Below are 42,141 nucleotides of genomic sequence, written 5' to 3' on the forward strand. Positions count from 1 at the left end.
GCAATAATTTATTTTATTTTGCGAAAAATGGAATTTCATAATTGCAGATAATTTAATTACCTCTATTCCGATTTTACGATCATTTAACATAGAAAGTTCATAATCCGGATGAATGTTATGATAATCTTATGAATAAATTAATTTATTATTACGAGGTAAAGATATAAAATATTTTAATATAACTACTTTAGTTATTAAAATATTTTAATAATAGATATATGGTTGAGAAATTTAGTTATTAATTAAAGGAAATAACATTTTTTCCTTGATGACACAACAGGCACCAATAACGCCCGCACGACGGCCTAAAGCAGACTTTTTAAGTTTCATATCACGGTTTACTAAACCAAGTGAATATTTTTTTAATGCAGATTGAATAGGTAGTAAAGCATAATCGCCTAATTGTGCGAAATCTCCACCAATTACCAGTAAGTCAGGGTTGAAGATATTTAATAAAATAGATAAATATCGTCCCATTTTTTCGCTTTGCTGCGTCACTAAATCGACACAAAGAGTGTCTTCTAGATTTACAGCTCCGGCAATAATAGCATTGTGTTGTAATGCCGAAGAACTTTCATCAAGTATTACTTTTGATTGTTTTCCTTCTTTTATAGCATCTTTAAATTGATTAATTAACGACCAGCCGGAAATTTCGGTTTCAAGACAACCTAGTTTTCCACATTGGCACATGATTTCATTATTGAAAATAGTACTATGACCAAATTCTCCTGAATATCCTGATTTTCCGTAGTATAGCTTTCCGTCAGTAATCATCCCGATAGCAACTCCCCAACTGTAATTGACGAAAATGATGTTTTGTTCATCGTCTACAACACCTTCACAATATTCTCCAAAAGTCATTGCACGAGTATCATTTTCTAAGTGAACGGGAAGATCTAATTGCTCAGAAATGATTTCGTTTAAAGGTCGGTTTTCACTAAAGAAATAGTTATAACTAAAACCTTCCATTGAATTAATACGTCCGGAAAAGTTGATACAAACGCCAACAATTAATTTTTTATCTACAGAACTATCTTCTATAAACGAATTAATAAGTTCACAGAATTTTAATAAAGATTTTTGAGTATTTTCCAAAATAAATGAAGTGCCAAGATCAACGCTAACCAATTCATTTTTAATGTTTTGCAAGCCAATAGACATACTGCTGATGCCAACTTCAACTCCAAGAAAGTAAGCGCAGGTTGGGTTGATACTATATAATGAAGGTCTTCGTCCGCCACTATTGGTGATCTTTCCCATGTCGACTACGTACCCTTTGGTTAGTAATTCGTTGACAGCTTTGGTTACCGTTGGAACACTTGATTGTAATTCGGTACTTAATTCGGCAATTGTAGAATTGCCTCCCGAAAGCAAACGTTTGGTTATAGATTGTCTTAGCATGTGCCATTTCTGACCTGAAAGACTTTTATCTTTACTATTATCTAATAAATCTTTTAAACTCATCGCTGCTATAATTATGTGTCTCTTACAAACTTACTATAATTTTTAAATAATTATAAGAATTGGGCGCAATTATTAAAATATTTTTTTAATGTAGCTGAATTTTATAAAACCACTAAAAAAAACACTGCTTAAAAATGATAGAAATAGAAACGTTTATGTGATCAGGCAAATAAAAGTTAACAATCTATTATTGAATAAAGTATAAGTATTATGTTTGTATAACATTTAATTTTAATGAAAAACTTTTACTTTATAGCATTTATATTATTAGACATTTTTATGATGCCGAACAATACTTTTGCATGCGGAAGTAAATCTAAAAATGATCATTCTGTCACAGAAATGTCATTAGCTAAAAGTAAAAAAGGTTGTTGTGATGCAGCTGGACATAAAGATAAAAAGCACCATTGTTGTCATAATAATTGTAAAGATTCTAAATGTATTTGCGCACCATCTTCCAGTGTTTTTTTAGTAGGTAACGAAACTGTATTACAAGCTGTAAATTATGATTTTTATAATGAAAATCAAAAATTCAACCATCCCGAGACTTCTATTTCTTCGGGTTTCTCTTCTCTGTATTTGAAACCAAAAATAGGTTAAATTCAAAAGTGACAGCCATAAGTATGTCAAATTAGCAGCAAAACCTGCTATACAATCTATTCAATTAAAGAAGCCAAAAAACTTTGGATAACAACACATTATTATAGTGATAGCAGAATAGATTTGGTCTTAATCTGAATTACTAAAAGATGTTATTGTATTGAAAATGTCGGCCAGAACTAAATTTTAAAAAATGAAATTAACAACAATATTTTCCTTCATAATAGTAATGCTATGTGTCCCGAAATCTCAGGCAAAAGTAAATTTACAAGTAGATTATCAAAATAATAGAACAGAAACATTAGATACCATAAGAGATGAATTTAATTTAAAAAAGAAAAATACAGTAAACCTTATCAATGGCAAAAGTCCGGATGTTATGCTAAAATTTTACGAGTATTACTTGCAGGAACATGATATCAAAAGGGCTGATTCATTAATGTCAAATATTTTAAAATCATCGAATGATGTTGCTTACAAGTATAAAATCAGCTTATTTTCTTATAATTATACTTTAGATGCCAAGTCGCAAATTCTATTCGTTTCAAATCGTGGTCGTGTTAAAGAGTATCGGGACTATTTTTTAAAGTCAGGTACTAAATCATTAAAATCAAATAAGGATTTACGGGCTCATTATCTTGATTTGGTTGCTTTGGATTCTGCTTATTATAAAATTGCCCCAGACAGCGCGGTAAAGAAACAAATGGGTCGTCATTACAATAGTCTGGCCTGGTATAGCATTGTAAATCAACAACTAAATGATGTTGAATATTATTTAAATCAAAGTATAAAATATGATCCCGAATCGAAATATCCGCTTTCAAACAGGCCGCTCTTGCTTTTATTAAAAGGAAATTATAAGGAAGCAGAAGCCCTTTACATAAAATTAAAAGATCAGCCATTTGAGGAACCTAACTCAACTTTTAGAGATGAGTTTTTGGAAGATTTAGATTTAGTGAAAGCAGAAGGAATCCAGATTGATAACGAAAAAAAAATCAGAAGGATATTAACCAAAAAATAGATATTTTATATTCCTGAAAATTTTCACAGAATAAATTTTATATAAAAACCTCCATTTTTTTTTAATTTGGAGGTTTTTTTCCCAAAGTGGCTGTCCTAAAAAAAGTAAATTACAAATTGTTTTTTGTGTTTTAATTTTAACTTTTCAATTGTAGCATTTAGTTTGGTGCAAAAAGAGGATTTGACGCCAAAGTTGAAAATCAAAATGGTTTGATAGGAGGGGAGCAAAGTTTATTGATAAGCAATAGTTTTTATTTCAATTTTATGAAATTATTTATAAAATCTATGTATGAAACTAGTAACGAATTTGTTGGCAGGAATTTTTTTAGCTGCTAGTTTTATATATTGATTTCCTAAATTACTCTTTAGTAGTTATTATATTGTCGGGAGAATTTACTTAATCCTAATTATATTATCGGTTATTTTTGGGAATCTTGAAAACAATAAATTATCATGTCCGGGAATAATAAATTTAACATCAGAAACTAATTTCTTCATTCTTATCATGGCGTTAACATATCCTTCAATATCAAAAGTGGCGTGTGCAGGAGCCGATTTTAAATGTTCTAAATTATAATAAGTAAAAACATTATCTGAAGCAATTATTATTTTGTCGGCACCACTTTTTATTAAAATATACTGCGAATCAAAAGTATGTCGTGAACCTGTATAAGCTCTAATTCCGGGTATGATTTCCTGATCATCGCCATTTATAAGGGTAAGTTTTCCTTTCAGATTTCGTTCGATTATTTTGCGTACATCTTCTTTATTAAAACCTCCATTGTGTCCTTCTTCCTGCCATGCACTTCCAACAAAATAATTGTAATCTTCTTTTTGAATCCACACATGTGCATTCGGAAATAAATCAATACCACCCATATGATCCCAATGCGGATGAGTAAGGATAATATCGGTAATATCTTCTCTTTTTAAATTAAGTGCAGTAAGCATGGTATCTGGTTGAATATATTTTGTGATTCCAAAATCTTTTACTTGTGGTATGTCTGGTAAAAAACCCGCATCGATTAATATATTTTTACCGTGATTATCTTTTATCAGCCAAAAAATAAAAGCAGGATCTACGGTTTCGTTTTCGGGAGCATCTATAACATTTACAGCTAGTGGAAGTAATTTTCCAACGGAAGCAAATTTTAAAGCATATACTTCATAATTTGGTATTTGTGAAAATGTAGTTTCACAAATTGCCAAAGAAATTAAAACTAATATAAAAAAGGGGCGTACGTTTTTAAGTGTCATATTTTGCTGTTTCTATACAATTTAGAAGGTTGTAATAATTAAAGGTCGGTAAAAGTTTCATCTGATATTTGTTATTACGTTTTATTATATAATATCGGTAAACCGATCAACAATTATTAAACCCAGCAATGTAAATTGCTTTTGCCATAGTATAATATACATATTATTTACTAAATTGTTTTTATGATTTTTTAATTGATTTAGGGTATATATCGTGACAAATATATTTAATACATATATCCTATATTGTTAACGACTAAACAAGTACTGTTAATGAAATGTCAATACTGTTTAGCAAACTTTTTCAGAAATGATTTTGTAGATAATTATCACTTGAAAATGCAAAACTATATAACGCTCCAGCATGAAATATCTATATATGGTTAATTAATAGTCGTAAATGGTAAATGTAAAAATTGCTTTTATAATTGGTTATATTTGGTAAAAACCACCTATATCAATAGATTTTATTAATTTTAATGACAATGAAGAAGGTGCTGTAATCGATTTTCTAGCCAAGTCTATCAGAGTTCCACTTGAGAACACAAGACATCGTATAATATCTAACAGCAAAAAAAATAAAGAAACGAGTTAAAATATTTATAATCAACATTTTAACTCGTTTAATTGCAGTTTATTTTGTTTTGTTATTTCCCGATACAGAAATTTGCAAAGATATTCCCCAGTAATTCGTCATTTGATACCTGACCGGTAATAAGCCCGAATTGGTACAAAGCTTCACGAATATCAAATGCAATTAAGTCACTTGAAAGATTAGTTTCAAGGCCGAATTTTACTTTTTGTATTTCATCCAAAGCTTTTAGTAAAGAATCGTAATGTCTTGTATTAGTAACAATTGTTTCATTATTACGTAATGCTCCAGTATTTACAAAAGACAATAATTGATTTTTTAAATCTTCAACACCAATGTTCTGTTTAGCACTTAGAAAAATTTGTTTCAGGTTTAAAGTTTCAAGTTCCTGACGTGTAGTTTGAAGTTGTTCTTCACTAAGCTGATCTATTTTATTGCAAACAATTAAAATTTCTTTTAATGGATATTTATTCTTTATCTTTTCGATTTCAACAATAAAAGAATCACTGGAAACCTGAAATTTCAAACTATCCATTAAGTAGATTACGAGTTGTGCTTGTTCTATTTTTTCGAAAGTTTTTTTGATTCCAATGCTTTCCACAACGTCTTTAGTCTCACGAATTCCAGCCGTATCAATAAATCTAAATCCAATTCCGCCAATGACCAATTCATCTTCAATAGTATCACGCGTAGTTCCTGGAATGTCCGAAACAATGGCTCGTTCTTCGTTTAATAAAGCATTTAATAAAGTCGATTTCCCAACGTTTGGTTCTCCAACAATTGCAACAGGAATTCCGTTTTTAATTACATTTCCAACAGCAAATGAATCAATTAAACGTTTTAATACAAATTCAATTCGGTTTAATAATTCATGAAACTGAGTTCTGTCCGCAAATTCAACATCTTCTTCGGCAAAGTCCAATTCCAGTTCAATTAAAGAAGCAAAATTCAAAAGTTCCTCACGCAATTTTGCAATTTCATTACTAAAACCACCACGCATTTGTTGCATTGCAATTTGGTGCGAAGCCTCATTATCAGATGAAATTAAATCAGCAACCGCTTCAGCCTGAGATAAATCCAGTTTTCCGTTAAGGAAAGCTCGTAATGTAAATTCACCGGCGTCTGCCATTCTACATCCTTTTCTTAAAAGTAACTGAATAATTTGCTGCTGAATATAAGTAGATCCGTGGCAGGAAATTTCAATCGTATTCTCGCCTGTATACGAGTTTGGCCCTTTAAATACAGAAACCAAAACTTCGTCAAGTGTTTTCGAACCATCTACAATATGACCTAAATGTAAAGTATGTGTTTTTTGCTGGGTTAAATCTTTGTTTTTGATGGATTTAAAAACCGAATTTCCAATAGTTATGGCTTCAGCACCTGAAATTCGAATTATAGCAATGGCTCCAGCTCCGGACGGAGTAGCCAATGCAACTATAGAATCTTGATTTATCATGGTGCAAAGGTATAAAAAAAGCTAGAAACTTATGACTCCAAAGTCTTGTTGAGGATATATTCTAAAATTGTGAAAAATTAATTTATTTAGAAATTACCAAATGTTAAAATACTGATAATTGTCAGAGTGTTTTATTTTTAGAATGATTAAATTTGAGAGAATAACCTTTAAATCCGAATCAAAATGAAAAAAATATTATTTCCCACAGATTTTTCTGAATCAGCAACAAATGCATTTGTACACGCTTTAGAATTTGCTAAAATTGTCAATGCCGAACTTATTTTGTTGCATACTTTTGAGATTCCAGTTTATGACAGTCAATTTTTTCCTGAAAACTATGCCGCTATTTATAGTTCAATTGAATTAGCCAAATTTGAAATGTTTAAAGATGAAATTCCTAAATTAAGAACCATTGCAATGGAACGAAATTTAGAAGATATTGTAATAAAACACCGCTTAATGGATGGAGATTTGATTTATAATTTAAAAAATGCCGTCGAAGAAGATAATGTAGATTTTGTAATCATGGGAACTTCAGGAATTTCAGACTGGACAAAATTCTTTCTCGGATCAAATACAAGTTCCGTAATTTCAGAAGTTAAAGTTCCTGTGTTATGTATTCCCGCAGAGAGAAAATTCAAAAAAATAAAAACTATTGGCTTCACAACCCGTTATCGCGAAAAAGATAAAGTCGAATTAAGAAAAGTATTAGAAATTGCAAGAAAAACAAATGCAAAAGTAAAAAGCCTGTATGTTAAGACTTCATCTTCAGATGTTTCTGATGTAACAATTAAAGAATGGGAAAACGAATTTGCAAACGAAAATGTAGAATTTCTGGTTTTGCCAAGTGATGAAGTAAAAGAAACTATTTTAGATTTTATACTATATAAAGACATCGATATTTTAACCACAATTACACATAAAAGATCCTTCTTTGAAAGCATTTTTGAATCCAGTTTTACAAAAAAAATAACCAAAGAAGTTTCTGTACCGGTTTTAGTAATGCATGAAACCTAAAATTCTGTTTTGATAGTACATTTGTACGTCTAAAACCTATATTTGTATTTCATTAAATTTAAAAAATGGAAGCATATCAAAATAAAGTTGAATATTACACTACAATTTTTCATAAAATCAATAAAAGATACAACAGCATAAGTATTCTGCGTCTTTTAAGTATTTTTCTTTGTTTGTTTTTACTATTTTATTATATAAAAACAAATGAAATCCTTTACGCAATTTTTGCTTTTCTATCTTTTGTTGGTTTTATTTTTTTAATGCGGATTCATTCAAAATTGTCTTTTCAAAAGAACCTTACAACTGCAATTTTAAAACTAAATCAAAATGAGATTACATATCTAAAAAGAGAAAAAATCCCTTTTGAAACCGGAATTGAATTCAATGATTTTCATCATCCGTACGCTTATGATCTTGATATATTTGGGGAACATTCATTATTCCAGAATATAAACAGAACCGCCACTTTTATCGGAAAAAAAACATTAGCAAATCAATTATTGAACTTGTTATCTCAGGAAACAATTCTTGATAATCAGGAAGCGATTAATGAACTAAAAACTAAAATTGACTGGCGCCAGGATTTCCTGGCTTTAGCAATGATTAGTAATGATTCTAAAAATTCATATGACTCGCTACTCTATTGGAATTCATTTAAAAATAATGCATTACCTAAAGTTTTAGTTGCATTATCAATTATACTTCCAGCTTTATTTTTTGGACTTTTAACGGCTTATTTTATAACTTCCAAAACTATTTTACTTTCCTATCTAACATATGTTTTTATTGCGAACATGGTCGTTTTAGGAAAGTCATTTAAAAGAATTCAGTCCGAAATTGCAAAAGCCGATAACGTCGATAAAATTATCAAACAATATAGTTTATTGGTTCAGAAAATTGAAACAGAAACTTTTCAATCTAAAAAATTAATCAATTTACAACAACAACTTATTTTTAGAAATGCAACCGCAAGCAAACACTTAAAAGATTTATCAGAGTTGTTCTCGCGAATGGATACAATCAGTAATCTGGTCACGGCAATTGTGTTTAACGGAACATTTTTGTTTAATCTTCACGTTTTAAAAGCGCTTTTAAAATGGAAAGACAATTACTCAACCGAACTGGAAAATTGGATTACTGTTATTGGCGAATTTGAAGCCTTAAATAGTTTAGCAAATTTAGCATACAATAATCCCGATTTCGTTTTCCCTGAAATCAATTCCGACTATAAAATTGGCTTTTCAAATTTAAGTCATCCATTGCTAAATCCATCGACAAGAGTAGGGAATAATACACATTTTTATCCGGAATCATTTATGATTTTAACGGGTTCTAATATGTCGGGAAAAAGTACTTTTCTAAGAAGTTTAGGAATCAATATGGTTCTTGGCGGAATAGGTTCAGTTGTTTGTGCTTCAAATGCTAACATTCATCCACTTCCAGTTTTAGTTTCAATGCGATTATCAGATTCTTTAGCGGATAGCGAATCTTATTTCTTTGCCGAAATTAAGCGTTTGAAACAAATTATGGACGCACTCGAAGATCAGCCCGCTTTTGTTTTATTAGATGAAATTTTAAGAGGAACAAACTCTGATGACAAGCGAAACGGAACAATTGAAGTAGTTAAAAAAATCATAGCAAAAAATGCAATTGGAGCAATTGCCACACACGATATCGAAGTTTGTCTAACAACAAATGAATATCCTCAAACTTTAACCAATCAATGTTTTGAAGTTGAAATTCAAAACAATGAACTCCATTTTGATTACAAACTCCGGAATGGAATCTGTAAAAATAAAAGCGCGACATTTTTAATGCAAAAAATGGGAGTTATTTAGAAATTTAGATTTTAGATTAGAGAACAAAGATTAGAACGAAGAGTAAAGATTTTAGATTATAGAGTTTGATCTGTATTGTCATTCTTAGCGATGTCGAAAATAGTAACGACTTATACAATAGTTTGTCATATCTAGTTTTTTTTAAGAAGTTCCAGAGGAACGAAACATATTGTAGGATGGATTTTAATCCATCTCTCGCAACGCAAACACAATCTTGTCATCCCGAGGAACGAGGGATCTCCGCAAGAAACTCCGTAATCAAAATACACAATCTTTGTCGAGCTACTTACGGAGATCCCTCGTTCCTCGGGATGACAAGATCGCGGTTACTTCTGCATTTCTTTAATAGTATTCACAAAAGCCTCAACAGGCTGCGCTCCGGAAACTGCATATTTCCTGTCAAAAACGAAGAAAGGAACGCCTTGAACGCCAATTTCCTGAGCTTCGGTAATATCATTTTGAACCTCTTTTAAAAATAAGTTTTCATCTTTTAGAACTTCTAAAATCAAATTCTGATCTAAACCAGCTTTCATTGCTAATTCAATTAAAGTTGGTCCATCATTTAAATCTCTTCCTTCAGTAAAATAAGCTTTAAAGAAAATTTCTTCCATTGTGTCGCCTAATTTTTTGGTTTTAGCCAATTGTATAATACGATGTGACGTCAAAGAGTTCGAAATAATAGCTTTATCAAAATGATAATCTAACCCAACGCTTTTTGCGCGTTCTACAACACCTTTGTGCATTTCTATTGATTGTTCAACTGAAATCCCTTTTCGCTCGGCTAAAAACGTATAAACATCTTTACCTGATTGTGGCGTAATCGTTGGATCAAGTTGAAAGCTTTTCCATTCAATTTCAAATTCATCATTTGGAAATTCAGCTAAAGCTGTTTCCAGTTGTCTTTTTCCGATATAACAAAACGGACACATGATGTCCGACCAAATTTCTATTTTCATAGTACAAAAATAAGAAAAAAATGTTTCAGGTTTGAAGTTTCAAGTTTCAGGTTTTTCTCTGATCAACAAACCCGACAGGTTTTTAAAACCTGTCGGGTTTACATTGTCGTGAAGTTTGGAGGTTTTTCATACTAGTTTGTCATTTCGACGGAAGGAGAAATCACACTAGAATCTCCGCACAGTATATTATCAATCTTTGTCGAGTTACGTGAGTGATTTCTCCTTGCGTCGAAATGACAAGTTCGCGCAACCCGACAGGTTTTTAAAACCTGTCGGGTTTAATTCATAATTACATGAAAATAAAAAACCGCAACTCTTTTGAAAGAGTTGCGGTTTCTAGGTATAAAAAATGGTTGGTTAATAGCGATTTTTTTTTACAATGATATGTCTTTAATTTGAAACTAAAAAAGATCCCTGTAACAAAAAGAACTTTTGATGTTAACTATTTAACATCACGGGCATTACCAACATAGTAACAGTTTCACCTTCTTCTAAACCATCAACTGGCGTAAGAATTCCGGCTCTGTTTGGTAATGACATTTCTAACATAATCATATCTGATTGTAAGTTGGTTAACATCTCAGTTAAAAAACGAGAGTTAAAACCAATTTGAAGATCATCTCCTTGATAATCACAAGTCAGTCTTTCTTCTGCCTTGTTTGAATAATCGATATCTTCAGCAGAAACATTTAATTCAGCTCCAGCGATTTTCAAACGAATTTGGTGTGTTGTTTTGTTAGAGAAAATCGCAACACGCTTAACTGAACTTAAAAATAAAGAACGGTCAATCATTAATTTATTTGGATTTTCTTTTGGAATTACTGCTTCGTAATTAGGGTATTTCCCGTCAATTAAACGACACATTAATATGTAATTATCAAATGAGAAAGTTGCATTTGAATCGTTGTATTCAATTTTTACTTCGGCATCAGAACTTCCTAAAATACTTTTTAAGATATTTAAAGGTTTCTTTGGCATAATAAAATCTGCAACCTGAGATGCTTTTACATCTGTACGGGCGTATTTTACTAATTTATGAGCGTCTGTTGCAACAAAAGTTAATCCTTCTGGCGAGAACTGAAAGAAAACTCCGGACATTACCGGACGTAAATCATCATTTCCGGCAGCAAAGATAGTTTTGCTTACCGCTGTTGCTAAAACATCAGCAGGAACAAGCGTTACAGATGGCTCTTCAAGATGTACTGATTTAGGAAATTCTTCTCCGGCAGCATATGCTAAGGCATATTTTCCTGAGTTTGAACTAATTTCAACCGTATTATTTTCTTCAACTGTAAAAGTTAAAGGTTGTTCCGGAAACGTTTTTAAAATTTCAAGCAAAAGTTTTGCCGGTACAGCAACGCTTCCTTTACTTGTAGAATCGATTGATAATGTAGCAGACATTGTTGTTTCAAGATCCGAAGACGAAACTGTCAACGCTTCATTGTCTAGTTCAAATAAAAAGTTATCTAAAATAGGCAACGTATTGTTACTGTTAATTACACTACCTAAAACTTGTAATTGTTTTAATAAGTACGAACTCGATACTATAAATTTCATCTCTTTTGTTTTATTTTTTTGCTCTTTTTCTTAGTTTTTCTTTCACTAAGATAGATTTTACAAATATATCGTAAACAATCTTAGTTTCGCAATTTTTTTATTAACATCTATTTGCTGTATTTTCTTTTTCGGATGTAAGTAAATGCCAATCCAAAAACTAATAAAATTAGAATTGGAAGTCCGATAGTTATGAATTGTGTCATACTGTAATTTTCATAAACTTTCTCTTTGTCTAATAAAGGTAAATTGACATCTTTGCTTCTAATGTTAATAAGTCCGGTATCATCCAGCAAATAATTAACGCAATTCATTATGAAATCTTTGTTGTCATAAAGGTTTCCAGTACGCTGATCATAACCCAATTCAACTGGCATCATGTTTTTATCCAATTGATTTCTCGCCAAATCACCATCGGCGATTACGATCATTTTGTTCGGTTTTCCTTTTGCTAAAAATGAATTTTCTTTAAAAGGCAAAACACGATTCTCAAAAGCCGAATGAAAATTTCCTTCTAATAAAACAGAAAGTGGAATATTTCCTTTGTTCAGATAATCTTGTGGAGAAGTTTTTTCGGTTACAATATTTAAATTGATTTCAACCGGCGTTCCCACTACTTTTGAATATTGAGACGATTGTAATAAAACCGTTTTTTTGATTCCGTTTTTTAAAGTATCAATCGGGCTTGCGAAATCAAATTTAATTCCACCTAGATTTTTTACAATCGGGTGTTGACTAGTTGGATACACTTGTGGAGCATATTTCCAGACAAAATCCTGATATTGTGTTGCGCTTCCTTGCTCGCCAGTTACCAATTTTATTGGACTTCCTTGCTCATCTTTTATTAAATCAGGATTAATTCTGAATCCGTATTTAAAGAACATATCGTTCAAATTCAGATCTCTTGGATAAGCCAGAGTCGCACCGGATTGATTGTATAAACTGTCCATATCGGCGGCAACCTGATCGATTAACCACAAGGTTTTTCCGCCATGCATAATGAACTGATCTAAAACCTGTTTTTCTTCGTCAGAAAAAGTTTCAGTTGGTTTTGTGATAATCGCTAAGTCATATTTGTTTAGCGCATCTAAAGTTCCTGTTGGATTTTTAGCTACAGAATCTAATGTAAAAGGTCCAATATAATAGCTTTCGCGGATTTGCTGTAATAATTTAGCAATGTGAATTTCTGATAATTCCCCGTTTCCTTTAATGATGGCGACTTTCTTTTGTCGGTCTTTTGAAATTTTATTTATTGCATCGGCAATCGAATATTCTAAATGCTGAATCGATCCAATAACTTTTTGAGTTGTCGAAGCGCCCATTATATTTTTCAATAAAGGAATATTGACTTCTTTATTGTTGTAAACGGCAACTGCCCAAGGAAAAACCATTGCCTGAGATTGTTTTCCTTTATCATCAACAGTGATGTTTATTGGCGTAAGCCCTTTTTGAAATAAAGATTTTACAACATCCGAGCTTTCGTCTTTGTTTTCCATTGGGTTTACAAATTCGAAAACAATATTGCTGTTGTACGCCTGAAATTCTTCCAGTAATTGTCTGGTTTCTTGTTGTAAACGTTTGAAATCTGCCGGCAAATCACCTTGCATATAAATCTTGATCGACAACGGATTTTTAACCTGTTTTACGATTTGTAAAGAGGTTTGGGATAAAGTATATCGTTTGTCTTTTGTTAAATCGAATCGGTGAAAAAATAAAGTTCCCAATACATTTAAAACGATTAAAACAAAAACAGTAATACCTAATGTTTTGATATTTTGTTGAGTAGATGCTTTCATTACGCTTTAAAAGATTTTAATTGATAAACAGTAAAAGACAGAAATAATACGGTGATGCTCAAAAAATAAATAACATCGCGTGTATCAATAACGCCCCGACTCATGCTTTTAAAATGATCCTGCATACCAAATAATGAAATAATATTTGAATATCCGGGAAGTAATGTAGCCAAACCTTCAAAGCCAAAATAAAAGATAAAACACAAGAAAACCGCAATAATAAAAGCTACAATTTGATTTTCTGAAAGCGTAGAAGTGAAGATTCCGATTGCAGAATATGCCGCGATTAAAAACAATAATCCAAAATAAGAACCAATGGTGCTTCCCATATCTATATTTCCTTCGGGAGAACCTAAATTTGAAATTACTTTTACGTAAATAAATGTTGGAATAATTGCCAAAACAATTAATAGGAGCGAACCCAGAAATTTTCCGTTTACAATTTCCCAAATCGATAATGGTTTGGTTAAAAGCAATTCAAGCGTTCCTTGTTTTTTTTCATCAGAGAAACTTCTCATTGTAACTGCCGGAATCAGGAAAATTAAAATCCACGGCGCTAAAGTGAAAAACGGAGTCAAATCAGCATAACCAGTATTCAATATGTTATAATCTCCTTCGAAAACCCATAAAAATAGTCCGTTGCTAATTAAGAAAATAGCAATGACCAAATAGCCAATAGGAGAGCCAAAAAAGGATTTTATTTCTCGTAAAATGATTGATTTCATTTGTCTTTTTGTTTCAAGTTTTTTTTGTTTCAGGTTTCAAGTTCGCACAGCTTTACGAACTTTGTGTTTTCTAAAACCTTTTAAATATATTCTTTGCGTTCTTTGCGGTTAATTTCGTGTCAATTTTCAGATTCAGCATACAACTTGAAACCTGAAACTTGAAACAAATTAATTCAAACTAACTAACTTCTCCACACTCCAAGCTTCCGGTTTTGCATTAAAAAGCTTTTTTGTAAAACTCCAAACGGTATTAAAAAGTTCAGATTGTCTGTAATTCTCCAAATCCTCTTCGGTTTCCCAATAACTGTAAGTAAAAAAGATGCATTTGTCATTTTTATCCTGATACAATTCTAAAAAACGATTTCCTTCTGCATTTCGTATTTTGTCTTTCACGGTTTCAAAATTTTCCAGAAAATCCGGAATTTTTTCTTCGTGAAAACTCATTTTTACTATTCTAACAAACATATTTTAATTTTAGATTTTAGATTGCAGATTTTAGAATGTTGAATTCTAAAAGCATTTCAGGTGCGCAAAAATACCAAAATTGATTGTTCTTTTTAAGAAAAAATAAAATAATCTAAAAGTATAGTTTTTACCACAATATTGTCATCTCGACATAGGAGAGATCACACGAGAAACTCCGTAACGAATGTCACCAATCTTTGTCGAGCTACGAGTGTGATTTCTCCCTTCGGTCGAAATGACAAAACAACAAAAAAATCTGTGTATATCTGCTAAATCAGTTAAATCTGTGTGCCATTTCAATCTAAAATCTAAAATTTTACGAAAATTGAATCGTAATAACATCGCGATAATTCAATCCCAATAAACTATTTGCAGAACCAACTTTTGAAGGATTACTTCTGAAAATCGCGATTTCAAGAAATCCGGCTTCATTAAAAATAGCCAGTTTTTCTCCTTCATACGTTTTAATTGGATATTTATCAGAAGTTGCAATTGCGGAATAATTAGGCAAAATAGTTTTGATACTTTTGGGTTTCATCACAATTTCATACGGACGACCTTTTGCGACTTCTAAAAATTGCTGTTTAGAAATGTTTGTTACGATATTTCCGAAATGATCAATATAAATTACGTATCCTTTAAGTGAATTTCCATCATTTGAAATCACAGGTTGCAACTCGGTAATTTCTTTGATTGCTGTAATTTCTTTACCAATAACATTCAATAAACCGCCTTTTGCAATGTGACAGGCAACTTGGATAAAAATATCTAAATCAGAAGATTCACTCGCAAATCGATCATGTATGTTTATGGCAACAATTTTTTGCGGAACAATTTTCTGCGTAAGCATGCTCAAAATACCATTATCAGCACATATAAAGTAGTGATCGTTCCATTCCATTGCAATATGCTGATTCTCTTTATTGCGTTCTATATCAACGCCAATAAGGTGAACAGTTCCTTTTGGAAAGCTTAAATAGGAGGCGCCAAGAATGTAACTTGCTTCGGCAGTGTTAAATGGATCGACGTCGTGCGAAATGTCAACAATTGTAGCTTCTGAATACTCAGATAAAATTTTACCCTTAAGCGAACCAACAAAGTGGTCTTTTAAGCCGTAATCGGTAGTAAGGGTAATTATTGACATAATTTTGTTTATAACTATTGGTAGTATTTAAATCTAATTTTCATTAAATTTGAGAAATGCAAAGCTAATAATAGTAAATGCAAAATGAAAGAAAGCAAAGACAATTTACAATAAATATATAGTAGTCTCAGTTTCCAGTTTCAGTTTTCAGTGTTTTAACAAAAGCGATTTTATTCGATAAAAAAAGGTGAAATAGTCTCCGTTTTCAGTTTTAGAATTGTAAATTTAGACTGCGACTGAGAACTGCGATCGTAAACTGTAAACTAAATAATACCCGACAACCACTAATTATAAACTGATTTATTTTTAATTTAAAACTATCTCATTTGAACGAAAGAATTATCGAGCTCATAGACATCGCTCCAAAAGACTTTTGGGGCGCTCAAGACACTCATCTTGAAATAATTAAAAAGTATTACCCAAAGCTTAAAATCGTAGCGAGAGGTACCACTTTGAAAGCATTTGGCGAAAAAGAAGTTTTAGATGAATTCGAAAAAAGATTTCAGAGGCTTATGCTTCATTTTACCCGATATAACAACATTGACGATAATGTGATTGAACGTGTAATTATGAGTGATGGTCAGGATGAAAAAAAATCATACGATCATGACAAAATATTAGTTCATGGAGTTGGCGGTAAATTAATTAAAGCCATGACGCCTAACCAGCAACTACTAGTAGATACCATCAAGAAAAATGATATGGTATTTGCTGTAGGTCCCGCTGGAACAGGAAAAACGTACACGGGTGTTGCAATGGCCGTTAAAGCACTTAAAGACAAAGAAGTAAAAAGGATTATACTAACGCGACCAGCGGTAGAAGCAGGAGAAAATCTTGGTTTTTTACCCGGCGATATGAAAGAAAAACTGGATCCTTATATGCAGCCTCTTTATGATGCTTTGCGCGATATGCTGCCCAACGAAAAGCTCGAAGATTACATTTTAAAAGGAATCATACAAATTGCGCCATTGGCATTTATGCGTGGTCGTACGCTTGATAATGCCTTTGTAATTCTGGATGAAGCGCAAAATACAACGCATTCGCAAATGAAAATGTTTTTGACCCGTATGGGGAAAAATGCCAAATTCATGATTACGGGTGATCCTGGACAGGTCGATTTACCACGCAGAACTATTTCTGGTCTGAAAGAAGCTATTTTAGTCTTGAAAGACGTTGACGGAATTGGAATTATTTATCTTGATGATAAGGATATCGTTCGTCACAGATTGGTGAAAAAGGTGATTGACGCTTATAAACAAATAGAAAATCACGATTAAGTTATGAAATGATTTTGATAAAATGTGAAATGAATTTTGCCGATTAAAATGATTTACACAGATTTTTTACCACAAATTAATTAGTGAATTCGTGGCAGACAACAAGATTTTAAAATCATTTTAATCTTTTAATCAGTGGCAAAAAAGAAAGTGATATTCGTTTTATATATGTTCTTTATGGAAATGTATAAAACGAATATTTTTTTTAATCCCTTTTAAAATGCAGTTTGTCAGGCTGAGCGGAGTCGAAGCTCCCGCAAGTAAAGACAAGTAAGTATTTGAATTTAGAAATAATAAGAAAATGAAACAATTAGATGATTTCTACCTAAACCAACAAGAACCTATAAAAGGGACTTTGCTTGCGTTAAAAGAAATTATTCTTAAACAAGACAAAGGCATTACAAACGTCCTTAAATACGGAATGCCATTTTTTTGCTACAAAGGAAAAATGTTCTGTTATTTATGGATTCATAAAAAACTCCAACAGCCTTATATCGGAATTGTGGAAGGGAAATATTTTGAAGAAGCTTTTTTGATTCAGGAAAATCGTTCGAGAATGAAAATTATGATGTTGGATTCTGATAAAGATTTGCCTATGGAACAAATTGAAAAAGTCTTGCAGAAAGCTTTAAATTTATATAAATCGGGAATTATCAAAGTTTAAATTATTTAAAAAGCGGTATTTAATTAAATAGTTAAATAAATAATAAACTTGCTTTATTTTGGGCTTTTAACGCTTGCAATCTTTGTTCTTTTAGGCTTAAAACCGTAAATTTGCACATCATAAATACTTGATCTTTAATATGAATTCAAATCTTAAAAATATAAAAGTTGTCGTTAGCGATTTAGACGGAACTTTACTCAACCCACAACACAGAATATCAGATTATACCAAATCAATTTTTCAGGAACTTCACAATCAGGATTATCTTATTCTCGTTGCTACAGGACGTCATCATCTTGATGCTATGGCGATTATAGAAACGCTTGAAGTTCCGGTTTATCTTGTAAGTTCAAACGGTGCGAGAATTCATTCGCCTGAGAAAAAAGAACTTTTTGCCTTCAACTTAAATAGTGACGTTGTAAAAGCGGCATTAAATGTTGAAATAGATCCTGAAATTACAGTTGTCTTATTCAAGGAAAATGTTTGGCAAACGAATAAATTAAGCGAAAAACTGAATGCTTTTCAAGCCAAATTAGAATATCATCCAGAATTGGTTGATTATAAAACGCTGGAAGATTTTGGCGCAATAAAAATATTCTTTTCATGTGATAATCATGAGAAATTAGTAAAATTAAAAGATGATATTTTAGCCAATTCTTCAGAGCATTTACATCATGCTTTTAGTTTGCCAACTTGTTTAGAATTTATGGATAAGTCTATCGATAAAGCAGTTGCAATCGAGATGGTACTTGAAAAATTAGGTTACACTTTAGATCAGGCGGTTTCATTTGGCGACGGATTTAATGATGTCCAAATGTTATCTGCGTCAGGAAAAGGTTTGATTATGGGAAATGCTCCGGCTTTATTAAAGGAAACTTTACCTGACTTAGAAGTAATTAAAACAAATGCCGAAGATGGTGTTGCAAAATATATTGCATCAAGTATTCTAAATAAAGAATTCGCTGCAAGCTAAATTTTAAATAGTTGAAAGTCTGAAATTCAAATTTTAGAGTTTTGATAAAAATCAGGTCCCTGAAGATAATTCTTCAGGGATTTTTTCTGTTAAATGAATAATACGCAAAGAATTTCGTAAGCTAATGACAAAAACATTTTTTTAATAATTTTCAAAGTGTATTTTTGTTTTCTCAAAAAACTACTACCATGACAAAAAACATTTTTATTCTTGCCTTTCTAATTTTTTCAATATCAGGCAAAAGCCAGACTTTGAAATTAGAAGAAATAATGAAAGGCGAATCTTTTATTGGAAATCAACCAACAAACGGACGCTGGTCTTTAGATGGTAAAAAAGTTTATTTTGAATGGAATCCGACAGATGATTTAGGTCAAAATACATATTCCTGGCAAAAAGGAGCAGCAAAGCCAGTTTTGGTAGAACCAAAAGAAGCTGTTTTCTCAAAACTTGATTTTAAAAGAAAACCAAATTCTGATCTTGTTTATTACACAGATAAAGGAGGTTTATATTCCTATACAATTAGCACAAAAGCAGTTAAGAAAATCATTCAGCAAAGTGCTCCGGTTTCAAATCTGGAATTAGGTACAGCAACCGGAATATTATTTTTTGAACAAAATGATAATCTTTTTAAATACAATGCTAAAGAAGGAACTGTTTTACAAATAACTAATTTTTCTAAAGGAACTAAAAAGGAAAAAACTCCTGAAAAAGAGTCTTTCTTAAAAACACAACAAAAAGAATTGTTCCTATTTATTAGAGATAAAGAAGCTAAAAAACAATGGAATGTTGCTAAAAACAAAGCGGTTAAATCTGATTTTGCAAAAGAATATTTTTATGGAAAAGACAATTTCTTTAATCTAAAAGCAAACCCGAACGGAAATTTTGCAACATTTAGTCTCATCGAACAATCTGATGATAAAAAGGAAAAAATGGAAGTTATTATAACAGATGATGGTTATAATCAAACTCCGGATACTAAGGAAAAAGTATCTACGGCAAACTTGGTAAAAACAAAATTCGGAATTTATTCTGTTGCAAAAGATACTGTTTACTTTGTGAATTTTTCGACTTTAAGTCATATTCAGGATGCTCCAAAGTACTATGAAAATTATGATAATCTAAAAAGCAAACCCAAAGAAGATAAACTAATTATGGCGCAGCCTCCGGTTTATAATGAAGATGGAACTTTTGGTATTGTTGAAATCAGAAGTCAGGACAATAAAGACAGATGGTTGGTGAGTTTAAATCCTGAAAACGGAACTTTTAAGGAAATCGAACATCAACATGATGATGCTTGGATTGCCGGTCCCGGAATTCCGTCATATTCTTTTGATTCAGGAACTCTCGGTTTTTTAGCAGATAACGAAACGATTTATTTCCAGTCTGAAGCTACAGGATATTCGCATTTGTATACTTATAATTTAAAATCAGGTACTAAAACGCAATTGACAAAAGGAAATTGGGAAGTTCGCGATGTGCAGTTATCTAAAGATAAAAAAACATTTTACTTAACAACAAATACTACACATCCCGGAAATAGAAATTTCTATAAACTTGCTGCTGTTGGCGGAGCTTTAGAACCAATTTTAACTAAAGATGGTGCGCATGAAGTTGTAGTTTCTCCTGATGAAAAATCACTTTTGGTTCGTTATTCATATAAAAATATTCCTTGGGATTTTTATATTGCCGACAATAAAAAGAACACAACTTTACAGCAAATTTCTTCTTCAACAACTGCAAGTTTTAAAAACTACAAATGGAGAGAACCTGAAGTTATTACGTTTAAAGCGGAAGACGGAACGCCAATAAATGCGAGATTGTACACTCCAAATGCGGAAACTGCAAATAAAGCGGCTGTGATTTTTGTTCACGGTGCAGGATATTTACAAAATGCACACAATTATTGGAGTACTTATTATAGAGAATATATGTTTCATAATTTGTTGACTGATTTGGGTTATACTGTTTTGGACATTGATTATAGAGGAAGTGATGGTTACGGACGTGATTTTAGAACTGGAATTTACCGTTTTATGGGTGGAAAAGATTTATCTGATCACCTTGATGGAAAGAAAGTTCTGGTTGAAAAATACGGAATCGACGCGAATAGAGTAGGGATTTACGGTGGTTCTTACGGTGGATTTATTACTTTAATGGGAATGTTGACAACTCCTGGTGAATTCGCTTCGGGCGCTGCTTTGCGTTCTGTTACTGATTGGGCGCATTATAATCACGGATATACAGGAAATATCCTGAATTTCCCTGAAACTGATCCTGAAGCTTACAAAAAAAGTTCTCCTATTTATTATGCAGATAATTTAAAAGGAAACCTTGTAATGTTACACGGAATGGTGGATGATAATGTTGGATATAAGGACATTGTACGTTTATCACAGCGTTTTATAGAATTACAGAAAAAGAATTGGAGCCTGGCTTCGTTCCCTGTTGAATCACATGGATTTAAAGAAACATATTCATGGATTGATGAATACAGCAGAATTTTGAATTTATTTAATGCTACTCTTCTTAAGAAATAAGTTTGCAGTCGCAGTTTTCAGTTTACAGCTGTTAAAAACTTAAACCAATAATGTAAGGAATTTTATAGCAAAATTGTGACAAAGATTAAAAAGATATATCACACAGAATAGCCACAATCATTGTCATTCCGAGGAACGAGGAATTTCCGCAAGAAACTAACGCAAAGCATTTTTCCTAAATTGTCGAGCTACTTGCGAAGATTCCTCGTTCCTCGGAATTGACAAAAATGCGTAAACCAATTTTAAATATAAACTTTTGAGAAAACTGAGACTGAAAACCGAGACTGAAAACTAAAAAACTTTCTTGCTTGCTCTTTTAATTAGTTTTAAATTTGCATTCATAAAAAACAACACAACAAACAATAATGAGCAATACAATCACAACTACAAATTTTAATTTTCCAGATCAGAAATCAGTTTACCGCGGAAAAGTTAGGGAGGTTTATAACATCAACGACGATCTTTTGGTAATGGTGGCAACAGACAGACTTTCGGCTTTTGATGTGGTTTTACCAAAAGGTATTCCGTATAAAGGGCAAATTTTAAATCAGATTGCAACAAGATTCATGGAATTGACGGAAGATATTGTACCAAACTGGTTGATTGCAACTCCGGATCCAAACGTTGCTGTGGGTCATTTATGTGATCCTTTTAAGGTAGAAATGGTTATTCGTGGTTATCTTTCAGGACATGCTGCTCGTGAATATGCTGCCGGAAGAAGACAAATTTGTGGTGTAACAATGACTGAAGGTTTAAAGGAAAATGATAAGTTTCCTGAGCCAATTATTACTCCAACCACAAAAGCTGATAATGGTTCTCATGACGAGGATATTTCTCGTGAAGATATTTTAGCAAAAGCAATTGTTACCGAAGAAGATTATATCGTTTTAGAAAAATATACTCACGATTTATTTCAAAGAGGAACTGAAATTGCTGCTGATCGCGGTTTAATTTTAGTGGATACTAAATATGAATTTGGGAAAACTAAAGATGGTGTTATTGTTTTAATTGATGAAATTCATACACCGGATTCTTCTCGTTATTTCTACGCTGACGGATATCAGGAAAGACAGGATAAAGGGGAAGAACAAAAACAATTGTCTAAAGAATTTGTACGTCGCTGGTTGATTGAAAATGGTTTTCAAGGGCAGGACGGCCAACAAATTCCAGAAATGACTGATGCTTATATTGAATCTGTTTCTGAAAGATATATTGAATTATACGAGAATATCTTGGGAGAGAAATTTGTGAAAGCTGATATCGCTAATATCGATCAGCGCATTGATAAAAATGTAAAAGAATATCTTTTAGATAAATAATAGTTTCCAAGTATTAAACTATTCCTTATTACAATTAAAAAATGCCTTACTATCATAAATAGTAAGGCATTTTCATTTAACTTATGTTCAACGAAATTACTTTTAGGTAATGTTTTTAAACTGAAAACTGCCACATAAGACTGTGACTAAAACTCAAAGAAACTAATCTTCCATTGTAGTTTTTAAATTCTCCAGACCTTTTTGCAGATCGTTTCCAATCATTTTATCCATTTTCATCATAGGCAACATAATATTCATTGGATAAGGTATAACGCCATTGATTCCCCATTTTACTTTAGTTTTGTTTCCTGGTGCATTTTCAGTTGACATGAAACCTACGGCTGTATCTTCCATTGGTTTTTTAAAGCGCAATGCGAAATCTATTCGTTCCCCTTCTGTTATTTTTGTGATTTCCTGTTCGCCAACGCCAACTTCTTTCACATCACTTTCCCAGGCTGATTTTGATCCTACCGTTCCGTCAATTCCTGAATAAGTAGATTTCATTTTGGGATCAATATTAGCCCAAACGCTAAATTCGTTTTGATTTTTTAGATACTTCACATAATTAAAAACATGATCGATGGGTTTGTTAATCATAATTTCTCTTTCAACAGCGTAACTTTTTGGCATAAAAAAAGCGGCCGTGAGCAGAAGTGCAATAATTAAAATGAGGACGATGAGTATTTTTTTAAGGATTCCCATAATTTTTTTGTTTTAAGGTTATTAAATATTTTTGTTTTTGTGGTTGTTGTAATATGTTAATTATTAGGCTTATTATGTGTAGTAAAGTTAAAGAAGAAAAGTTTTGAATTATCGAATTTAAAATTTTTTGATGATTTTTTATATTAATTTTCATTTTAGTGTAACAATTTTGGTTTTATAGCGTCTATTGTACAGAAGCATTAAGTGAGATAACATAAATTTTAAGTTTCAGGGGCATTTATTAAGAAAATGTTAAGAATTAGTTAAAACATAGTACTTTGTTATACATAATACATCGAATAGAATTACATTTACAAAGAATTTAAAAATCATCATTAATCAAATCAACAATTAAAACAATCAATCATTATGAAAAATTCAATTATTTATTTAGGAGTAGCTTTAGTAGCATTTGCAAATGTTTCAATGGCTTCAAATCAAACATCATTTGTACAACCACAAATGGAAATCGTAAACAGTTTTTCTACACCACTAAATGTGGCTGTTAGTAAAGGAGATCTTGATTTTGTTAAAAAACTTATAGAATATGGCGCAGATGTTAACGAGATATCTGAAGATTTATCACCGTTAATGATCGCAGCACGTTATAATAAGGTAGAGATAATAAACCTTTTATTAGCAAATGGTGCAAATGCATCTGCTAAAAATGAAAAAGGTTTCACGGCATTGAAATTTGCACAATTATCAAACGCAAAAGAAGCTATTGCTATTTTGTCAAAAAAATAATAGTTTAAATACAGTTTTAAGTTAGTATAAAAAACGACCTTCTTGAGCAGAAGGTCGTTTTTTATTTTATTTAGCCCCGATGGGCAATATCATTAAGTTAAGCTTTTAAAAAATAAAATTATTGCAAATCAAATCCGTTTTTATTCGCGTTTTTACGAAGTAAATCTGTTTTATCCGCGTCAAAATTAGACGCTGATTTTACTGATTCGCTAACGCGAAAACGCTGATAAAAACGGATTTGTCTAATTACTCTCTTGATTAAACTGTTAAGTAATTTTATAGATTTCCCCTTAACTTAATGACATTGCCAGATGGGAGGGAAAATCCTTTTACTTTTTTTCAAAAAGTAAAAGATTGGAAGGACAGCGGGAATAGCTCCTATTTTTTTCATTTCGACGCAAAGAGAAATCACACAAGAAACTCCGTTCCTAATATGTCAATCTTTGTCGAATACTGGATGTGATTTCTCCTTGCGTCGAAATGACAAACTTTTCGGAGTTACTCGCGGAGATTGCTTCGCCAGTTCGCTATCACTCGTGTCCTTCGACTTCGCTCAGGATGACAAACTATACGAAAATAGTGTTATGAAAATGATTGTCCTAGCCCCGATAGAAGTGAAAATCCTTTTGTGGCGGTCCCGAGGCTTCGGGAGCCACAAAAGATTGAAACGTCCCGAGGCTTCGGGAGCGGGATTGGCTCCTGAAAAAAATTGGTTTTATCATAGAAATCGGGATGACAAGATTGTGTGCTTACAAAAACAGAATACATATTAACCAAAATAAAAAAAGCACCATTAAAATAATGATGCTTTCGTCAAACCTAATCAAATTAATTTAACCAATTAATTAGTCTTCAATGTTTTATTCGATAGGAACGTGTTTTTTACGGTTGAATACCCAGAATATAATTGGAAAAACCAACAGGGTTAAAACAGTTGCAGTAATTAAACCTCCAATAATTACGATTGCTAATGGTTTTTGCGATTCTGAACCAATTCCGGTGGAAATTGCTGCGGGCATTAAACCTATCGATGCCATAAGTGCGGTCATTACTACGGCTCTTGTTCTTGCTTTTACTCCCATAAAAATGGATTCTTCGAGGGTGAATTTTGCTTTTAGATTATGATGGAATTCGGATATCAGGATTACTCCGTTTTGAATGCAAATTCCGAGTAAGGCAATAAATCCAACACCTGCCGAGATTCCGAAGTTCATTCTGGTAAGATGCAATGCGATGATTCCGCCGATAATGGCAAAAGGAACATTGGCTAAAACCAATAATGAATCTTTAATGTTTCCGAATAAAATGAACAGCAATACAAATATCCCAATTAAACTTATTGGAACTACCTGAGCCAAACGCGCGCTGGCACGAACCTGATTTTCAAATTCTCCTGTCCATCCTACGGTATATCCTGCCGGAAGTTTCATTTTGGCAACTTTTGCCTGAGCTTCGGCAATTGTACTTCCTAAATCGCGATCACGAACAGAGAATTTTACGCCAATAAAACGTTTTGTATTATCTCTGTAAATAAAAGCGGGACCAGTAATTGTTTTTAAGTCAGAAATTTCTTTTAATGGAATTTTGATTCCGCTGATTGTTGGTACTTTAAGTTCGGCGATATCATTTTCATCTTTTCTGTATTCTTGTGAAAAACGAACTCTGACATCAAATTTCTTGTCGTCTTCATACTTTTGAGTGGCTGTTTTTCCTCCAAAAGCAAGTTCTAAAACTGCCTGAGCATCACTTAATGTTACGCCATAAGCTGCCATTTTATCGCGATCAAGAACAACGCTGATTTCCGGCTGACCAACATTTCGCAGAATTCCGGCATCTTTTATTCCTGGAATGTTTTTTATCTGAGCCAGAACTTCATTCGATAATTCATCTAATTTATCAAGATCATCTCCATAAATTTTTACAGCGTTTGATGCTTTGAAACCTGCAACAGATTCGGCTACGTTATCAATAACGGGCTGTGAATAATTATAGGTGATTCCCTGATGCACTTTTAGTTTTTGATCCATTTCGTTAATCAAATCGTCCATGCTGATTTTTCGCGTCCATTCTGATTTTGGTTTTAAATCTACCTGAAGCTGGATAAAACCAAAACCATTTGGGTCGGTTCCGTCATTGCTTCGTCCGGTTTGCGATAAAACATTTTTGACTTCGGGAAAACTTTCTAAATCTTTACGGATTATTGAGGCGGTTTTTACGCTTTCGGGTAAAGAACTACTCATTGGTAATTCGGCAGTTACCCATAAAGCGCCTTCATTTAACTGAGGTAAAAATTCTGTTCCTAAAAATGTTGCGGAAAAGAAAACCACAACTAAAAGCACCATTGAACCAATAAGGGTTTGAACTTTATGTTTGAATGTCCAGGCGAAACTTTTACTCACAGTTCGATCCCAGAAATTTACAAACGGATTATTTTTTTCTTTTACATTTTTATTTAAAAGTATATGTGATAAAACCGGAACTAATGTCAAGGTAAAAAGTAATGCTCCCATTAAGGCAAAACCTAATGTGTAGGCTAGGGGAGAGAACATTTTTCCTTCGACTTTCTGGAATGAAAATATGGGTAATAATGCTGTGATAATGATTAATTTAGAAAAGAAGATGGCTTTCCCCATTTCTGCTCCGGTTTTTTTAATTAAGCTTCCTTTTGCAATTTTGTTATAAGCTGTCATTCCTAATTGATGCGCCCTGTGATCTAATACCACAAATAATCCTTCGACCATAACGACGGCACCGTCGATGATAATCCCGAAATCGACTGCGCCTAAACTCAGTAAGTTGGCGCTCATTCCCATCATTTTCAGGCATAAAAAAGCAAATAATAAGGATAACGGAATCACAATTGAAACGGTAAAAGTAGTTCTCCAGTCGGCCATGAAAAGGAATACGACGCAGGTAACGAGAATTATTCCTTCGAATAAATTGTGTATTACGGTTTCGGTCGTGAAATTCATTAAATTATCACGGTCATAAAAGGTTTCAATTTTAATGTCTTTAGGAAGTACATTATCGTTCAAATCTTTGATTTTTGCTTTGATTAAAGCTAATGTTTCCTGCGGATTTTCTCCTTTACGCATTACAACAATTCCTTCAACGGCATCATCATTTTTGCCTAATCCGGTTTGTCCAACTCTTGGCATTGCACTTTCGTAAACTGTCGCGAGGTTTTTGACAAGAATCGGGTTTCCGTTTGCATCATCGACGATAATATTTTCAATATCCTGAATCGATTTTAGAAGTCCAACTCCGCGAACTACAAAAGCTTGTCCGTTTTTTTCGATAATATCACCACCAACATTTAGATTTCCTCCGTTAACGGCATTAAAAACCTGAAGCGGCGTAATGTTGTATTTGGCTAATTTTATAGGATCAACTCCAACTTCATAGGTTTTAGTTTGTCCGCCAAAAACATTCAAATCGGCAACACCCGGAACTGAACGCAATTGTTTGTCAATTACCCAGTTTTGATAGGTTAATAATTCCCTGCTATCTCTGCTGTTACTTTTTACAATGTATCTGAAAATTTCACCCGTAGGTCCATAAGGTGGCTGAACATCCGGCTCTACATCATCAGGAAGTGAAACATTTTTTAATAAATTATTTACCTGCAAACGCGCAAACTGATCGTCGACTCCATCATCAAAAATAATTTTAATTACAGATAAACCAAACATGGTTATACTGCGAACGCTGGTCTTTTTTTGTACCGAGTTCATGGAGATTTCGATTGGTGAAGTCACGAAACGTTCTACTTCTTCGGCACTTTTTCCGTTCCATTGTGTAATGATAATAATCTGCGTATTTGTTACATCAGGAAAAGCATCAATTGGCATATTCTTGAAAGAAATAAAGCCGGCAACCGCCAATAATCCTACCCAAAAAAAGGTAAATGCTTTGTTCTTAAGTGAAAAAGCAATAATATTTCTTATAAATTTGTTCATGTCTTATTCGTTTAAAGCGCGATAAATAAATAACTGATTATTGGCAATAACTTTCTCATTTTCTTTTAAACCACTTGAGATATAAGTAGTTTCTCCCACAACTCTGTAAACTTCAACTTGTCTGGTTTCTATATTGTTACGGTCTTTAAATACCATTACAAAATTTTTACTTTTGTCAAAAACAATTGATTTACTAGGTACGGCTATCATAGATTCACCTTCACTAAATGACAGTTTAATATTAGCGTTCATATCCGGTTTTAGCATATATCCGGGATTCTGCAATTTTATACGCGCTTGCATGGCTTTAGTTTCCGGATCGATTACGTTGAAGATTTTATCGACTTTTCCTTTAAAAATTTTATCGGGATAACTCAATGTGGTTACATCTGCGTCAATTCCCAGTTTTACTTTATTAATATCAATTTCATTTATGTTTGCCAATGCCCAGACTTCGCTGATCTCAGCAATATCAAAGATATTTTCAGATCGGTCGTTTCTTAAAAGCATATCCTGATTGATACTTTTTTGAATGATAAAACCACTTATTGGTGCCGTAACTTCATAAATTGAACCTGCTTTAATGTTGTAAATTTTATAGGTTTCCTGAACTTTGCTCAATTGCGATTGTGCTTTATTGACTTCGGATTTTGCCTGAAGTACATCACTTTCAGAATTCAATTTTCCGTCAAATAATTCCTGAGCAACTTTCATGTGGTTTTTTGCTACTAATAAATCATTTTTGGCATCGATGGATTGTTTTTCAAAATCGGCAATATCAGTACTTTTTATGGTGGCAAGAACTTGTCCTTTGCGAACATAATCTCCCAGTTCTACGTTTACCTTTACTACATTTCCTCCAACAAGCGGATAAACGTCGATCATTTTATTGTTATCGGCGGTAATTTTTCCGTAAAAACTCAATACATTTTTTACGGGTTGTGTTTTCGCTGGTTCTGTTGTAGTAGTTTTAAGCATTGAATCGCTTAAAGCAAATGATGTATTGGTGTCAGGATTTTCAACTTCTTTTTTGCAGCTTGCAATTGTTAAGCTCACAAGTGCAATTGCTATGATTAATTTATATTTCATTTTGTTTCGTTTTAGAATAAGTCTTTGTTGATGGTACTATTTAATTCTTCGCCTGAAAGCACTACTTTTTTCTTTAATTCATTTATCTGAATCGAAGCCTGATTGTAACTTTCCATAAAATCAGTAAATTCTAATAAACTAATATTTCGTTTTTGAAAGTTGGTCAGGATTCCGTTGTAAACGGCTTCAAAGTCTGAATTTACAGTAGGTTTTATTACAACATAGTTTTTGCGGGATTCATCCCATTTGTTCCATGCCGATGTTATTTCGGTTTGTAATTGCAAGTCAAAATTTTGTTTTTCAACTTTTGACTGTTCTAAAATTGTTTGTGCGTATTTAATATTTCCTTTGTTTTTGTTCCAAAGCGGTAACGGAATTCCAAGTATCAAATTAGCTTCTTTATTAAAAGCTCCGCTTCGCTGATCGTAATTTGCTCCAACAGTAATATCTGGAATAGAAAGTGATTTTTGCCATTTTATGTTTATTTCGTTGGCTTCAATATCTTTTTGTTTGATTAAATAATCCGGGCGATTGGCAATTGCATCGTCCTGAAATGCTTTTAGATCAAACGGAATTGTTTTGGTATATTTATTAAAATCTTCCTTAGTAACTTCCGGAACTACATTTTCGGCAGAATTTAATAACAATTTTAAGTTGGCTTGTTCTTCAATATTGTCATTTACAACTTCCATACGCTCGTTTTTAAAATTGAGATACAACGATTGTAAACGAACAAGATCTCTTAACGGAATATTGCCTTTTTGTACCTGTACAGAATATGAGTTGATCAAATCTTCGATATGAGCCAGTTGATTATCTGTGGTTTCAAGACTTTTTGTATTGTAATAAACGGTGAAAAAACTCTTTCGGAGTTGTAGTTTTAGCGTTCTCAGCAAATCATTGAATTGTAATTCGGCTAATTTTTCATTGGTTTGAGCCAGTTTTATTTCGTTGCGTTTTTTTCCGCCTAAATAAATTAATTGCTCGATACCAAATACTTTTTGTCCTTGTTTTGCAATATCAAAATATTGGTTTCTTTCTGGATTATAAGCATTTAATTCTGCCGTAATTGTGGGATTATCCCAAATTCCGGACTGAATTGTAAGTGCCTTAGATGCATCGATGTTGTATTGCGATGCTAATAAAAAGAGATTATTTTTAAGAAATTGGCTTTCACAGTCTTGAAGGGTAATTGTGTTTTGAGCCAAAACTACCGGACCGAAAAGTACAAGTAGGCATGCACATAGTTTTCTCATTGTATCATTTTTAATTATACAAATATGCTATCACCAGACTTTAAGATGCCTTAAAATCTACCTTAAAAATACCTTAAAAAAAGTTACAAATGGAAAAATAAGTGAAATAAATTCGTGTTAATTTTTGGAACACTGTAAGTTATGGTTGCATTATGAAGAGTCAAAATGCGTTGAACGATGCGTAAACCCAGTCCAAAACCTGAAGTTCCTTTAGAATTTTGACCTCGCATAAAGGGCTCAAAAAGAATTTTTTGTTCCTCTTTATTTAATGTGTCGCCCGTATTTGAAATTGAGATAATCAGAGAATCTTCCTGAGTACTTATAATGACTTTTGCTTGTTTGTTGTCTGAGTAAACGCAGGCATTTTTAAGAACGTTGCTTATTGCAATTTCTAATAAATTCTTGTTTCCTTTTATTTCTAATGCGGTATCTAAATTTTCACTTTCTTCGATTTCGAATAAAATAAGAAATTCAGGAAAGCTTTTATTTAAGTTTTCTATTGCCGAGAACAGTATTTCATCCATACGATGGATTTCATTGTTTTCATGATTTTTATTGTCAATTTTAGATAAAATCAAAAGTGAATTGATTAATTCGGTCAATTGATTTACATCAGATAAAATATTGGTTAGAAAACTTCTTTTTTCATCACTTGTTTTAGTATCGGCGATGACATTTTCTATTTGCGAAGTAATTCTGGATAAAGGAGTTCGCAATTCGTGAGAAGCGTGTGCGGTAAATTCTTTTTGCTTTTGATAGGAAATTTCGATTCTGTCCATCATAAAATTGAACTCGTTGGCAATTAAATCAATTTCGTTTTTATTGCTTTTTGATTCGACACGCATATCAAGGTTATTTTCGTTTATATTTTTTATTTTTTGATGGAAGGTATTTAACGGATTCATTAACTTTTTGACGGCTATTGAGGTTATAACCCAGCAAAGACAAGTAAAAAATATATAAGACGCTACTAAGGTATATCTTAAAAAAAGCAATCGTCGTTGTCCGAAATTATCTGTTGCTGATATTAAAGCATAAAAATCCCTGTCTTTAGTATCATAAAAAACACCATAAACTTCGTAATTTCCTTGTTGCTTGAAAAAAGTTTTATTCTTTTTTAAGTATTTAAGATCTTCAATTGACCATTTAATTTTTGCATCGTCAATACTGCTGTAAATAAGGTGGTATTTAGAATCAAAAACTAATGTTTTTTCGTCGTACAATTTATTAATCGAGTTTTGATCGATCATTTTTAAAAGCTGATTGTCAACTTCTTTTACATTTACTAAAAGTTTAATGTTTGAAAGTGCCTTGATTTCCAGCCGATCCCGAAACTCGTCTTTTCTAAAATTAGAATATAAAATGAATATCAATGTAGATGCCAATCCGTAAAGGATTGTAAATAATAAACTTACTAATAATGATATTCGGTTTTTTAAAGTCATTCGTGATCGCTTAGATAATATCCGTAGCCTATTTTGGTTCGGATGAGTTTTGTTTCGTGATCTTTGTCTATTTTTTTTCTTAGAAAATTAATGTAAACTTCTATCGTATTCTGATTGGTTTCAATATGATAATCCCACAGTTTTTCGGCTATAAATTGCTTTGATAATACTTTTCCTTTGGCTTGAGCCAAAATTAAGATGAGTTTAAACTCTTTTGGTGTAAGTTTGATTTCTTCGCCGGAACGAAATACTTTCATATCCTCTTCGAGAATTTCTAAATCCTGTATTATAATTTTTTTCTCTGTTTGCTGCGGAATTTCTTTTCGTCGTAAAAGAGACGTTATTCGGGCATATAATTCCTGAAAATGAAATGGTTTTACCAGATAATCGTCTGCGCCATTATCAAAAGATGCCAGTTTATCTTCTATTTCGCTAAAAGCGGTTAACATTATAATAGGCGTTTTTTTATCAATTTCCCTAATTCCTTTGCAAACATCGATTCCGTTTATTCCGGGAACATTGATGTCCAGAATAATTAAATCATATTGGTACGGAAAATATTTTTTAAGTAATAATGAGCCATCATAATAAGGAAAACACTCGAATTGTTTTGAAGTAAAAAATGCTGAAATTTCTTTGGATAAAGTAAAATCGTCTTCGAGTAATAGTATTTTCATTTCGATTTTTATTAGCAAATTCGGTATTAAAAAATGACCGAATTTGCATTTTTAGAATATATCTTATTTAAAATAAGAAAACGTTTCATTGTTTTCAATTTTCAATAAAGACTCATAAATAAGCTTAATTACGTTTTCAACATCTTCTCTATGAACCATTTCAACAGTTGTATGCATATAACGCAAAGGCAAAGATATCAATGCCGATGCTACGCCGCCGTTACTGTACGCAAAAGCATCTGTATCTGTTCCTGTTGCTCTGGAAGTTGCATGACGCTGAAACGGAATTTTATTTTCTTCGGCTGTATCAATAATCATATCGCGTAATTTATTTTGAACTGCGGGAGCATATGCAATTACTGGGCCTTTACCCATTTTAAGATCGCCTTCGACTTTTTTATCGATCATTGGCGTTGTTGTATCGTGACAAACATCTGTTACAATGGCAATATTTGGTTTAATGGTTTGTGCAATCATTTCGGCTCCGCGAAGACCAATTTCTTCCTGAACTGAGTTGACGATATATAAACCAAACGGAAGTGTTTTTTTGTTTTCCTGTAATAAACGGGCAACTTCGGCAATCATAAAACCGCCCATTCTGTTGTCAATGGCGCGACAAACAAATTTATTTCCGTTTAAGATCATAAATTCGTCAGGATATGTGATTACACAACCTACATGGACGCCCATTTCCAGTACTTGTTCTTTGGTTTCGCAACCTAAATCGATAAAAATATTGCTGATTTTTGGTGATTCTTCCTTATCGCGTAAACGTGTGTGAATCGCCGGCCATCCAAAAACTCCTTTTACAATTCCTTTTTTAGTATGAATATGGACTCTTTTTGATGGCGCAATTTGATGGTCAGAACCACCGTTTCTAATAACATATAATAAACCATCATCTGTAATATAGTTTACGTACCATGAAATTTCATCGGCGTGACCTTCAATCACGACTTTAAATGGTGCATCAGGATTAATAACTCCCACGGCTGTTCCATAAGTATCTGTAATAAAAGTGTCAACATATGGTTTTAAATAATTCATCCAGAGTTTTTGGCCTTCGCTTTCATATCCGGTAGGAGAGGCGTTATTTAGGTAGCTTTCCAGGAAAGCAATTGAGGTATCTTTTAAGATAGATTCTGTGCTCATAAAAATATTTTTTTGCTAATTTATAAATTTGGTATTAGAGTTGTATATAAATATATAATTTTACACTTAAATTATGATTCAATGAGATTTACTTACTGCATTTTATTCTTTATACTGATTTCGTTTACAAGTCAGGCTCAGGTCACGCCCAAGGAAAACCAACAAATGGGGTATATATTGACGGAACAGGATTCTATTTTAAACGATACAATAGAGTTGCCGGAGATTATTATTTCTAAGGAAAGACTAGATCCGGAATCGCAAAAGCAATTTCTGATTCTGCAAAATAGGGTTTATAAAGTATATCCGTATGCAAAATTAGCCGCGGACAGACTTACTGCTTTAAATAGCGGAATGGCGCGTTTGAAAACGAATCGTGAAAAGAAAAAATATTTTAAGATTGTTGAAGATTATCTTAATAATGAATTTGAAGCGCGTTTAAAAAAGCTATCCCGAAAGCAAGGTCAAATTTTAGTAAAACTGGTGCATCGACAGACTGGAATTACAACTTATGAACTCATAAAAACCTTAAAAAGCGGTTTTAAAGCTTTTGTGTCTAATACAACAGCAAATTTATTTGATATTAGCTTAAAAACCGAATACAAACCTTTTGAATCAAATGAAGATTATTTGATTGAAACAATCCTTTTAAGGGGATTTGAATCCGGACGTTTAGTGAATCAAAAACCGGCAAACCCTGTAAATTATGACGACCTTATGAATCACTGGGAATCTAAGGCAAAACAGGTTAAAGAGGTTAAAGCGGATCGATAATATATTATTTTATATCATAAACTTTACATTAAAAAAAACTTACAAATTATTTGTAAGTTTTTTTTTGGATTACAATTTCCAGATTACGAATAATTTTGAATTAAAAGAATTTACCTACTTAATTCGTAAATTTTATTTCTGCCTTGATATGCGGTAAATACTGCGTTTTTGTTATAATATTCTTTACGAAGGTGTTTTTATTGCGTTTATTTAACAAATTATTTATCGATAAAATTTGTAGTTAAAGGTATAATTTGTAGGTTTACTCTTCGCAACCATTTGTTAACCAAAATATAATACATTATGAGAATAAAATTACTTCGTTTATTTATGTTATTATTAATCATTCCCTTATGGGCTCAGAAGGGAACTGATGCTGATTTTACTATCTCCATTAATGGAAATAGGATTCCAACTACAGCTAATTTTAAACAACAGTTTAAAGAGAAAAAAATTACAAGCAAGCAAAATCCCAAAACAGAGTATACTTTGTTGCAGTTTACAAAAATTCCATCTGTAGATGAGCAGCAAAAATTAAAAAGTCAGGGAATTACTTTGCTTAGTTATTTGTCTAATAATGCTTATTATGCTGCAATATCTTCTAACTTTTACAGCAAAAGCACCGCGTCTGATAATATAAGAGCAACAATTGCAATCGATCCGCATTATAAATTAGATCCAATGATTGTTGATAATGCTATTCCGGATTATGCAGCAGAAGGCGGTAACGGAATCAAAGTTGTTATTAGCTATTTTGAAGGTGTTGATGATAAAGTTATTTCGAAAGATTTAGCCGCTTTATTTATTAAAAGCAGTAAAAACGATACTTCTTTTAATGAAGTTTACATACAGGCTACTAAAGAGAAACTTGAAGAAATTGCAAAACTAAATTGGGTACAAAATATCGAATTAGTTCCTGCTCCTGTTGAAAGCGATAATAAACCGGGTTTAACTTCACATAAAGCGAATGTTTTAGGATCTGTTATTCCTGGATTAGGATATGGATTAACTGGAAAAGGTGTTAAAGTAGGTATTTGGGATGGAAATCTTGAACAACATAAAGATCATACCGGACGTGTTGTTAACAAAGAATACGAATATAATTCTTCACATGGAGATCACGTTTCAGGAACTATAGGCGGAGCTGGTTTATTAGATCCAAGAGCGAGAGGAATGGCGCCGGAAGTACAAATGTACGGATGGAATTTTAATACTCAGTCAAATGGTTTAAGTGTTCAGCAGGAAAGAGTTATCTCTGCTACTCAGGATGGAATTGAGATTACGTCAAATTCTTTTGGAGTAAATTTAACTTCTGGATATAATACCAGGCGTTATGATGCAGGAGATCGTGGTGATGATAATGTTACGACTTTATTTCCTTATCTTTTAACAATATATTCTAACGGAAATTCACAAACTGCATATCCGGGAGGTTTTAATACTTCTACAAAAAATTCAAAAAATGCATTGCATGTCGCTGCAAATAATCCGGATGATTTAATTAGTAGTTACAGTAGTTTCGGACCTACGATTGATGGACGTTTAGTACCTCAAATCGCTGCTGTTGGTAGTGATGTTTATTCACTAGATTACAGTAACTCTTATCAGGTAATGAGCGGAACATCTATGGCTACACCCGGAACTACGGGAACTGTGGCTTTGCTTTATGAAAGATATAAAAATATTTACGGTACAAAACCTTTGGCTTCTTTAATGAAAGCTTTGGTTACAAATACTGCTAAAGATGCCGGTAATCCTGGTCCTGATTATAAATATGGATTTGGAAACTTAAATGGTCTTAGAGCTGTTAAGGCTTTAGATAACAAATTATTTTATACTGCAAGTGTAGCTAATGCAGCGACTTACGAAAAAGATATCGTAGTTCCTGCTGGACTTGTTACATTAAAAGTTATGTTAGCATATTCAGATTTGCAAGGTACGCCCGGAGCAACTTCGATTCAGATAAATGATTTGGATATTAAAATCGTAAAAGATGGTATAACGACTTTGCCATGGGTTTTAAATCCAACTGCACCAAATGCAAATGCGACACGCGGAGTTGACAATATGAATAATATTGAGCAAATAACTTTAGATAATCCTGCAGCAGGAACGTATAAAATTATCGTTACAGGTACGAGAGTGCCTCTTGCTACTCAGGAATTTTCGGTAGTTTATGATTATGTAGCTCCTGAATTAATTTTGACTTATCCTATTGGAGGAGAAAAATTCAATACAGAAACTACAGAATATATCCGTTGGGATTATGAAGGAGAACCTAAAAACTTTACTCTTGAATATTCAGTTGATGGAGGAATTAACTATCAATTAATTGCTAAAGACATTCCATCAGCAGCAAGAAATTTTGCATGGAAAGTTCCGGCAGGAATTGTTGCTAATGCAAAAATCAGAGTTATTGCAGGAACAAAAGTTGATGCTTCAACAAATGTTTTTAATATTATAACAGAACCTAAAAATTTAGTTATTGCACCATCTGTTTGTGGTACGTCATCTTATAAAATGGATTGGGACCCAATTGTGGGGGCTAAATATGAAGTTTTAAAAATGAACGGATACAAGTTTGATGTTGTAGCAACTGTTACGGATCCTACTTATACTTTTACAAATCTTACTGCCGGCACTGATAACTGGTTTTCTGTAAGAACGGTAGATATTGCAACAGGAATTGTTTCTGAAAGAGTTAGGGCTGTAAATGTAGAACCAGTTTCTGCACCTGTAATCAATGCAGTAACTTTACCTTTTGTAGAAAACTTTAACTCAAGAAAAGCGACTAATTACGTTTTTTCAAAAGGAACTACAGGAACTGTAAAATACGAATATATTGATCCAGATTTCTTAGATGGAGCAAAAATGGCTGGATCTGGTGATGTATCTGCATCTCCGTGGGTTGCCAGTACATCTGCAAATGCTTTTGCAAATAACCCAAATTTCATTAAAAAAGTATCTTTTTGTGATATTGATGCTTCAACACTTGCAGGAAAAGCACTTCGTTTAAAATTTAATTTAATCTGGAACAGTGTTGGACCGGTAAACAAAAACTTTTTCAGACTTGTAGTAAACGGAACTCCAATAAACAGCTATGAAAATGTAGGCGTTTATGGTGGAACTGCTTTAGCAGGAAATACAGAATTAATATATGATTTATCTTCTTATGCGGGAACTACATTTAGCATCGCTTTTGAGTCGGTTATTGATAATGATGTTATCGTAGTAAGTAGTGAGAATGTTTATAGTTCAGTATTTATAGATAATGTTTCGCTTTTTGAAGCTACAGCTACAGATCTTGAATTGTCCTCTTTAATTCCTAATACAGGACTTACAGCTGCCGAAACTGTAAAAGTAAAAGTGTACAATCACTCTCCGGTTGCAATAAGCAATATTCCGGTTTCTTATAAAATAAATGGTGGAGCAGAAGTAGTTGAAACTATTCCTGGTCCAGTAAATCCTTTGAGCGAAGTATCATATGATTTTGTACAGAAAGCAGATTTTTCAGCTGCGGGTGTTTACACAGTTATTGGAAAAGTAAATTATCCAGGTGATGCTGTTATTGCTAATAATACTATTGAAAAAGCAGTTACAAATGCAGGAACTGATGTCTTAATGGGAACAATAGCTTCTGTAACAACTTGTTCTGCGGCATTTACTGATGGCGGAACTCGTTATGCAAATTATGGAGATCAACTTACGCAAGTAATTACATTTAAACCTGCAACAATTGGAAGCAGTATTAATGTAAATTTTACAGACTTCGATTTAGAACCAAATTATGACTATTTATATATTTATAACGGTCCAACAACTGCAGCTACATTATTAGGTGCTTTTACTGCAGGCGATTTACCTCCATCATTGACATCTACGGCTGTTGGAGGAGAATTAACATTCAGATTTGTTTCTGATGATATTGAAAACGCAAGAGGATGGATTGCAGATATTACTTGTGTTGCAAAACCGGTAGTTAATGATGCAACGATCGCTTCTATAGTTACTCCTGAAGTTCTTGGTAAAAAGACAAATGCACAGGATATCACTATCAGAGTAAGTAATTTAGGACCAAATGTTTTAACAAATTATCCTGTATTTTATCAGGTAAATGGCGGAGCAAAAGTTACTGATGTTGTTCCTACTATTGCGGCTTATGCAACTGTAAGTTTTACTTTTGCAACAAAAGCAGATTTATCAATTGTTGATGCAACTTATACAATCAAAAGCGGAGTTGATATTGCAGATGATAATGCAACTAATGATACACGTGAAAAAGTTGTTTATAACAAAAATGAATTGCCAGTTCATACTAATACAAATGGATACGCAATTGCTAAGTTAAAATGGAATGACGTTGTAAATACTTCTGGAACTACTGCATATTCTGATTTTAAAGCAATCAAAATTCCAGTTTACGCAGGATTTACTTATCAGCCTGAAGTAACAATTACAAAACCGGAAACACCAATTACAAGAGATCAATCAGCATCGGCAGTAGGAGTATTTACCATGATTGTTATTGATTTGAACGGAGATGGTAATTTGACAGATGAATTTTATGCAGGAACTTTTTGGGTAAATACAACACCAACTTCTGCATCACCGGCAATACCTTCATCAACAAATACCCACTATTTTAGAAATAATTCTACCTTAGCAGGAGGGTTGACAATTCCGGCAGGAACAGTTGGGGGCGAAAAATTAATGCGTGTGATACACATGTTCCGTTCGCCATCAGAATATTATAATGTTAATTTAGGACCAACTTTTGACGGATTAACAAGTTCAAGAAGCGATTTTGAAGTAGAAGAATATACAATTAATGTATTGCCTTTTACGGCTGCTGACGCAAGTGTAGACAGAATTACAGCACCTATTAAACCTGGTAATGCACCAGTTACAGTTGCTGCTGTGATTCGTAATTATTCAACTACGGCAATTACTAATTTCCCTGTAGCGTATAAAATTAACGGAGGTACAGAAGTAGTAGAAACTTTTACAGGTTCTATCGCTGCAGGAGCAACAGCTAACTTTGCATTTACTGCAAAAGCTGATTTAGGAGCTCCCGGAGATTATACAATTGATGTTTATACACAATTAGTGGGAGATACAGATGTTACAAATGATACTAAATCAATCACACTTTCACATGCTGCAAATTATGCAACAAATGTTACAGGAACTTTTGATGGGGTAAATGATTTTATCAAAACAGATGTTACTCCAGCTTTAAATCTTACCAATAATTATACATTTGAAACTTGGGTAAATCAAAAAGCCACAACTGTATTTGGCAGACTTTTAGATAAAAGTACAGTATTAGCCTTTATACATAATAATAGCAACTTAGCTATTTATAAAGAGAACAGTTTAGTTGTTTCAATTACAACTCCTACAGGTTCATATGTAATTAATACAGCAGTAAATTCGATCAAGCAAAATACCTGGCATCATATTGCTTACACAGTAAGTGCTGCAAATGTTTACACGGTTTATATTGATGGAGTTGCTGTTCCATTTACAAGTACAGGTACTGCAAATGCAGCTTCTTCAAATGCGACGGCTGCGGCATACATAGGTAATAATGCAGGTTTAGCACGTGGTTTAAATGGTAATATAGACGAACTTCGTATTTGGTCAGGTGTTCGCGATCAGGCTACAATTGAGGCTAATGCAATGACAAAATATGTTGGAAATGAACCTGGATTATTAGCTTATTACTCTTTTTCAGAAGGGGACAAACAATTTGTTTTTGACAGCACAGTTAGTGATAACACGGCTGTAGTTACAAACGCAGATACGAATGGTTTAGGAGAAGGGAAATTTTGGAATGTACCGGTGTTGTTACAAAAATTAGAATTTGTAAATCAACTTTCGTCTTCTTATGATATTCCGACTAAAACATTTTCAATTCTGTTAAATGATGGAGCTGATATTACTGCTGCAGTTGCTAATTATTCATTAGGAATGAAAAGTATTGCAAAAATAAACGGAACTACTCAAGTTAACGGAGTTACAACAAATGACTTTACAAATCCGGTTACTTTAACAGTAGAAGGTGTTGGTTTCAATACCGGAATCACCGAAACATATACTATTAAGGTAATGACAGGTTTAAGTAATGAAAGTAAATTGCTTGCTTATGACTTTAAAACAGTTTCAAATCCTGGTCTATTACAAGAAATCAATACTGATATAGTTGGAAATAATGCTACCAAAACAGTACCATTTGGTTACAATGTATCAAATTTAGTAGCAGATTTCGCGGTTTCTCCGGGAGCAGAATTATATATTGATGGAGTAAAACAGTTAAATTCAAAAGTAACTGCTTCAGATTATACTAATAGTTTCCTTGTAACTGTAGTTTCAGAAAATAAACTTTCGCAAACGAATTACACTGTAACTATAAATGCTAAAAATTCAGAAGCAAGTATTATCAGTTATTCAGTTGCAAACCAAGTAGGAACAAGCGTTATAGATCCAGCATTGAAAACTATAAAAGTTTTGGTAAATAATAATGCTAATTTAAGCGCATTGGTTCCTAATGTTCAGCTTTCAGATTTCGCTACATTGCGTATTGGAACTTATATTCAGAATAGCGGAGTAACAACTCTAAATTATACAGCACCAGTAGTTTATAATGTAACTGCTCAAAACGGAACTGTAGAAAACTGGACTGTTACAATTGAAGTTGCTAAACCAACAATAACTCTGTTAGGTGATCCAACAATAACAATCGATAAAGGTTGCGTATTTGTTGAGCCAGGTTATACAGCAACTGATAATTTAAATACAGACTTAACAGCTTCGGTTGTAGTTTCAGGTACTGTTGACGTAAATACAACGGGTCAATATACTTTAATTTATACTGTTAAAGATGCATTACTAAATGAAACAATCGTAACTCGTTTAGTAAATGTTTCAAGCACTGTATGCTCTTTAGGATTGCCTGCAAATGCCATAAACGGTTTTGTATTGTATCCAAATCCTGTTACAGAAGAGAAAGTACATATAGAAACAGCATCAGGAAGTACAAAGAGTATTTTGATCTCTGATATGTCTGGAAAAAAACTACTTTCAGTTCAAACAGAAAAGAATGAATTAAATCTTTCTGGTTTACCAACCGGAGTATATATAATAAAGGTAGAACAAGATGGAAACACATCTATTCAGAAACTAATTATAAAATAAGATTTTTTCTTAAAACAATCAAAGCGGCTACTTAGTAGTCGCTTTTTTTTGATATCTATTAAATCGAAAATTCGAAGAAAATATAAAGGATCGTCCACTCCTAACATAACGTATGATTTCTTACCCACAACCCGACAGGTTTTTAGAACCTGTCGGGTTTGTTGTTTTTAAAAGGATTTACGTAAAATTTGTCATTTCTACGGAAGGAGAAATCACACTAGAAATTCTACAAAGATTGGCGAATTTGTTTGCGGAATTACGAGTGTAATTTCTCGTTCCTCGAAATGACAAAAAACACAAAACCCGACAGGTTTTAAAACCTGTCGGGTTTCACGATGCATAGGTAATATTAAAAGTTTGTCATTTCGACGGAAGGAGAAATCACACTAGAAACTCTACAAAGATTGGCTATTTTGTTTGCGGAATTACGGGTGTGATTGCTCATTCCTCGAAATGACAAAAAACACAAACCCGGCAGATTTTAATTAA

28 protein-coding genes are annotated in these 42,141 nt (G+C 32.7%); 12 read left to right on the forward strand and 16 right to left on the reverse strand.

Annotated elements, in window-relative coordinates; translation table 11 throughout:
* Positions 1–231: 231 nt before the first annotated feature.
* A complete protein-coding gene (locus tag ACHZDT_RS21960; protein WP_394776837.1) occupies positions 232–1,464 on the reverse strand; it encodes an ROK family transcriptional regulator in 1,233 nt (410 codons plus the stop codon).
* A gap of 234 nt (positions 1,465–1,698) precedes the next feature.
* Between ACHZDT_RS21960 and ACHZDT_RS21965 the strand changes: the two genes are divergently transcribed.
* Together ACHZDT_RS21965 and ACHZDT_RS21970 are read left to right on the forward strand one after the other, a co-directional pair.
* Complete coding sequence (locus ACHZDT_RS21965) at positions 1,699–2,064, forward strand: hypothetical protein (protein WP_394776838.1); 366 nt, start codon at positions 1,699–1,701, stop codon at positions 2,062–2,064.
* Positions 2,065–2,257: 193 nt separating this feature from the next.
* Positions 2,258–3,085, forward strand: a complete 828-nt coding sequence (locus tag ACHZDT_RS21970) for a hypothetical protein (protein WP_394776839.1) — start codon at positions 2,258–2,260, stop codon at positions 3,083–3,085.
* A 392-nt stretch (positions 3,086–3,477) separates the two neighbouring features.
* Here the strand turns inward: ACHZDT_RS21970 and ACHZDT_RS21975 are convergent, their stop codons facing one another.
* Both ACHZDT_RS21975 and mnmE read right to left on the reverse strand, forming a co-directional pair.
* Positions 3,478–4,341, reverse strand: a complete 864-nt coding sequence (locus ACHZDT_RS21975) for an N-acyl homoserine lactonase family protein (protein ID WP_394776840.1) — start codon at positions 4,339–4,341, stop codon at positions 3,478–3,480.
* 647 nt (positions 4,342–4,988) lie between these two features.
* A complete protein-coding gene (gene mnmE / locus ACHZDT_RS21980) occupies positions 4,989–6,389 on the reverse strand; it encodes a tRNA uridine-5-carboxymethylaminomethyl(34) synthesis GTPase MnmE (protein ID WP_394776841.1) in 1,401 nt (466 codons plus the stop codon).
* Between the two features lie 183 nt (positions 6,390–6,572).
* On the opposite strand from mnmE, the gene ACHZDT_RS21985 reads away from it, so the two are divergent.
* Entirely contained in the window at positions 6,573–7,406 is an 834-nt protein-coding gene (locus ACHZDT_RS21985; RefSeq protein WP_394776842.1) for a universal stress protein, read from the forward strand.
* A 65-nt stretch (positions 7,407–7,471) separates the two neighbouring features.
* Positions 7,472–9,244: a DNA mismatch repair protein gene (locus ACHZDT_RS21990; RefSeq protein ID WP_394776843.1), complete on the forward strand. Its 1,773-nt coding sequence runs from the start codon at positions 7,472–7,474 to the stop codon at positions 9,242–9,244.
* Between the two features lie 326 nt (positions 9,245–9,570).
* Here ACHZDT_RS21990 and ACHZDT_RS21995 read toward each other — a convergent pair whose 3' ends face one another.
* From ACHZDT_RS21995 to ACHZDT_RS22020, 6 genes are all read right to left on the reverse strand, one after another.
* Positions 9,571–10,200, reverse strand: a complete 630-nt coding sequence (locus ACHZDT_RS21995; RefSeq protein WP_394776844.1) for a DsbA family oxidoreductase — start codon at positions 10,198–10,200, stop codon at positions 9,571–9,573.
* A 438-nt stretch (positions 10,201–10,638) separates the two neighbouring features.
* Positions 10,639–11,757 (reverse strand): DNA polymerase III subunit beta, encoded by a 1,119-nt coding sequence (gene dnaN / locus ACHZDT_RS22000; RefSeq protein WP_394776845.1) that lies wholly within the window; start codon positions 11,755–11,757, stop codon positions 10,639–10,641.
* 107 nt (positions 11,758–11,864) lie between these two features.
* Positions 11,865–13,550 (reverse strand): gliding motility-associated ABC transporter substrate-binding protein GldG, encoded by a 1,686-nt coding sequence (gene gldG / locus ACHZDT_RS22005; protein WP_394776846.1) that lies wholly within the window; start codon positions 13,548–13,550, stop codon positions 11,865–11,867.
* Entirely contained in the window at positions 13,550–14,275 is a 726-nt protein-coding gene (gldF, locus tag ACHZDT_RS22010) for a gliding motility-associated ABC transporter permease subunit GldF (RefSeq protein ID WP_394776847.1), read from the reverse strand. Before gldF ends, gldG begins: the two co-directional genes overlap by 1 nt.
* A 168-nt stretch (positions 14,276–14,443) precedes the next feature.
* Positions 14,444–14,740, reverse strand: a complete 297-nt coding sequence (locus tag ACHZDT_RS22015; RefSeq protein ID WP_394776848.1) for a putative quinol monooxygenase — start codon at positions 14,738–14,740, stop codon at positions 14,444–14,446.
* Between the two features lie 316 nt (positions 14,741–15,056).
* Positions 15,057–15,884, reverse strand: a complete 828-nt coding sequence (locus ACHZDT_RS22020) for an S-adenosyl-l-methionine hydroxide adenosyltransferase family protein (RefSeq protein ID WP_394776849.1) — start codon at positions 15,882–15,884, stop codon at positions 15,057–15,059.
* A 326-nt stretch (positions 15,885–16,210) separates the two neighbouring features.
* Here ACHZDT_RS22020 and ACHZDT_RS22025 point away from each other — a divergent pair, with 326 nt between their 5' ends.
* The 5 genes from ACHZDT_RS22025 to ACHZDT_RS22045 all read left to right on the forward strand — a co-directional run bounded on the left by ACHZDT_RS22025 (position 16,211) and on the right by ACHZDT_RS22045 (position 22,654).
* Positions 16,211–17,161 (forward strand): PhoH family protein, encoded by a 951-nt coding sequence (locus ACHZDT_RS22025; protein WP_055093453.1) that lies wholly within the window; start codon positions 16,211–16,213, stop codon positions 17,159–17,161.
* Between the two features lie 301 nt (positions 17,162–17,462).
* Positions 17,463–17,825, forward strand: a complete 363-nt coding sequence (locus tag ACHZDT_RS22030) for a DUF1801 domain-containing protein (protein ID WP_394776850.1) — start codon at positions 17,463–17,465, stop codon at positions 17,823–17,825.
* Between the two features lie 139 nt (positions 17,826–17,964).
* Entirely contained in the window at positions 17,965–18,798 is an 834-nt protein-coding gene (locus ACHZDT_RS22035; protein WP_394776851.1) for a Cof-type HAD-IIB family hydrolase, read from the forward strand.
* A gap of 188 nt (positions 18,799–18,986) precedes the next feature.
* A complete protein-coding gene (locus tag ACHZDT_RS22040) occupies positions 18,987–21,335 on the forward strand; it encodes a prolyl oligopeptidase family serine peptidase (RefSeq protein ID WP_394776852.1) in 2,349 nt (782 codons plus the stop codon).
* Between the two features lie 365 nt (positions 21,336–21,700).
* Positions 21,701–22,654 (forward strand): phosphoribosylaminoimidazolesuccinocarboxamide synthase, encoded by a 954-nt coding sequence (locus tag ACHZDT_RS22045; RefSeq protein ID WP_394776853.1) that lies wholly within the window; start codon positions 21,701–21,703, stop codon positions 22,652–22,654.
* Between the two features lie 162 nt (positions 22,655–22,816).
* Here the strand turns inward: ACHZDT_RS22045 and ACHZDT_RS22050 are convergent, their stop codons facing one another.
* Positions 22,817–23,356: an SRPBCC family protein gene (locus ACHZDT_RS22050; protein ID WP_394776854.1), complete on the reverse strand. Its 540-nt coding sequence runs from the start codon at positions 23,354–23,356 to the stop codon at positions 22,817–22,819.
* A gap of 369 nt (positions 23,357–23,725) precedes the next feature.
* Between ACHZDT_RS22050 and ACHZDT_RS22055 the strand changes: the two genes are divergently transcribed.
* Positions 23,726–24,103: an ankyrin repeat domain-containing protein gene (locus tag ACHZDT_RS22055; protein WP_394776855.1), complete on the forward strand. Its 378-nt coding sequence runs from the start codon at positions 23,726–23,728 to the stop codon at positions 24,101–24,103.
* Between the two features lie 860 nt (positions 24,104–24,963).
* On the opposite strand, the gene ACHZDT_RS22060 is transcribed toward ACHZDT_RS22055, so the two are convergent.
* The 6 genes from ACHZDT_RS22060 to ACHZDT_RS22085 form a co-directional block, all read right to left on the reverse strand.
* Positions 24,964–28,062: an efflux RND transporter permease subunit gene (locus tag ACHZDT_RS22060; RefSeq protein WP_394776856.1), complete on the reverse strand. Its 3,099-nt coding sequence runs from the start codon at positions 28,060–28,062 to the stop codon at positions 24,964–24,966.
* Between the two features lie 3 nt (positions 28,063–28,065).
* Positions 28,066–29,151 carry an efflux RND transporter periplasmic adaptor subunit gene (locus ACHZDT_RS22065; protein WP_394776857.1) on the reverse strand — a complete coding sequence of 362 codons (1,086 nt, stop codon included), beginning with the start codon at positions 29,149–29,151 and terminating at the stop codon, positions 28,066–28,068.
* A gap of 11 nt (positions 29,152–29,162) precedes the next feature.
* Complete coding sequence (locus ACHZDT_RS22070) at positions 29,163–30,407, reverse strand: TolC family protein (RefSeq protein WP_394776858.1); 1,245 nt, start codon at positions 30,405–30,407, stop codon at positions 29,163–29,165.
* 83 nt (positions 30,408–30,490) lie between these two features.
* Positions 30,491–31,852, reverse strand: a complete 1,362-nt coding sequence (locus tag ACHZDT_RS22075; protein WP_394776859.1) for an ATP-binding protein — start codon at positions 31,850–31,852, stop codon at positions 30,491–30,493.
* Positions 31,849–32,529: a response regulator transcription factor gene (locus tag ACHZDT_RS22080; protein WP_394776860.1), complete on the reverse strand. Its 681-nt coding sequence runs from the start codon at positions 32,527–32,529 to the stop codon at positions 31,849–31,851. The genes ACHZDT_RS22075 and ACHZDT_RS22080 overlap by 4 nt, the downstream gene beginning before the upstream one ends.
* Before the next feature lie 63 nt (positions 32,530–32,592).
* On the reverse strand, positions 32,593–33,681 hold the full coding sequence (locus ACHZDT_RS22085) for a M42 family metallopeptidase (protein WP_394776861.1): 1,089 nt from the start codon (positions 33,679–33,681) through the stop codon (positions 32,593–32,595).
* Between the two features lie 81 nt (positions 33,682–33,762).
* Between ACHZDT_RS22085 and ACHZDT_RS22090 the strand changes: the two genes are divergently transcribed.
* Together ACHZDT_RS22090 and ACHZDT_RS22095 are read left to right on the forward strand one after the other, a co-directional pair.
* A complete protein-coding gene (locus tag ACHZDT_RS22090; RefSeq protein WP_394776862.1) occupies positions 33,763–34,455 on the forward strand; it encodes a DUF4294 domain-containing protein in 693 nt (230 codons plus the stop codon).
* A gap of 303 nt (positions 34,456–34,758) precedes the next feature.
* Positions 34,759–41,652 (forward strand): S8 family serine peptidase, encoded by a 6,894-nt coding sequence (locus tag ACHZDT_RS22095; protein WP_394776863.1) that lies wholly within the window; start codon positions 34,759–34,761, stop codon positions 41,650–41,652.
* Positions 41,653–42,141: the final 489 nt, after the last annotated feature.

The organism is Flavobacterium sp. (assembly GCF_043722275.1).
Taxonomy (GTDB): Bacteria; Bacteroidota; Bacteroidia; order Flavobacteriales; family Flavobacteriaceae; genus Flavobacterium.

Excerpts from the sequence above, each read along its gene's own strand:
- ACHZDT_RS22095 (WP_394776863.1), top strand. The coding sequence starts at position 34,759 with ATGAGAATAAAATTACTTCGTTTATTTATGTTATTATTAATCATTCCC.
- ACHZDT_RS21970 (WP_394776839.1), top strand. The coding sequence starts at position 2,258 with ATGAAATTAACAACAATATTTTCCTTCATAATAGTAATGCTATGTGTC.
- gldG (WP_394776846.1), bottom strand. The coding sequence starts at position 13,550 with ATGAAAGCATCTACTCAACAAAATATCAAAACATTAGGTATTACTGTT.
- ACHZDT_RS22030 (WP_394776850.1), top strand. The coding sequence starts at position 17,463 with ATGAAACAATTAGATGATTTCTACCTAAACCAACAAGAACCTATAAAA.
- ACHZDT_RS21960 (WP_394776837.1), bottom strand. The coding sequence starts at position 1,464 with ATGAGTTTAAAAGATTTATTAGATAATAGTAAAGATAAAAGTCTTTCA.
- ACHZDT_RS22045 (WP_394776853.1), top strand. The coding sequence starts at position 21,701 with ATGAGCAATACAATCACAACTACAAATTTTAATTTTCCAGATCAGAAA.
- ACHZDT_RS22050 (WP_394776854.1), bottom strand. The coding sequence starts at position 23,356 with ATGGGAATCCTTAAAAAAATACTCATCGTCCTCATTTTAATTATTGCA.
- ACHZDT_RS22020 (WP_394776849.1), bottom strand. The coding sequence starts at position 15,884 with ATGTCAATAATTACCCTTACTACCGATTACGGCTTAAAAGACCACTTT.
- gldF (WP_394776847.1), bottom strand. The coding sequence starts at position 14,275 with ATGAAATCAATCATTTTACGAGAAATAAAATCCTTTTTTGGCTCTCCT.
- ACHZDT_RS21990 (WP_394776843.1), top strand. The coding sequence starts at position 7,472 with ATGGAAGCATATCAAAATAAAGTTGAATATTACACTACAATTTTTCAT.
- dnaN (WP_394776845.1), bottom strand. The coding sequence starts at position 11,757 with ATGAAATTTATAGTATCGAGTTCGTACTTATTAAAACAATTACAAGTT.
- ACHZDT_RS22090 (WP_394776862.1), top strand. The coding sequence starts at position 33,763 with ATGAGATTTACTTACTGCATTTTATTCTTTATACTGATTTCGTTTACA.
- ACHZDT_RS22015 (WP_394776848.1), bottom strand. The coding sequence starts at position 14,740 with ATGTTTGTTAGAATAGTAAAAATGAGTTTTCACGAAGAAAAAATTCCG.
- ACHZDT_RS22075 (WP_394776859.1), bottom strand. The coding sequence starts at position 31,852 with ATGACTTTAAAAAACCGAATATCATTATTAGTAAGTTTATTATTTACA.
- ACHZDT_RS22070 (WP_394776858.1), bottom strand. The coding sequence starts at position 30,407 with ATGAGAAAACTATGTGCATGCCTACTTGTACTTTTCGGTCCGGTAGTT.
- ACHZDT_RS22065 (WP_394776857.1), bottom strand. The coding sequence starts at position 29,151 with ATGAAATATAAATTAATCATAGCAATTGCACTTGTGAGCTTAACAATT.
- ACHZDT_RS22080 (WP_394776860.1), bottom strand. The coding sequence starts at position 32,529 with ATGAAAATACTATTACTCGAAGACGATTTTACTTTATCCAAAGAAATT.
- ACHZDT_RS22060 (WP_394776856.1), bottom strand. The coding sequence starts at position 28,062 with ATGAACAAATTTATAAGAAATATTATTGCTTTTTCACTTAAGAACAAA.
- ACHZDT_RS22040 (WP_394776852.1), top strand. The coding sequence starts at position 18,987 with ATGACAAAAAACATTTTTATTCTTGCCTTTCTAATTTTTTCAATATCA.
- ACHZDT_RS22085 (WP_394776861.1), bottom strand. The coding sequence starts at position 33,681 with ATGAGCACAGAATCTATCTTAAAAGATACCTCAATTGCTTTCCTGGAA.
- mnmE (WP_394776841.1), bottom strand. The coding sequence starts at position 6,389 with ATGATAAATCAAGATTCTATAGTTGCATTGGCTACTCCGTCCGGAGCT.
- ACHZDT_RS21975 (WP_394776840.1), bottom strand. The coding sequence starts at position 4,341 with ATGACACTTAAAAACGTACGCCCCTTTTTTATATTAGTTTTAATTTCT.
- ACHZDT_RS21995 (WP_394776844.1), bottom strand. The coding sequence starts at position 10,200 with ATGAAAATAGAAATTTGGTCGGACATCATGTGTCCGTTTTGTTATATC.
- ACHZDT_RS22055 (WP_394776855.1), top strand. The coding sequence starts at position 23,726 with ATGAAAAATTCAATTATTTATTTAGGAGTAGCTTTAGTAGCATTTGCA.
- ACHZDT_RS21965 (WP_394776838.1), top strand. The coding sequence starts at position 1,699 with ATGAAAAACTTTTACTTTATAGCATTTATATTATTAGACATTTTTATG.
- ACHZDT_RS22035 (WP_394776851.1), top strand. The coding sequence starts at position 17,965 with ATGAATTCAAATCTTAAAAATATAAAAGTTGTCGTTAGCGATTTAGAC.
- ACHZDT_RS21985 (WP_394776842.1), top strand. The coding sequence starts at position 6,573 with ATGAAAAAAATATTATTTCCCACAGATTTTTCTGAATCAGCAACAAAT.